Below are 56,394 nucleotides of genomic sequence, written 5' to 3'. Positions count from 1 at the left end.
TGGTGGGATCGACATCGTGCCACCATTGACGTTCACTTATGAAAACCAACACTTCACCAAGGGCAAGAAGATCCACGTTAACGGTTCTCAGGCCCTGAAGTTCACCCGGATGCGTTACCAAGATCCCGAAAGTGATTATGGTCGGACGTTACGGCAACGGATCGTCATTACCGCCCTTTTGAAGAAGAGTAGCAACTTGACCACCCTTTTGAACGGCGACTTCCTCGATTCAATTGCCAGTCAATCAAAGACTGACCTGACCTTCGGCGACATGCTCACCCTTGCAAACAACTATCAGGACGCAACAAAACACGTCGTTTCTGATCACGTTCAGGGGGTTAGTGATGAAATTGCGGGTCAGAGTTTCGAAGTGCTCCCCCAAACGGAAAAACAACGGGTCACAAACAAATTACGTAAACAGCTTGAACTCAAGCAGGCCAAGACCGGGAAACGGTTTGCAAACACCGTCCCAGCTTCATTAGCCAGCTACGAACCAGCCGCTAGCTACGGTGAAACGGCGGCAACGAAATCAACCTGGGGTGCTGATACCAACACAACCTCCCAGTACGATAAGGCTTATAACGGCGGCAAGAGTAATAACCTTGATGCCAACTATGGTGCAAATAATACCGATACGACTGGTAACACAGCTAACGCAACGGGCTCCAATGCATCACAAACTGGTGGTTACACCGGTTACGGCTATTAAACAATAATAAGGACGGCATAACTGCGATAATCCCAGTTATGCCGTCCTTATTTTTTCTCACCTTATTTTTCATCAAGGTGCTGCCGACGCTCCTGCTGAATTTGGCGACCACGTTGTTCCAATCGAACGACCAGTTCTGCCAACAAAAAGCCCAGCGCGATCATTCCGGCAATAATAATGACTTGTCCCAGATAACTCAATGCCTGTGGAACATGGTTTGTCACCAGGTTACGAATGACCTGATAGGCTTGCCCACCCGGCACCAGGGGCACCAGACTTGGAATGTTAAATAAAATCATCGGCATGTGCTTCAACCGGGCCGCCCAATTACTGAGGATGCCAATCAAAAAGCCTGCCGTTAACATCGCGCCAGACATCAGTGACCAGTTGGTGCCGTTGTTGTGATCCATCATCATGATCAACTCATAGGTCACCCATCCGGCAGTTCCGATCCACCCGGCAACATTTAGTGCCCGCCGGGGAATGTTTAAAATAATTCCAAAGCCAACCGTGGCAACATACGCCAGGATTGCTTCTACCAATAAATGCTGCATCAAAATCCCCCTAGCGTAAGCTGACCATGATGGCGATCCCAATGCCAATCGCACAAACGGATAAAATGGCTTCCATTGCCCGTGCCGGACCACTTAAATAATTTCCAGCGAGCACGTCTCGAAACGAATTCATCAACGGCACCCCGGGCACAAGTGGCATGAGTGCCCCGATAATAACGGCGTCACCGGACTGATTCGTAAAGCCCAGCCAGTTCGTTCCGATGTAGGCGATTCCGCCGATAACCAGGGCCGCTAAAAACTCACTCAAAAACCGAATTTGAAGTTCATGATTAACGTAATAAAAGACGGCGTACCCGCTCCCACCAGCCACTGCGGCCAGAACCATTTTTAGCCACCCGTCAATGCCTGTAAAGGCCATCATCAGGGTCAGCGTAACCACAATGGCCGCCACCAACTGGAGCCAAAACGGAAACGCAGGTACCGCCTCGTTAACCTGTCGCAACCGGTTATAAAACGTTTGAAGGTCGATATCCCCCGCTGCAAATTGCCGCGATAGCGTATTGACCTGATCGACTTTTTCAAGGTCAATGGTTCGTGAGCGGATGGGGCGAACCTGCGTCAGCCCATCATCTGGCAGTGACATGGTGATCCCCGTTAGCAGGACAAAGATACTTGCTTCCGGTGCGCCAGCATTGGCTGCAATTCGGTCCATCGTGTCCTCAACGCGGGCAATTTCGGAGCCGTTTGCTAACAGGACTTCCCCCGCCAGTAGTGCTGTTTTCATCGTTAACTGTGCGTGATCCATGATGGACCTCCCCTCATGTATGTCATCATCAAAAAACGGCCATCACACCCCCAAAAAGGAAGCATAACGACCGTCTCATAATGCGTTTAACAAATTGCCGTTACCGGCAACTTGGTTAATTGCTAATTAGTCTTTAACAACGTTAGCAGCTTGTGGGCCACGGTCGCTGTCTTCAACATCAAATGATACGCCTTGGCCTTCTTCAAGAGTCTTGAAGCCGTCGCCTTGGATAGCTGAGAAGTGAACGAATACGTCGTCGCCGCTTTCGCGAGTGATGAAACCGAAACCTTTATCGGCGTTAAACCATTTAACACTACCGTGTTCTGACATGTGTGATGTCCTCCTGTTGCGTATGTACGCAGTTTAAAATGTTTTGTAAATTGGAACTGGTGTCAATGGGGACTGTCACAAAACTATGAACCGATCTAACCATCATTCCCGAACCAAACTACATGAGTTATTGTATCATATAGAACGCTTTCTTTTCCATAATCTTATCCGTTCAAAGATAAAATTATTTCCGTTTTAGCGCTGCGGCCTTGTGCCGTCCCGTTTCTCATTGAAAGTGCTAAAATGAAAAGGAACGATAATAATGGAGGCATCAGTCATGGCAGATCAGTTAAGCACCATCGATCAACTTGATGAGCCCGCTCAATCAACGGCCCTCACCAGTTTTGCGACATTTTACATCACTTTGTGGCGTCAAAACAACCTCGAACTTGTGAGTCAATTCGACCACCAGCATGGGGCCATCGAGGACATTAATCACGCCCTCACCCTTAATCAGTTTTTTACGCCGGATCAAGCACGGCAAGCAAGCATTACCTTTAGCAAAGCAGACTATATTCACCTTATTGACGAAATTGGCATGCGTTTTCACGCCACCGGTAACCCTGAAATACCTTGGTTTGCTTGGTATGACCATCAGTTTTCAACGATGGCCGTCTCATAATCACATCATAAAACTGGCGCCATTAGACAAGCAATGTCTAATGGCGCCAGTTTTCAGTTTATTGATTACAATGCGTCCTTATCGACAAACAGGGCGTCTTTTTCACCGTGGTGCACTTCTGGTTGAATCGTCACGTGGCAAATACCGTGCTTCTTAGTCAGCATGTCACGAATTTGAGCAACCGTTTCTTCGGCAACACTCAGCTTAACGTCCTCCATGTTCACGTGCGCTGAAAACACAATTTTGTTTTCATCAATAAGCCACGCATGAATGTGGTGCACCCGGAGCACACCAGGGACCGCTACAATGTCCGCCGCCAACTGGTCATAATCCAGTTCAGGCGCTGTTTGCATCAAAATGCTGACCGTTTCGTGAATCACCGGCCACGTTTCATAAATGATGTACAGCGACACAAGTAACGTTAATAACGGGTCCACCCAGCTGATGTGAAACAACACGATGAGGATCCCGCCAATAATGACAGCAACGGATGATAATGCATCCGCCAACACATGCAGGTAGGTTGCCTTAATGTTCAGGCTGTCCTTTGAACCATGGTGCATAAGCACTGCCGATAATAGATTGGCAATCAGTCCAATGACTGCAACCGTCAGCATGATTCCCCCGTTGATTGGTTCGGGATTCATAAATCGCCGCGCGGCCTCAACCATCAATACCGCTGAAACACCCATTAAAAATAACCCATTAACAAAGGCTGCTAAAATCTCAGCCCGGCGGTAACCAAACGTTCGCTGCTTGTTTTGCGGTTTGCCACTAATCTTCTGAGCAGCATACCCCAAGACAATGGAAAACGAATCACCTAAATTATGAAATGCATCTGACAACAGGGCCAGTGAGCCGGAGAATAAGCCCCCAACGATTTCTGCAATCGTAATCAGCACGTTTAGAACGGTGACAAATAAAAACCGGGTCCCGGTCATTTGTTCATTTTCATGTTCCATTAATCTCTCCCCCTCTCTGCGCCCCATTATCGCACATTGATGGGGAAGCGACTAGCGCCCTGGGTGAATCCGAATGCTAACCTCATGATCAACCTGACTAGAGATTCGGTAATCTGGCTGAACGTCTGCGCCCCAACTATCGATGCCACCAACACCACGAACAGCTCCAAAGACAGTCAACACAGTGCGCCGGGCAACCGGTAATTCTTCAATGTGGGTCGCATTTTCTAATTCGGCCGGTGTATATGGCAAACAACTGAATGCAAACGGCGCTGTCACTTGCTCAACGGCCAATCGTCCTGGTTTAGTCAGGGAACCCGCATTGTTTAGCTGATCCGTCCGGGTCACCGTTACCTTGGTTGTTTTCATGTTCATTCCCATTTCCTGAGGCACTAAATAAGGGGTCACCGGTAACCCAACAACGCGGTGTTCACCACCCTGACCGCCAGCCATGCGATCCGGATACGTTTCACCTGAGAGGCCACGGTACGTGAAACTTTCGGCCGCCGTTGGCATCACAAAGCGCAAACCAAATGCTGGTAGCTCCGGCAAATTCTGGTGGCCCGTGTAGTGCGCCGTTACCGTCAGCCCGTCACTAGCCGTTACCACGTACGTCACCGTTATTGTTGTGGCCGGAACGGTTGCCGTCCTAAATGTACAGGTCACAGCAACCTGGTCGGCCCATTCATGATCACTGTACCGGTTATTCTGCGGTGCAATCGGTGTCCCAAGATCGACACCATCCACAGCAACGTTCATCTGTTGACACCGACTGAACAAGTCAGCGCCCAACCACATCGCGGCTTTCGTTGAAAACTGGTTGCCACGATCGTTATCCGTGGTTGCCCGCCATAAAGCCGGTCGGGGGACTTGGTAAAGCCACTCCTGCCCGTTAGTCACTAATGATTCTAGGCCACCACGTTCATAACTAAAGATGTACTGAACGTCTGTGCCGATAACGCCCAACGTTCCGTCACCATAAACCACCCGGAGCTTAGTTGTCGTATTTGCCATAGTAATAGCGCACCTCCTGCATTGCTGGTTTTGGCGTCCGGTCTGCAAACATTAACCCATCACCTGAAAATTCATTATCTGCATGCCGATCATCAAAATCGCCCCCATACCGGAGCTGATCACGACCGGTCACTGGGTCTTTTCGCCACAGGGCTTGGTCAACAAAGTCCCAGATAAATCCGCCGGAATACGTTTCAAATTCATCCGCCAGGCCCATGTATTCACCCAAACCGCCCAGTGAGTTCCCCATGTCATGCATGTATTCACAACTAATAAACGGCTTTTTCGGTGTCGTTTTTAAATACGTTCGAATCTCCTCAGGTGTCGCGTACATCCGGCTTTCAAAATCAGAAATCGTTGCCTCATAGGCCCGGTTACGCACGACCCCCTCATAGTGGGTCAAGCGATGACTATCCACCGTTTTAAAGTAGGTGTTCATCGCCTCAATGTCATCACCGGCGTACGCTTCATTGCCAAGGGACCAGAATAAAACGGACGGGTGATTTTTAAATGCTTCATAATTGCTCTTCGCACGATCAAGCACTGCAGCCCGCCACTGTGGAAGGGACCCTGGCACATTGACGGATGGCTCAACGGCCCCCATTTTCTGCCACGTTCCGTGACTTTCTAAGTTTGTCTCCGCCATGACGTAAATTCCGGCTGCATCACACAATGCGTACCACACGTGCTGGTCTGGATAATGACACGTCCGCACCGCATTGATGTGGTTCGCTTTAAACGTCGCTAAGTCAGCCTGCATATCTGCAACCGTGATTGCTCGCCCTGTAGTCGCGTTCCACTCGTGACGATTAACACCGTTGATCAGCAACCGGTGGCCGTTTAAGCGCAACACGTTGTCCACGATTTCGACCCGCCGAAAGCCAAACGGATACGGAATCGTTTCAATGATGGCGTCTGTTTCATCGCGCACGGTCACCCTCAGCTGGTAGCAATACGGATCATGATGGGACCACAGGTGGACTTGCGGCAACGCCGTACTTAATTGCATGGTTGGTGTCGCCGGCTCCGTGTGCTCATAAACGCTGGTGCCATCGGCTGTCGATGCGGTCACGGTCACCGTTGCCGTCGGTAAGTCAGTTCCCGTTAACGCTAACGTGACCGCTAACGCTCCGCTCTTAAAGTCATCCGCCACCGTTGGCACAATGCTGAGATCCTCCACGTGAACGTGTGGGCGCGCAACGAGCCGTACGCTCCGGAAGATCCCGGAAAAACGGAACATGTCCTGATCCTCAAGGTATGCCGCGGTACTCCGCTTAAACACAGCAACCGCAAGATGGTTTTCACCAGCCACTAACAGGGGCGTTAAATCAAATTCAGACTGTGAAAAGCTGTCCTCCGCGTACCCCACAAACGTGCCGTTTAACCAAACATACAGGGCTTCCTCCACCCCATCAAACTGAATCGCAACCTGCTGGCCCACTAATCCGGGCGCGAGGGTGAAGTCCTTGCGATACATCCCAACGGAATTATCATCTGCTTGGCTAAACGCACCCTCTTCACGTGCTTCTGGTCCCAACGCATACGCTGGCCGCCGGAAGTGTTTCCCCTCCCATGGATAAAGGGTGTTAATGTACTGAATTGGCGCATAATCTGCCAGTTCAATGTGGCCCGGCACCGCTAACGGTTTAAAGGCCGTTAGTGGATAACTTGGCTCATAAAAGTTTGTTAACCGTTCGCTTGGCTGACTGGCAAACGCAAACTGCCACTGCCCATCCAATGATTGTTCAAAACTACTTTGTTGGTGCGCACTTTCGGTTTCATCACGGTACCACCTGTGATCACTGTGGACCGGCATTTGATTAACCCGAAACGTTTCCGGGTCATCAAGCCAGGTAATGCCTGCTTCCATTTTGAACCTCCCTCTAATTAAAGCGCTTACATTAATGCATTAAGTGTACCGCATTTCCTGCTGAAACAGAACACACCGTCCCCGCACTCTGTGACACGCGCGCCGCTACGACTGCACAAAAAAAGACGCCTCAGATTCCCTAAACTGAGGCGCCGGTGGCGGGGAAGTTTGTTGACACCATGAAAACTTTGGGTTGATTTTCATGAAACACATTGTTTTAAATACGATCATTAACCATCCCGGAAGGATGATCCTCGAGCGCATACTGCGCAAATTGTCGAACTTTTCTTCAAAAGTTGTCAAAAAAACACTCACAACATGAAGCAATGGCCCAGCCGTGAAGATCGGCCATCTCTTGGGAATTTTTGGGTCACAAACCATGCTCCCCGCTACGCGTTAAGCTTAGCACGACGACATCATTGTCACAAGCAAAGTGGATCACGCTTATGCGTCACTTAACTCAAAGTGGGTACCATCATCTTCGATCCGTGCCAATAAATGTTTTGTTGGATCTGGATCAAACTGACCAAAATCAACAACTGCATGCCCATTTTCATCACGGACATCCTCGATTCGATCCATCACGACGCTCTTCAAGATTTTAATGACCGCCCGGTGCTTTTGCATCCGTTTAGCGGCTGCCGCCAGCGTAAAGCCCTCATCCATGTAGGCCTTAATGGCGCGAACCTTGAAGACTGTATCATAGGTAAACTTCCGGTTCCCCTCATCTTGACTAACACTGTCGACATACCCTTTGTCCGTCCAGTAGCGAAGCTGGGTTACAGAGACCCCCGATGCGCGGGCTAAATCACTGATTCCAAGCAACACGCCGTCACTCCGTAAAATTTCGCGTAACCATTCCGGCGTCTCTGCCGGACCAAGCATTCTATCCATAAATAACCTCGATTAATTAATGAAACCGTTATCACATTTTTAGGTGTTCTTGTCACGTTTACTTGAACTATTATATATTTTGAAATAAGTTTGTCAACTTGCTTGACATGGATTACCGAAAGAATTATATTAGTCACCGTACTTTTTTACACAAGCAAATTTCACAAACGAAAGAAGGAGCACTTTTATGTCAGAAGTTGTCGACACAAACGGCAAACCCTATAACCGGACACTGATGGTTATCGTGTTGCTGATCGGTACATTTTGTACCGTGTTGAACCAAACGATTTTGACGACCGCTTTCCCTACATTAATGAAAGCCTTCGATATTTCAACATCAACGGTTCAATGGTTGACCACCGGATTCTTAATGGTCAACGGGATCATGATCCCAATTTCGGCTTACTTATCCAGCCGTTTCAATTCTAAGTGGCTATACATTTCAGCCATGACGATTTTTGAAATCGGAACGATTATTGCCTTTATCGCCCCAAACTACGGAACGTTACTTAGTGGTCGGTTAATCCAAGCCGTTGGGGTTGGGATCGCCATGCCATTGTTGCAAACGTTAATGCTAACGATCTTCCCAGCCAGCTCACGTGGTGCTGCCATGGGTCTTGCCGGAATCGTTATCGGGGTTGCCCCCGCAATTGGACCAACCTTATCTGGGTGGGTCATTGATAACTACACATGGCGTGATCTGTTCGGAATGATCATCCCCATTGTTGCCTTAGTTATTATTCTTGCGTTTTTCTTCATGAAATCCGTTATTGAAACATCAAAGCCAAAACTTGATTGGTTATCTGTCGGCTTGTCCACCCTTGGATTTGGGTCCTTACTTTATGGGTTCTCATCCGTTGGGAACGATGGCTGGACATCCGTCAAGGTTATCAGCATGCTCGTCATCGGGGTCATCATCATTGGCCTGTTCGTTTGGCGTCAATTAACGATGGAAAAGCCATTCCTTCAACTGCGTGTGTTCAAATCTAAAGAATTCACCATTGCTGCCATTCTAAGTTCCGTTATTATGATGGCCATGACTGGTGTTGAACTGGTTCTGCCACTTTATCTGCAAATCGTTCGTGGGATGAGCGCCTTCCATTCAGGGTTGACCTTACTGGCAGGTGCCATGATGATGGCACTTATGAGTCCCATTACGGGTCAAACATTTGACCGGTTGGGTGCCCGTCGGTTAGCCATCGCCGGCATGTTCTTATTAACAGCTGGAACCATTCCGTTTGCCATGATCACAAAGTCCACACCAACCATCTACATCACGTTCTTGTACGCGGTTCGGATGTTTGGGATCTCAATGGTCATGATGCCTGTTACGACTGCCGGAATGAACGCGTTGTCCTTTGACTTGATTTCTCACGGGACTGCCGTTAACAACACCACCCGGCAAGTGGCAACGTCCATTGGCTCTGCCATATTGGTTTCCGTTTTAACAAACGTCACCAAGGGTGCCATGCCTGCGCACCATATCCTCAAAGAAACACCTTTGGAATATAAGGTTAAGGCCATCAATGCAACGTTAAGTGGTTATCACGCAACGTTCTGGGTTGCCATTGCCTTTTGTTTGATCGGGTTTGTGCTCGCCTTCTTCTTGAAGGGAGCTAACCGTGCATCAATCTCAGTTGATGACAACTCAACTAAAGAATTAAAATCTGATGTCGCTGAAAATAACGGAGGTGAAGCATAATGATTTTAGCAACCTTAGTTATTGGTGCCATCGCACTATTCGTCTGCTTCGTGTACATCAAACCAATGACATGGCGTTTAATTGGTACGTTTATTGCCATGATCATCCTGGTCTTCTCTTTAACCATGATTACCCAAAATGACCGTGATCATTACGGGATGCACAAGGTCACAACGTCGACAACAAAGACCATCTACTCTGCTGATCCAAGCGGTAAGATGAACATGGTTCTGTACCAAAAGATCGGAACCAAGGGTAAGGAAGATACCCAGATTTACTCAACCAAAAAGGGCCAAAAGAAGCCTGGCCACACCCAGGTCAACGAATACACGACCAATAAGGTGAAAACAACCACCAGCACAACGGCAACCATGAAGACCACGGTAACAAAGTGGCGCTACAAGGATGACCGTGCTAAGTTATGGTTCGGGATCTCAGGAAACGACGGTAAACTCGTTAAACGGGTAAACACCTTCTACCTCCCACAATCATGGCTCCACTTGTCAACAGCACAGGTTAAGCAATTGAAGGCTGAAATGGCCAAAATGCAAACACCTGCTGCTAAGGCACAAATGAAGGAACAAGGCGCTGCCTACGTTAAGGCGCAAATGCAAGCCGCCATTGCAAAGGATCCTAGCATTGCAACGGACCAGGCCAAACAAGCTGCTTTAAGCAAGCAATACGCTGCGGACTTCCAAAACAATTTGATCAAACAGGCCGTTGCACAATTAAAGTAACCCGTCAGTTTCACCAATGAGTAATCAAAAAACGTCACCCTCCCCCAGGGTGACGTTTTTTTGGTCTTCACAGACCGGTTTCATTCAATTCGTAACGGCGGCTAACGCCCCTGACGGATACTAACGGACCGAACTGGACGTAACTGGTTCGCCGTCAGCATTTCATAAGTGGCAACGACAGTCTCTGCGGTAAAGTGGAAATGCTTCACGACCGCAGCCCCGTTACCACTCGCCCCAAAGCCAGTCATCCCGATCACTTGACCATCAAGGCCGACATACTGCGCCCAATCGGTTGGCGTTCCCATTTCGATGGCTACCCGCTGACGAACTGCGGACGGTAAGACGCGTTCTCTGTACGCTGCTGGTTGGGCGTTAAACAGTTCCATGCATGGCATGGAAATTACCGCCACGTCATGGCCCCGTTGCCGCAACGTCTTTTGAGCTGCAAGCGCCAGCTGAACTTCAGACCCGCTCGCAAGCAATAATCCACTTGGTTGCACACCTTGTTGTGGTGAAATGACGTACCCACCACGACTAACCCCTTCTGGATGGGCCCGGGCCCCAGCTAATACAGGAACCGCCTGCCGTGTCAGAATCAACGCAGTGGGCTGGTGCCGACTACTCAGGGCCTGTTGCCATGCCGCGATGGTTTCGTTTGCGTCGGCCGGACGAATGACGTTTAATCCGGGCAGTGCCCGTAATCCTGCCAATTGTTCAACCGGTTCATGCGTTGGGCCATCCTCGCCGACCGCAATGGAATCATGGGTCAACACGTACGTGACGGGCAGCTTTTGCAACGCAGCCAAGCGAATGGCACCGCGCATGTAGTCTGAGAAGACAAAGAATGTACTTCCGAAGATTCGTGAACCCCCATGCAACGCGATCCCGTTAAGAGCACATCCTTCGGCAAATTCACGAACACCAAACCAAACGTTTCGCTGGTCACTATGCGCTGCGTCAAACCGTCCGCTAGCAGCAACCGCCGTTTTATTTGATGAGAACAAGTCGGCGGCGCCACCCCATAAACTTGAGTTCCGCTCACTTGCGGCCTGGATGATTTTTTCACTGGTCAGGCGGGTCGCCTCTTGATCCCCATCATGGTAGTTGGTCACTAAATCACTCAAATCAACGTGATCAAGCTGACGGACATCATCAGCAAACGCGCTTGCCAACGCCGGGCATTGTTCTTCGTAGGCAACCATGAGCTTATTCCAGGCCCGTTCTGCATCACTGCCACGTTGACCGATCGTCTTGGCAAACCGTTCATACACAGTCCCTGGCACTTTAAATGGTTCGTATGACCACTGATATGCTGCCTTTGTTGCTGCCAGTGCTTCCTCACTAAGGGGGGCGCCGTGCACTTTATTGGTACCTGCTTGCGGTGAGCCGGCCCCAATGACCGTTTTGACTTCAATTAACGTTGGCCGTTGTTCTTCGTCCTTGGCCGCGTCAATGGCCGCGTCAATGGCCTCAAGGTCTGTGCCATCTTCAACCCGTTGATAGGCCCAGCCATAGCTTTCAAACCGTTTCTGAACGTTATCCTGACACGCGTTGCTTAGCGGCCCATCCAACGACACATCGTTTGAATCATACAAAACAATCAACTTATTGAGCTGAAGCTGACCGGCCAAACTAGCGGCTTCGTGGGAGATTCCTTCCATCAGATCCCCATCACCAACGACAACGTAGGTCCGGTGGTCAACCACCTTAAACCCTGGTCGGTTATACCGCGCGGCAACATGTCGTTCTGCCATGGCCATCCCAACGGCCATTCCGAGGCCCTGGCCTAATGGACCCGTTGTTGCCTCAACGCCATCAGTCCACCCATACTCTGGATGACCCGGCGTCCGGCTTCCTAACTGGCGGAAATGCTGTAGGTCTTCAACCGTTAACTGGTAGCCACTAAGGTGAAGTAAGCTGTAAAGCATGGCTGACCCATGACCCGCGGACAGGACAAACCGATCGCGATTAAACCAGTGTGAATCTCGCGGATTAACCGTCATGTGGCGTGACCACAAAACATACGCAAGTGGCGCCACTCCTAAGGGCAATCCCGGGTGCCCTGACTTTGCTGCATTAATAGCATCGAGGCTTAACATTCGAACGCCGTTTACGGCTAATTCATCAATTTGATCAAACATTTTCTTCATCGTCCTTTTTACTCACAACGAATTGTTTCGTCGGTTTTTAACTTTGGTCTATGTCAGCAACAATAGCGATTGTTCATGCTTTCGGCAACAATAATTTGGTAATAAACGTGGCGATTAGATGAGAAAGCAATGAAGATTGGTTTGAGTAATAATTTGTTAAAACGCTGATTTGACAGCAATTCATTTCAATTGGTATAGCCAATGACAGCCGGTTGCACTTTCTCATTATTTTATCCTTAAAAATTGTTTAATCGACAATTAAAAAGCGTTAAATTCAATATTGGTATAGGCATCGTTTCAATCATTATCTCACTCAAATCTATTTATCTCCCGCACAAATTGGTCCATTTACGCAAAAAAACACCGTCACAACGAATTGTGACGGTGTTTGGATTAATCAACTTAATGTGTGGCCGAAGCCAGGTTGTCTACCACCAACCGTTAGATTGCCAGAAGCTTTGAGCTGCTGACCATGAACCGTAACGTGAAGTAGCGTACTGTGTAGCCACTGCTTCTTGGTGAGCGGCTGAAAGGTCGCCACCCAACTTGTCCATGCTCAATTGGTACTTACCGTAGTATTGACCGTTTTGGGCCGTGTATGAACCACCTGATTCACGGGCAGCGATGTAAGCTTGGGCAGCTGAATCAGATGATGAAGCTGCAGCAGGTGCTGTAGTTGTGTCTGTCATTGCAGCTGCAGGCGTTGATGTTGCGGCCTGAGTAGTAGTTGTCGTAGTCGTTATTGCAGCAGCGACAGGAGCAGTTTGCGTTGCAGCTGCAGGTGTTGTCGTTGTAGCTGAACCGTTTGCGTCTGGCATTACTAATGATTGGTCAACAAAGATTAAGCTACCACCGTTTTGCAAGTGGTTTGCGTTGACAACAGCATCGATCGTCGTGTTGTGGTCAGCAGCCAATTGTGACACTGTGTCGCCGCTCTTAACGGTAACAGTTGTATCGGCATTTGCAATTGTAGTCCCAACTGATAATAATGCACCAGCACTAATGGTAGATAAAACGGCTTTTTTGATCTTCATAAAGTAAATTACACTCCTAATTTTTTAGTGAACGATATCGTTCACAGGGCTATTTGCTCACCTAATGATTCAGGTGAATGTGTATCTTTGTAACTCAACGATGTTCACTATACAGCGTGTAAATAACAGAAAAATACCGTCAGCATTACATTTTTTTGGATTTTTGTTACATAAGCATTTTTTTGCAACATTCTGTAATATTTGGCTGCGCTGGCCTAGCGACTGAAACTGGTGATCCACTCCCGTTTTCAGGGCGTTTTCAATTCAATTGGTAACAATTTAAAAAGCTTAGCAACCGCCAATCTGCGCGGTTGCTAAGCTTTTAAATCAATAACTAATTTGTCCATTTTCTAAACAAACGATCAACCAATAAAAGGCTGACTAGCAATAGAATCCCCATTAAAAGAAATGTCCCATCTTTTAGCCAATCAATGATAAATCCGAAAATAAAGTTCCCAACCGGGTGCATAAAGTCGACGGAAATGAACCAAATCCCAAAAACACGCCCTAAAAACGCCACATCTGTTTCATTTTGAACGAGGGTAAACAGCCCCACCCCGATTCGTGAAATCAAAAATCCATAGATTGCAGTGACCGTTAACAAAACTGGGTAGGGACGCCACACCCCAGCAACGAGCATAACAGCGCTCAGAATGTAAATGTCCCGTTCGATCCGTGGGAGTGTCCGAGCCCGTTTAGCACGAACCAAACTAAGGCCACCAATCATCCCCCCAATTGCCATTACGGCCATTAAGTAGCTGTATAGATGCTCATCACCACCAAAATAATTTTTGACATCATATGGTAGCAGGAGGTTAAAAGCGGCAAAAAAAATGTTAATGACACTATCAATCACGACCATTTTGACCAAAACCGGCTTAGCCATCACGTACTTAAACCCGCTTTGTAGGCTGGTCCAGATTGACAGTCGCGTTGTGGTCGTCGGTGTGTACTGATAACGAATCCCAAATAATAGTAGTAACGATAGCAAAAACGAGCCTGCGTTGATCAATAAAAATTCACGAAAGTCGATCCACGAAACGGCCAGTAATGCGCCCCCTAACAACGGCGCAGCAATATCTGCTAGGTTCAATGACGTGTTCGAAATGGCGTTAAACCGTTGTAGGGCTGGTTCCTCAATCATTTCCGGCACCATCGCCTTAGCCGCCGGAAAGTTAAAGCCTAAGCCAATGTCCAAGATGGCGGTCAGTAACACCAATTGATAAAAGATGGGGTGATTAACATCCACAATTAGCGCCATCAGCAGACACGCCACAAAACTGATGATGTCCGACCACAGCATGACCATCTTCCGGTTGGTACTGTCGACTAACGGACCCGCCAGTAAATCAGCGAGAACCAAGACCAGGCCCCCAATCCCTTGAACAACCCCCAGCATTGACGCCGTTCCGGTCGCTTTCACAATGAACCAGTTTAACCCGAAGATGTACAATGCATCCCCCAGCCGTGAAATAAACGGACTTAGAAATAACGGCCAACTGAACCGTCGCTTCGTCATCACCCGTGTTTGTGTTGTCATCCTAACCGCCCCCTTTTCCTAAAATATCCATCAATCATACCAAATCTAACCGCTAAACGTAACCAATTCGCGGGATGTTCCGGTTTGTAAACCTGTAATTAAGGAAAAAAAGTGCTTCCCGTTATGCTGGTCACATTTTCGAGGCTACCACAAACGCGTGAACGGGCCCAGGCCCTCTTTCTGTAACACAAAATCCCCTCAATCCCTTCATTGATAAAAGGCACGTCACGCTGGTCACATTTTCTGACCTGTCCTAAACACGTGAACGGGCCCAGGCCCTCCTCATTTAACCCCAAAGCACCCCTCATGGATAAAGTTCATCCATAAGGGGTGCTTTGGGGTTAAATGACTGAGCCTAATCGGGCCCGTTCACGCTCTTAATATTGTCTCAAGTACACCTTATCAATCACATGGTGGTTCGTTTTATGCAAGATCACGTTTGCACGGCTTCTTGTTGGTAAGATGTATTCGTTTAAGTTTCTCAAGTTCACACTATCCCACACCTGGCGGGCGTACAAAAAGGCCTCTTCACGTGGCTCCGTTGCCAATTCGTGGTAATAGTTTGTTTCATCGTTAAACGCTGAATTTAACAACAGGTTAAAGCGTTCCAAGTACCAGTGCTCAATGAGCTGTGGCGCAGCGTCAACATACAGCGAGAAATCAAAGAAATCACTCACGAAAATTTCCGCCGTTGAGGGTAGCTGGAGTACGTTGATCCCTTCAACGATCAGGATGTCTGGTTGGTCCACCACATCATATTCACCCGGGATGACGTCATACACCTGATGAGAATACTTTGGCGCCTTGACCCGCGGTTGTGCCCGTTTAACATCGTTTAAAAACCGGATCAGTTTTTGCATGTCATAGCTTTCAGGAAAGCCTTTGTCTTCAGTAAGCCCCTTTTCAGCCAAAACGTCATTTGGATACAGGAACCCATCTGTCGTGATTTGCTGAACCTTTAGTTCCGGATACAAATGATTCAACATGAGGGCTAAGAGCCGGGCTGTTGTGGATTTCCCCACCGCGACAGACCCAGCGATCCCCATGATAAACGGCGGCTTCGAACTTGGAATCTGAAGAAAGTGACTCCGATTTTCGTTGGCCTGTTGGAACTCATGGTATTTCATTAAAATGTAGTGAACTAGCGGCATGTAGATTTCCTCCACGTCCGCTAACGAAATTCGGTCGTTCAGTGATTGAATTCGTTTTAAATCAGCGGGTTCAAGCCCAACCGTTGTTGTGTCGGATAGATCACGCCACCGATTCCGTTCAAACCCATCGTAGTTACCCAATTTTTCTTCCATTATGTTCTCACCACGTTTTCTTCAAAAATCCTCTAAAGTATAGCATACCGTCGTGAATTGTGGTCGTATTCACAACAGTAAAAAACGCCCGGACCACCACGTGATGATCACGGGTGGTCTGGACGTTTTCAGATTAAAATCTATTCATGTTCCATGACATAAAGTGCTGGATCAACACGATCCATCAGCGGCGTTAATTGCCCGCTTGCTAAGATCGTTAACTGGTGCATCGCCCGTGAACAAATTGTGTACAGCAACTGCCGTTCACTTTCATCATGGTACACCGCTGCCGACGCGTTCCAAACGATGATTGCGTCGAATTCCAACCCCTTAGCTAAGTAAGCTGGAATGATCAGCGTGCCCGGCACAAGCCGTTGGTTTTCCGTCCGGATCAGGGTCGCGTGAACACCGTCGGCCTTTAGCCGGTCAGCCACCGCTTCACACTCCGCAAACGTCTTGCCGATGATCGCGGTTGTTTCTCCCTGTTGCTCATTGATTGCTAATTGCTGTTCTAACCGCGCGTACAACGCGTTGTCATCTTCCGTAACCAACACCGTTGGCCGGTCACCGTCACGGTTAAACGCGGTAATTTGCTCACCGTCCACCAGAAGGTCTTTGGTAAAGTCCGTAATTTCTTGCGTTGACCGGTACGACTTGGTCAGTTGAACGACGTTTGTTTTCTCTGGATCAAACATCGTGGACAGCTCACTTAATAATGTCCGGCTGTTCTCCTGGGTAAAGATGGCCTGGTTCAAGTCGCCAAGCAGCGTGAACTTTGCCCGTGGGAAACTAAACTTCAAAAAGGCAAGTTGGAACGCGGAGTAGTCCTGAACTTCATCAATAAAGACAAAGCGAATCTCCTTTTCACCCTTTTTCCCGGTCATCATGTCATACAAATAGAGGTACGCCGACGTATCTGCAAGTGACAACTGATGGTTACGGTAACCACTCAACGTTGCATCAACGCTCGCCTGCCACTGTTCTGGTGTCACGTGGGCGTCAGCCAGACTTAAGTAATTTGGCACGTTCCGCATGAAGTGGGCATACTGCGCGTTGATGTTTAGGTACCGGCTACGCGTAATGGCCAGTTGGACCGGTTTAAACGCCTTCATCACAATTTGCCGGGCAAGGAAACGGTATTCCTTTTCCTGACTATCAAACTCCCGCGGCTGGTCACCAAACATGGTATCCATTTCTTCACGCGTTAAATTTTGAACGGCGTCTTCCACCCACTTATCCCGCATCTCCGTGCTAATTCGCCGGTTCAACAAGCGAATCAACTCTTCACGCGTAGCAGATAACCGGTTTCCTAAATGATAGTTTTCATTAAATGAATAGTAAATTTCCGCAATTTGTTCCTTACTAATGAAGACTTGGTCACGGAACTTAATGTCTCGGAAGCGCATATCGGCTTGTTCAAGGTGGTTCGCGTATTTCGTGACCACATCAAAGTACGCCAGACTCCCTTTCAGGGCATTGACCGCCTTAAACTGATCATTTGTCGTGGCGTCAAACCGCTGTTGCAACGTTTCGACCTGAATCTTTGGAAGCCGCCGATTTGTGTACTGTAGATACGTCATTTGAACCATGTTTTGCTCGCCAAGTTCTGGCAGCACCTGGTTAATGTAATCATTGAACAACTGGTTCGGCGAAAACAGGACAACCTGACCGGACGTTAAATTGCCCCGGTACCGGTACAGTAACCACGCAACCCGTTGTAAGACAGCTGCCGTTTTCCCGGAACCAGCGGCCCCCTGAACAAACAGTAAATCAGAGGCCGTGTCCCGAATGATCTGGTTTTGTTCCTTTTGAATGGTCGTTACGATGCTCTTCATCTTGGTGTCGGACGAATTGCCCAACGCCTCCATCAGCATTTGATCACCAACAACTTCATCCGTGTCAAACAGCGTAACGATCACGCCGTCTTTAATTTGAAACTGCCTTTTGAGCTGCACATCCACCGTTTGGGGACCATCCGGCGTTTGGTAGGTGATGTCCCCCAATCCACCATCATAGTAAATTGAAGAAATTGGCGCCCGCCAGTCATAAATCAAAAAGTGATCCGGTGAGTCCGCAAACGAGCCTAACCCGATGTAGATCGTTTCTGGCGCATGATCCAAGTCTTCCTGGAAGTCGATCCGGGCAAAATATGGTGTCTTTTCGAGCTTTTGCAACACGTCTAACCGTTCCGTCGCGTGTTGCCAGCTATTTTGCCGTTCATCCAGCATTTGTTGCTGGGCCCGCAATGACATGGCCGTATCGGTCATCCCTTCATAGCTCCCCGTGTTCAGATGGACTTCACCAAAGGCCCGTTCAATGTCCTTGGTGTCACGTGCTGCCGTTGCAATGTCTTCACTTGCAACCTGCTCTGCCGTTTTGACCTTCTCGACGACAGCATCTAAATGTGTTTGTTCTTGCTGCTGAATTGAGTCTGCCATTTGTTTGTCCCCGTTTTTTCGTCGTCATTTTGTTTTTCATCCCATGATTGCCATGGTTTTATTAACTATAATTGTAAAAAATCGCACAAAATATTATAGCCCATTTAAGTCTGAGAGTAAAACAACAGTGCTTCACGTCGCAAAACCATTTGGAAGTCATAAATTTTAACAAAGGCCGAGCCTAGCAGTCGCTATTCTGGCCTTAGATGCTTAAACTAGGAGTCAGAAAGTGCGGGAGGTCATGCTATGGATCAACTCATCCACATCATCAGTCATCTCCAGGATTACGTTGTGCCACTTTTTTCCTGGCTAGGAAACTGGAGTTACGTCACACTATTTTTACTCATCTTCGCTGAAACCGGGCTGGTTGTTTTCCCGTGGCTTCCTGGTGAATCACTTATCTTTGTCACCAGTGCCATTGCCGCGGCTACCCAAACCAGCCTCGATATCAAGGTCCTCATTCCAATCTTCTTTTTTGCGGCCGTTTTGGGCGACACGCTGAACTTCCGCATCGGAATGTGGCTTCTTCACTTTAAATTCATCGAACGTCATCTTCATGGCGGTCTTGTGCGTGGACAAGCCTTCTTTAAACGTTATGGTGGCCGCGCCGTTATTTTTGGCCGGTTTGTTCCATTAATAAGAACATTTGTCCCACTCTTAGCCGGCTCCACCAAAATGAATGAACGCCGCTTTGCCGTCCTGAACGTTATTGGTGTGGCTTTGTGGGTAACCGTCGGCAGCGTTCTGGGGTATTACTTTGGTCGTTTACCATTTGTGCAGGCACACTTTGCGTGGATTTTCCTCGCTGTCGCCCTCATTGGGATCGTTCCCGGTTTTATCATGGGCGCAGTCCGCTACGTGCAACGACACAGCAACCATTTCTACGAACCGTAACTCACAACTAAACTCAATTGGTTGATTGCTGGTGAATTTGCTATGATAGGGGTAACAACTTTACACGGAGGGTTTCATGTCATTTAACGTTTACATGGTTCGCCACGGGCAAACCTACCTTAACTTATACCACCGGATGCAGGGCTGGTCAGACGCGCCGCTAACAGCGAAGGGTGTTAATGATGGGCACCATGCCGGTGAATTATTGGCCCACGTGCCTTTTGATGCTGCTTACTCCAGTGACTTAGCCCGTACCCAAGCTACTGGACGCCTCATTTTGGCTGAAAATCCCGTTGCCCTCACCGACCCAACACCACGGTTTGAATTTCGTGAACAATTCTTTGGCTTTTGGGAAGGCTACGACGACATGCTGATGTGGCACCAGATCGGTTCGCCACTGGGCGGTGACTCCTACAACGCGTTAATTGCCAAGTACGGCCTGGAAAAAGCCACTAACATCGTGGCCGAAGCTGACCAGTACCATCATGCCGAAACTTACGCTGACGTCTGGACCCGCATCCAAGATGGAATCACCCTTTTGCGTGACCAGCATCACGATGGCGATAACGTGCTTGTGGTCACCCACGGCACGTACATCCGCCATGTCCTCGATCACTTCTCAACCACGTTACCGGCCCAACCAGGCCCACGAAATGGGAGTGTCACCAAGCTCGTCATTAGCGATGACCACGTTGACGTTGTTTATACCGATAAATTAACTGACATTGACTAATTAAAAGACATCATGCCCCCTGGATCAACTCCAGGATGGCATGATGTCTTTTTGCACCGCGTTAAAAATCACCAGCAGTCATTTTGCCCGCGTCAATTAGCGCGCTGTTTAAGAACCAGTGCCGGTGCCAATCACCGTTTAACGCCGTGAAGGGCACAGGTGTTGCGCCATTCTCAGCAACCTTTTTCAACAAGTAGTTACGCATGATCCAAATATCTTCGTAAGACCGCTGGGTCAGGTGCATGATGTGCCCCAGTTTAACGGTACTGATTCCCAGTTCTTCGGTGACCTGGGCCACGGTCAACCCAGCCCGCTGAAAGTTTTCCTGAAGTTCATTTTCTGTTGCTGTCATTTGTTGTGCGGTTAACGTCATGATTAAAGGTCTCCTTTATCCGATGGTAATAGTGTGGTGACAAGCTGGTCCAGTGCGTTTAAGGCGGCTTCTCGTTGGGCATCCGTTAGTGCGCCGTCTACCCGCTGATTAAGCGTTCCAAACCCCCGGGTGATTTCTTGATCAACCGTTTGGCCGTGTGGCGTTAGGTACAGGTGTTTGGTCCGTTCATCTGTCCCCTCAAATCGCCGTTCTAATAGATCCTTGCCTTCCAGTGATTTCAATAAATTTGTCATACTGGCAACGTTACGGCTTAATAGGTCGGCAACCGTCCGCTGGTTGACCCCCGGATGGGCACCCACGTAATGAATCACGTTTGCCTGATCATTATTGAGCGCCAACGTCCGCAAATACCTGTTCATCGTTGCTGTCTGCCAGGCCGCCAACCGGTGAATGGTTGCAGCTAGTGTCCGTTCATTCGTTGTTTCCATTTTGTCACCTCCACATGAAGTACCCTTAGTATAAAGCTTTACGTTTTAATTGCAACTGTTTTTAAAACAACTAAGAAACTAAAAAAAGTGCAACCATGATTTTGGTTGCACTTCTAACGGGCTTAATTTTGTTCAGTTGTGTATCGTGGTGCCCCAAGCAACGGCTGGCCGTTAGTGACCTGCACCGGTTCACGTTGTGTGGTCAATAGCTGACTCAACGCCGCTAACTTTGGGTCACGGTGAACGTGGGTCAAATCTTGCTCTTGTTCACTGCCAGCGACAAACCGCCGGGCCACTTGATTAATGTTGTTTGTCAGTTGCTTCACGTCTGGTTGCTGGTTGCGCGCTTCAAACGTCACGATATCACGAACCAATTGGCCCAGGAGTTCGTCGTTATCCACATGTTGCGCTAAATAAGTAATGACATCTTTCATCTCATGCACCTCACCTATCAACTTGAATGTGAGCCATATCATAGTGCTTCTCTTCCTCGCTGTCAACACAATAACGATCCTAAATATCGGCCTTAATAATTCATTATTTTATTTTGAGGTTCGGTTAAGCTTTCCCCTGTATTCTAATAACCATAGATAACAGCAACTTATCTATCGTTCACATTAACAAACTCCTAAAGAATTCACCCCGTAAAAACCGCCTTCTGTTATGGCTAGCAGAAGGCGGTTTTTGTAGTACTGATTTAATTTATAACAGGGTCAACCCCGCCTGACGGGCGCGTTCTTGGTACATAGGAATTTCGTCATCAGCAGCCCGCACAAAGTGGTGCGGTGTGATTTCAACCATGCGCCGTGGTTTATCATCACCCTCAAGCGTCGGTTCGTACGTGAGCTCCGTCCGGGCCCGTTCAATCTCTGGATCAGGAACGGGAACCGCTGACAAGAGACTCGTCGTGTAATCGTGTAATGGCTTTGTGTACACTTCATCGGCTGGCCCAATTTCAAGCATCCGACCGTAGTGCATGACCCCGATCCGGTCAGAAATGTACTTCACCATCGACAAATCATGGGCGATAAACAGATACGTCAAGTTCTGTTTAATTTGTAATTCTTTCATCAGGTTGACCACCTGAGCCTGGATGGAAACATCCAACGCGGAAATCGGTTCATCAGCAATGATAAACTCAGGTTTCACGGCCAAGGCCCGGGCAATCCCGATCCGTTGCCGTTGCCCACCTGAAAACTCGTGGGGGTAGCGACTTGAGTGGTCCTTATTCAACCCCACCGTTTCCAGCAGGTCTTCAACCATTTGTGACCGCTCCGCATCATTTTTCGCTAAGTGATGGATGTCGATCCCCTCAGCGACAATGTCCTTGACCTTCATCCGCGGGTTCAATGAGGCATACGGATCTTGAAAGATCATCTGCATTTCTTTCCGAAATTCCAGTTGCGCCTTTCGATCCTTAATTTTCGCCACATCTTGGTCATTGAACAACACCTCACCTGACGTTGGGTCGTACAGGTGAATGATGGCACGGCCTGTCGTGGTCTTCCCTGACCCAGATTCCCCGACAAGTCCAAACGTTTCACCCTCATAAACATCAAAGGAAACGTCATCGACAGCGTGAACTTCATCACGCCGGCCGACATTGAAATACTGTTTTAAGTGCTTCACTTGAAGAATCTTTTTTCGATTCGTGTAATCCATGCTGACGTCCCCCTTTCTATTCGCGATCGTCGTCATCAACGTTTGGTGCGGTTGTCACAGGTGTTTGTGGCCGAACCAATTCACCGGCGTCGTTGTGCATGTTAACCCACTGCGCTTGGCGTTTGGCAATGGCTGCCGGCGGTGTCACCTTTGGCGCCCGTGGATCTAACAGCCACGTTGCCGCAAAGTGCGTTGGTGAGACCTCGAAGAATGGTGGTTCCTGTTCAGCATCAATTTTCAATGCGTATGGGTTTCTGGCCGCAAACGCATCACCAGTTGGTGGATCCAGCAAGTCTGGTGGGGTCCCAGGAATGGCAGACAGATCTCCACTTTGCGTGTCCAACGTCGGCATGGAGTTTAATAGTCCCCAAGTATACGGGTGTTGGGGGTTGTAGAAGATCTCGTCAACCGTCCCATACTCCACAATTTTACCAGCATACATAACGGCGATCCGGTCAGCCATCCCGGCCACAACACCAAGGTCATGGGTAATGAAGATGATCGACGTGCTGATTTTTTCCTGGAGTTCCTTCATTAATTTCAGAATTTGTGCCTGAATCGTCACGTCCAACGCGGTGGTTGGTTCATCCGCAATCAGCACCTCTGGGTAACAAATCAGGGCGATTGCAATCACGATCCGCTGACGCATCCCCCCAGAAAACTGGTGCGGATAATCGTTGATCCGGTGCTCAGCATCCGTGATCCCGACCAGTTTCAGCATTTCTAATGCTTGTTCCATGGCCTTTTCACGGGAAACGTGGTTATGGATCCGCAGTGGTTCCGCAATTTGCCGGCCAATCTTCATGGTTGGGTCAAGCGATGTCATTGGATCTTGAAAGATCATCGCGATGTCCTTACCACGAATCTCCTGCATTTCCTTTTCGGACTTTTTCAGAACATCTTCACCATGAAACAGGATCTCGCCGCCAGCGACTTCTGCGTTTTCCGCGTTTAAGCCCATGAGTGAACGGGTCGTAACGGACTTCCCGGATCCAGATTCACCAACAATGGCCAGTGTCTCCCCCTTTTTCAGGTTAAAGGAGACGTCCCGGATGGCTTTAACCGTTCCAGCATAAGTGTTGAAGTTAATGCGGAGGTTCTTTACTTCAATTAAATTATCATTTTCAAGCTTTTCCACGATGAACTTCACCTACTTTCTTGAACGTGGGTCAAAGGCGTCCCGCAGGCCGTCAGCAAACAAGTTGAAACAAATCATGATGATCATCAGCACAACAGCTGGGTACCACATCTGGTACGGCAAGAACTGGAAGTTCTTTTGACCATCAGAGATCAACGTCCCCAGTGAGGCCGTTGGTGGTTGAATCCCGATCCCAATGTAGGAAAGGAATGCTTCGAAGAAGATGGCACTTGGAATTGTAAACATCGTTTGAATGATAATGACAGAGCTCATGTTTGGAATCAGGTGTTTCCAGGCAATCTTCCATGAACTCTCACCCAGTGTCCGTGCGGATAAGATGTACTCTTGGCTCTTTAGCGTCAAGGTTTCCGCCCGAATCAACCGTGCCATGGTGGTCCAACTTGAGATGGCAATGGCTAGTGAGATCGACAGGAGCGACCCCTTCATCACCACCAACAGTAAGATCATGTAGACCAAGTTAGGAACGGATGACAAGATTTCAATGATCCGTTGCATGATCATGTCCGTCCGGCCACCGCGCCACCCCGAGAGCAGCCCGTACCCGATCCCAACCGTCAGGTCCACCAGCGTCGCGATGAGGGCAACTGCTAGTGACACGCGGGTCCCGGAAATGATCCGGGATAACAAGTCACGCCCAAGATAGTCGGTTCCTAAGATCCAGTACTTCCCGGATGGCACGTGCTGGGTCGCATAAGCGTCCACACGGCCACCATCCACGCTTTTAGTCCCGTCCAATCCGGGAATGTGCACGCCGGGAATCTTCGGTGGCAAATTCGTGTAAGCGGGTTGCGCGTTGTTTGGGTTATGTGGTGAAACGAGTGGTCCGATCAATGCTAACGCAAACACCGCAACCAGAATCCACATCGCAACAAACGCAATCTTATTTTTCTTTAACCGGCGCCAAGCATCCTGTGTAAACGTTAAGGACGGTGCGGCGATTTTTTCATTATCCAGGTGCTCTTCGTTACCCAGTGGTTCGAAGGCATCGTTTGGAACGTTTATGTTATCAGCCATTAACTTTGCCCTCCTTGCAACCGGATCCGTGGATCAACAATACCGTACACAATGTCAGTAATCAGTAAGACAACGACCAGTAAGACGGAGTACATCATCGTAATTCCCATGATGGTTGGGTAGTCGTTAGTCGTAATTGACTTAACGAATTGTTCCCCGATCCCAGGAATCGCAAAGATGTTTTCAACAACCAGTGAGCCAGTCATCAAGTTAACGGTCAGTGGTCCAATCAATGTGATCAGCGGAATCAGTGAATTCCGCAACGCATGGTGATAAACCACGCCGGTCTTCGTTAACCCCTTGGCCTTTGCGAGTTCAATGTAATCCGAACTCATAACATCGACCATTTCAGTTCGGATAAACCGGGCTGTCGTTGCAAACGGCGACCCTGCCAGTGCAATCGTTGGTAAGATCGTGTAGGCAAAATTACCCCAGCCGGCCACCGGAAAGGCGCCAGCCTTTAATCCTAAGTAGTACTGTAACAAGATTGCTAACACGAAACTGGGAATGGAAATCATCAAAATTGAGATGATGGTCATCGTCCCATCAACCCATGTGTTCCGCCGAATTGCGGCGATCCCACCGACAATGATTCCTAGAAGAACCCCAAGAATCATGGCTTGAAGACCCAATTGGAAGGAAGCTGGCATCCGTGTTGCCAATAGGTACGAAACGGGTTGGTTATCAAATTGGAAGGACAACCCGAAGTTTCCGTGAAGCATCCCACCTAGATAGATCAGGTATTGTTGCCACACTGGTTTATCCAACCCGTACGTGTGATAAATCATTTGAATCTGTGCATGCGAGAGTTTCGACTCATTACTTAACGGTGTCCCCGGCAGCAGCTTCATCATGAAGAACGTGATGGTTGCGATCAGAAATAGCGTTAGGAGGAGGTAAAACAGACGCTTGAGTAGGTATTTTGCCATAAACTTACTTCCTCACATTCACAATCTAAAGTAACGACCAATAAATAATTGCTGGCTTACCAACAAATGAGAATTTGCTGGCAAGTTATTTAATGTTTATCTTAAAACAAAACGTGGGGAGAAACCAGAATGAAGTGGTTTTCCTCACGTTTTTTAACTCTTCATGGCCCTTGATAACTGAATTATTTACTTCACATCAACGTACTTGTAGTCGAAGTTGACACCAGCTGAGTTGTAGATCAGCCCCTTGACGTAGCTCTTTTGAAGCATTGGACCAGAGCCACTTGCAGTCCCCCAGTAGAGCGGGATCACACCAGCACTTTGTGTTAACGTCTTTTCAGCGTTAACCAAGTCGTTGTAACGGGCTTGCTTGTTGCCGGCGTCTTGGTCAGCAGACTTCTTAACATTTTCGTCGTAAGAAGCATTGGACCACTTCCCGTTGTTTTGGGAATTATCTGACATGTACAGTGATGAGTACGTGTATGGGTCGTTGTAGTCAGCGCCCCACAGTGTGATAACAGCATCGAAATCACCACTTGAGGACTTCGCCAACCGGTTCTTAAATGGCACGTTTTGGAGTGAAACCTTCACACCTGGTAACTTTTCAAATTGTGACTGTAAGAATTCGGAACTTTGCTTTGCAGTACTTGTATCATCCGCTAACAACGTAAAGCTCAGGCTGCTGATCCCAGCTTCCTTTTCCCCTTCCTTCAGTAACTGTTTAGCCTTTGTCATGTCGTAGTCTGTTGTGCCAGGAACTTCTGCATCCTTAGCGAAGTCAGCACCCGTCTTCGGGTTCTTGGCAAGCTTTGATGGAATCAAGCCGGTTGCGGGTTGTGAACCATCCTGGAGAACGTTATCAACCATTTGTTTCCGGTCAACTGCTAATGACAATGCTTGACGAATCTTTTCGTTCTTGAAGGCAGGAACCTTTGCTTCATTTAGTTCCATGTAAGTCGAGGTGGAACCTTGGTAGTACTTGTAACTCTTGTCGTTCTTGTAGTTTGCAACCTGTGAGCCCGTTAACCCGGTCATATCGATCTTACCAGAGTTGTAAAGGTTCAACGCAGTGTTACTTTCCTTAACGACTTGCCAGTTGATCGTGTTTGTCTTCACAGCTGACTTGTCCCAGTAATCGTCGTTCTTAACCCACTTCCACTTTGTGTTTGTCCCGGTCCAATCTTCAACCTTGAAGGGCCCGTTGTACACTTGGTTAGTGGCTTTCATTCCATATTCAGAACCATACTTTTCAACCACTTTTTGATCTTGTGGGAAGAAAATCGGGAACCCGAGTAACAACTTAAAGTAAGGAATTGGCTTTTCCAGTGTCACTTCAAGTTTGTTGTCACCCACGGCTTTGATCCCCAGTGACTTCACATCTGCTTTACCGTTTTGAATGGCTGTCGCATTCTTCACACCTTCAAAAAGGTAAGCATATTGTGACCCTGTCTTCGGATTATTTGTCCGTTGCCAGGAATAAACGAAGTCTTTTGCCGTAACTGGATCACCATTGGACCATTTAGTCCCTTTTCGCAACGTAAACGTCCAGTGTAACCCGTCCTTTGATTCCGTCGTCTTTGTGGCTAAGGCTGGCACCGGCTTTGAATCTTTTTCTGTCCGGTACAACCCTTCCTGCGTGTTCGCTAATGCCGTTAATGACGTGTTGTCCGTCACCTTTGATGTGTCCAGTCCTGGCATTTCAGCGCTAACGCCTAAATTCAGGACCCCTTTGTGTGATGAAGCACTGTTTTTATTCCCACACGCGGCTAACGTGATGACTGACAGGGCCGCAACAGCACCAAGCACCATTATCTTTCGTAATTTCATTCCGCCAACTCCTTTTTATGTCACCCCAGCAACATTTGTCGCCCTCCATCGATCACTTGAAAAGCATAAACGTATCTTAGATGAGAATTTGATGAATGTCAACGAAACTTCTCCCATTTTTTATTAATAATTGTGAACCTTCTTGAATGTGTGCGCTTTCTTCACTAGTTTAATCGCGTTTTTGTCGATAACGATTTTTTGTGAACACCACCCAATTTTCAATGTAAACCGTTCTCATTTTTCTTAATTGACGTTCATCTTGGCCAATTTTTCTTTTGTTTTCTCATTTTTAATTTTAACTAATCAGGGAGCCGACTCATTAATGACGGTGACCTTAACCCGCGTTCAAAAGACCGGCGCCCACTAATTACCGGGTTTCATGCTATACTTACACTATTAATAAGCCTTGGCTTAGAAACGAGGTCTTACTGTGGACGAAACAAAACAAATCCCACAATCAGTCATTATTGCTGGCTTAAACACCGGTGATCCTAACTTTGAATACGCCATGGAAGAATTAGCCAACCTGGTTGCCGCTAATAACATGGTCGTCGGCGAAGAAGTTCGCCAAAACTTAGAACGGCCCCATCCCGGAACTTACTTTGGTAAAGGGAAAGTGGCCGAACTTGCAGAAATTGTGGCGAGTGAAGACTTCACCACAATCGTGACAAACGATGAATTAACCGCCTCCCAAATTCGTAACATTGAAACGACCACCCATGCAACGGTGCTCGACCGGACGGCCCTCATTTTAGACATTTTCGCCAACCGGGCCCAAACCCGCGAGGCCAAGTTGCAGGTTCAAATTGCTCAGTTGCAGTACCAATTGCCACGGTTGCACACGAGTGTTAACCAACGCCTTGACCAACAAACTGGTGCAGGTGGCGGTAGTTTCACCAACCGTGGTTCTGGTGAAACCCAGCTAGAAATGGACCGCCGGACGATCAAGAACCAGATCAAGCACTTACAAGAAGAACTTGCCGACATCACTAAGGCTGCGGATACGCAACGCACCCAACGTGAAAAAAACGGGCTCCCAACGGTTGCCCTTGTGGGGTACACCAACGCTGGTAAGTCCACAACGATGAACGGCTTGGTTCGTAAGTACGGCTCAAGCGACGAAAAGCAGGTTTTTGAAAAGAACATGTTGTTTGCAACATTGGACACCAGTGTTCGTCAAATAACGCTCCCTGACCAAAAGCAATTCCTGCTGTCTGACACGGTTGGATTCGTTAGCAAGTTGCCCCACAACCTGGTTGAGGCTTTCCGTTCAACCCTGGCCGAAGCGGCAAATGCTGACCTGCTGGTGCAAGTGGTCGATTACGCAGATGCGAACAGTGAAGCCATGATGGCCACCACCAATGCCACATTGGAGGCCATCGGCGTCAAGGAAGTCCCAATGGTCATTGCCTTTAATAAGGCTGATCTGACGGACGCTAAGTACCCCGTTCAGGAAGGCAACCAGCTGATCTATTCAGCTCGCGATGACGCGTCGTTAGAAGCACTGCTCACCATGATTCGCGAACAGATCTTCCAAAACTATCAAACGGTGACGTTACTGATTCCGTTTGATCAGGGTCAGATCCTGAACTTCCTGAATGAAAAGGCCAACGTGTTGAAAACGGACTACGTTGCTGAAGGAACCAAGATCACGGTGGAATTAACGGATGAATCTGCACAACGGTTTGAACAATACCGCGTGGACTAAGCCCATTGTTTTCACCCAAATAAATAAAAACCAGCAATCGTCTTTCCCTTATTGGGGATAAACGATCGCTGGTTTTTGTTTTATTGTCAGAATGACCGTGATTAACCCGGTTAGGCTAATCGTCTGTCGATGTAGTTTCCTAACAATGACAATCCGTAACAAACGATGAAGTACATCACTGCTAACGCTAAGAACATCGGAATGATGTAATTGGCATTTTGCCCGTAGATAATCTGCGCGTGGAACGTCAAGTCAGGCAACACAATGATCGTGGCCAATGACGTATCCTTGATCAACGAAATAAATTGACTGATCAACGCCGGAATCATCTTCTTATAGGCTTGTGGCAAGATGATTTTTGACATAGCCTGCCAGTAGGTTAACCCGTTTGCACGGGCCCCTTCCATTTGGCCAACCGGAACCGCCATGATTCCTGAACGAATAATTTCAGCCAACATGGTCGACTCGAAAATTGTCATCGCTAAGATCGTTGCCGGGATGATCTCTGGCTTGAACCCAAAGTTGGGAAGGCCAAAATACGTGAAGAAAATGATCAACAGTAACGGTAAGTTCCGAATCAAATCAATCACAAACCCGACAATGGCAGAAAAGTACTTGATCTTCGTGTACCGGATAATTCCTAGGATCGAGCCCAAGATAAAACTAAAAATAACGGATAAAACAGAAACTTCAATGGTCACCCATAACCCCTCAAGGAGGTAACGCAGGTTGACCAATGAATAGGCATCAATAAAAGATTTCATCAGCTAACTCCCTCCTATGCAAGTCGTTTCTCTAGGTAACGCATGTAGTAACTAATTGGCATTGTGATGATCAGGTATAAAACCCCGACCACCATGTAACTGTTAATGGTATCAAACGTCGTGGACGCAATGTTGTTGGCCTGGTACATCAAATCAAAACCGGCCACAAAGGCAAGAACGGACGAATTTTTGACCAGGTTAACAAATTGGTTCCCCAATGGTGGAATCACGAGCCGAAATGCTTGTGGTAACACCACGTACTGCATGGCCTGCCAGAACGTCAGCCCGTTTGCGCGGGCACCTTCCATCTGACCACTATCCACGGATTGAATCCCGGCCCGAACCGTTTCAGCAATGAAGGCTGAGGTATAGATTGTTAGTCCAATCGTCCCGGCAGTAAACCCGTTAATTTTAACAATGTAAATTGGGATCACGAGGTAAAAGAAACTCGTGATGACCAGCAACGGAATGTTCCGGAAAATTTCAATGTAGATCCGGGCAATCGTCCGGGCCACCTTATTTTCCGTCACTTCCATAATGGCAAATAATGATCCGATTACCAGACTAAAGAACAAGGCCAAGACACTGGACAGTAACGTCCATCCCAAGCCGGTCAGCAGATCTTGCCAATGATTAGTTATGATGTTAATCATTATCGCTCCAGCTCCTTGTAATTAAATCCAGGGACGTTACCAAACCACTTATGGATCAAAGCGTTGTATTCGCCATCCGCTTCCATTTCCTTAATGGCCTTGTTTACCTCACGGGTAAACGGCTTTTGTCCTTTGTTAACAGCGATCCCATAGGGTTCCCGCGTAAACGTGCCCCCCACGACCTTGAAGTCTGGGTTTTGAACGGCCATCCCGTACAGGATCCCGTTATCAGTTGTCAACGCAACCCCTTGACCAGCCTTTAATGACGTCAGCGCCTGTGCGTAGTCCTGCAATTCCAACACCCGGGCCTTTGGGGCCACCTTTTTGATGTTTTGAACGGAATTGGCACCGACCACACCCAGCACCGTCGTCCCCGGTTTGTTCAGATCCTTGACGCTCTTGATGTTACTGTTCTTTGGCACCAGTAGTGATTGCCCGGCATCAAAGTATGAATTAGAAAAATCGACAACCTGTTCACGCTGCGGTGTAATCGTCATCGTCGCAATAATGGCATCGATATTCCCGTTTTTTAATAACGGAATCCGCGACTGTGATGTTACCTGAATGAACTTTGCCTGCCCTTTGTCACCTAAAATGTGCTTTGTGATGTGTTTCGCCATGTCCACATCGAACCCTTTGATCTGGTTGTCGTTCACATCCATTAACCCAAAGAGTTTTGTGTCCGCCTTAACGCCCCACGTAATTGTGTTTGCCTTACGATCGTTCTGTAAGATGTCTTGTTGAGCCACCGACTTACCACAGCCGCTTAAGCTGATTGTTAAGAGGCCCACCGCCGCCAACAGGGTCGCAAGTTTAAACCGTTTCTTCATGAAACTGCCTCCCCTAATGTTAGTGGTTGATGATCTTGCTCAGGAATTGACGCGCCCGTTCTTCCTTCGGGTGGTCAAAGAATTCTTGCGTATTATCGTCTTCCAAAATTTGACCGTCCGCCATGAAGATAACCCGGTTAGCCACTTCACGAGCAAAGCCCATTTCGTGCGTCACCACCAACATGGTCATGCTTGAATCATTGGCAATGGTCTTCATAACACCCAGCACATCATCAATCATTTCTGGGTCCAATGCGGACGTTGGTTCATCAAAAATCAGTGCCTTTGGTTGCATCGCTAACGAGCGGGCAATCGCAACACGCTGTGCTTGACCACCAGAAATTGCGGATGGCATGTTGTTAGCCTTACTTGCCAAGCCAACTTCATCCAGTAACTCCATGGCCATCTTTTTATTTGCAGCTTCATCCCGGTGTAACACGATCCGGGGGGCTAACATAATGTTTTCCAAAACCGTTTTGTTTTCGTACAAATTAAAGTGTTGGAACACCATCCCCACGTTTTTCCGAATTCGGTTCATATCCGTCTTCGGATCGGCCAAGTCTTGACCATTAACGATCAATTGACCGCTTTGAATCCGTTCTAATCCATTAATCGTCCGGGATAGCGTACTTTTACCTGACCCTGATGGTCCGATGAGCACAACCGTTTCCCCTGCTTCCACCGTTAAATTAATGTCTTTTAACGCATGGAAGTCGCCATAGTACTTCTGGACGTCGTGAAATTCAATCATTGACATACTCGGTTCCTCACCCTCAAATAATCTCGACCCACTCCGTTTTAAAAACGAGTTAATTCTTAAGGTCGTTTATTAAGTTTAGTCCAAACGAAGTGGGCGTGTCAAAGCTGACCAGCTCTGACACGCCCACGATTTTACTCAAATTGCTTTAATTTTGTGTCCTGACGATCATTTTAATGACGTTCATTAAAAGCGACGTCCACCTTGATGGTGTAAGGATACCGCTCCTCAATGACACTCGATCGACCAGCCGTTTTTGCTGGGCCACCCTGCAACACAGCGGTCGCAATAAATAACTGAAAACGTTGGTTGGCTTCCTTCACATCGGATAACCCCACCCGGGCGATTCGCCCAATTGGAAGGGCCGTCATCTGGTTCATGCCGGCATAAACGACGAAGTGGCTGTCGACTTGCCGGAGATCAAAGTAGGGTAACGGCACCCCGGCACCTACAGCAAAAACCGGTTCATGCGTTTCCCGAGCCTTTGCCAAAATTTCTTGGTCATCTTGCCCAGCATAATCTTGTGGTAACAAGTTAACCTCTTGTAATTGTGCGGCAATGGTCGCGAGATTTTTATGGCCCGTCCCGTTAATTTCAACCTTCGTGGGAACCACCTGTTTATGATCATACAGGCCGCTTGACGGGACAAACTGCCCCATGCGCTCGTTATCTGTCAGCTGATGTTCTTGTTCCTTCAACCGTTCATCACCCAACACCTTGGCAATTTTCTCCGATGGATCGAGGGCAAACCGCCGTTTTAGGAAGTAATAAAACACGTTGACCACAGAACAGTAAAGTAAGAATAAAAAGACTGCAATGAGCAGGATGCCCCGGAGGTAGCCGCCATTTTGAATAAACCGAATCCCGATGTACAGCAAATACCAATCGCCAACTAGGCCTAAAACAGTGTAAATGCGTCCCTTTAGCTTTGTATTGACGTTAAAGTAACCAAGAAAATGATTGGCCATGTCGAGTAGTGTTAGCATCTGTTCGCCTCCTAACGCGATTAATTTTGTGTGTTCGTTGTTGTGCCAGTGGTCGTATTATCAGTCGTTGTGCCCGTGGTGTTTGTGCCACCCGTTGTTGTCTTCGTGTTGCCCGTCACGTTCCCCGTCGATCCGGTACTTTCACTCGTTGAATTAGCAGTGCTGTCCGTTGATTCACTGGTCTTTGTTGCACTACTTTCCTTGTTAGCCGTTGTACCCGTTGACTCACTGTCGGAACTCACACTGCTAACCTTGGTTGAGTCATCACTCGATTTTGACGTGTCCTCGCTTTTACTTTGTGAGGACTTTGCCGTTGAATCGGTGGCCACGCTACTGCTGCTGACCTTTCGACTCACTGCGGAGCCCTCAGAGGTATTGGTCACTTTGTTGACCACGATGTTTGTTGCCGATAACGCTAGAATGATGGACACCACGGCAACCGGGGTGACAAACGGCGGAATTCGATGATCCATAAATTAACTCCCTTTTTCATTGACAATTATTAATGGCTTAACTACCTGGTGGTCGGTTTCGGTCACGACCCGTTCTCAAGCTCTCAGTATAAACAAATCCCGCCAACATAACCCGTTGACGGGACTAATTTTAGATGGAATTTAATAACTTTTCTTGCTACGCTTCGGCAGCAACGCAGTCCGCACATAGTCCGTACATTTCGAACCGGTGGCCCTCGATCTTAGCGCCGGGCAGCTGTTCTTCAAAGAAACTTTCTGGGCACATTTTCACTTCCGTCACCTTACCGCAGTTGCGGCAAATGAAGTGGTGGTGGTGCAGGTTACTAAAGTCACACTGAAACTTGACCCGTGCCTGATCGCCATCCATCTGCTGTTCAACTAGCCCAATGTCCGCAAATTCTTTGATGTTGCGGTAGATGGTCGCGTGACTCATCCCAGGATAATAATCCCGCATGTACGCGTCTAGTCGGGTAACATCTGTGTAGTGGTCCGGCTGTTTACATAAACATGACAATAAGGTCCGGCGTTGTTTCGTCACCTTCAAATGGTTCTGTTGTAACACCGCGACAGCCCGTTGCTCGTCAGTATCCATGAGCGGCCTCCTTTATCGTTTAAAAGCGTAATCATTACTATTAAGCAGTTTACCAGATGTTCTCATAAAACAACAGCGCAAACGCCCTTTCTGATCACAAAAAAAGATGGCCACCATCCCTCGGTTAGGTCAGCAGCCATCATTTTTAACGCTTATTTAGTTTAGCCAATAATGGTGCTTACCAGAGCATCGATCTTTTGCTTCGTTGATTCTAAATCATCATTCACGATCACGTGGGCAACATCGGCTAGTGCCGCTGGCAGTGTGAGGTCACGCCGGTACTCTGGACTGTCCAGTCGTTCCTGCAACATCACCGTATCGTCACCGCGCCGGGTCATTCGGTCAATCAGTTCTTCATCCTGACTGACCGTCAAAAAGATGATCACCACCTCGTCGCCCAGTTCTTCGGCATACGTGACCGCACCCTTCGTATCAAGCACAATGGTCAGGTAGGGGTTCTTTTCAAAGCCTGCCTCCAGGCCTTCTTCTGAAGAGCCATACCGGTAACCCGCGTATTCAACTTGTTCCAAGTAATGGTTTTTATCAAACGATGCATTATCTTCAAAATAGTAATCAACGCCGTTAATCTCACCCTTTCGTGGTGGGCGCGTTGTATGGGTAATTACCTTCGGCATGTGATAATAATCCCGTAAGTAATCACTGACAGTGGTTTTGCCAGTGCCGGTCGCGCCGGTAATGACAAAGACACGTTTTTTCATGAGGATCCTCCGTTTCATTTCTCGCAGGCCTTAAGTTTACACCATCTTTGCCACGTTTAAAAATGGTAGACTGGTGAAACAATTTTCATTTTCCCAATAAGAACAATTTAGAAACATTGCTTCACTTGTAAAAACCACTTTTTAAAACTCCTGCTTGACGCCCCTGCCAAAACTCGTTATAGTAAATGGCAATGAAATGAGAAAAATTCTCATCTTTTAAGGAGAGTCGTCATGCAAACACATCAACGTTCATTAACAACAAGCATTGCGTTTAGTCTGTTTGGTTAGTGTTTGCACCGCTAGTGGGGTGCAAGCACGGTAAACTTCCGGTTTGCATCCATTCGGCTGACGGCGTTTTCAACTGTCAATTTTTAGGCCCGTTTGGATGATTGTTAACCCTCGTCCAAACGGCCTTTTTGATGCGTTCACTACGTCATGAAATGAGCTGGCATTTTTGGCACAGGGTCAAAAATACCTTTTTCTATGCCACATTTCAGGAGTGACCAATTATGTCAATACTATCAAAAATGCGCCAACAAGAATCGCTCGACGATTATGTCGATGCTGACCAACGCCTTGTTAAATCCATGTCTGCAAAGGATCTTATCGCACTCGGCATCGGGGCCGTCATCGGAACCGGGATCTTTATTCTCCCCGGGACCGTTGCTGCCACTAAGTCAGGGCCGGCCATCATTTTATCGTTTATCATTGCAGCCATTGTGTGTGGCCTTGCCGCCATGTGTTATGCCGAATTTTCATCGGCACTGCCCATTGCTGGGTCTGCCTATTCCTACGGTAACGTCATCTATGGTCAGTTTATTGGCTGGTTACTTGGCTGGGCGCTGGTCTTAGAGTACATGCTTTCCGTGGCGGCCGTTTCTACCGGCTGGGCTGGCTACTTTAACGCCCTCCTTGCAGGATTCAACATCCACATGCCAAAGGCCCTTTCCGGTGCGTTTGATCCTGCCCACGGGACTTACATCAACCTTGTTGCCGTTCTCATCGTCCTGGCAGTTGCCTGGTTACTTAGTGGCGGTATGAAAACGTCCACCAAGGTGCAAAACATCATGGTGGTCGTCAAAATCGCCATCATCCTCATCTTCGTTGTGGTCGGTTTATTCTACGTTAAACCCGCTAACTGGCACCCATTCTTCCCCTACAAGGGTGGTGTTCTTGCTGGTGCCTCGGCCGTTTTCTTCGCCTTTCTCGGGTTTGACGTGGTGGCCGCTTCAGCCGCCGAGGTTAAAAATCCCAAACGGAACATGCCCATCGGAATCATCGGGACCCTTATCATTGCTTCCATTCTCTACGTCGCGGTTTCTGTTGTCCTTACAGGAATCGTTTCCTACAAGGAATTAAACGTTGCGGATCCAGTCGCGTTCGCCCTGCAACGGGTGGGCCAAAACTGGGGGGCTGCCTTAGTCTCACTGGGTGCTTTGGCCGGCATGTTTACCATGATGCTTGCCATGATCTATTCCTCCTCACGCCTGGTCTACTCCATTGGCCGTGACGGTCTTTTGCCCAAAAAACTTGGCACCGTTGATAAGGCCACCGGCACGCCACGGGCCAGCTTAACGGTCGTTACGATCATCATTGCCGTCATGGGTGGGTTAATCCCGCTGGACCAACTCACCAGTCTGGTTAACATCGGTACGCTGATTGCGTTCACCTTCGTTTCCTTCGGGGTCCTTCCCCTTCGCAAACGCCAGGACATTGACCATGATCTTGGCTTTAAGGTGCCGTGGTACCCCGTCCTTCCAATCTTATCTGGTGTGGCCTGCATGGTCCTCTTGTTCCGACTTCCTGGTGAAACATGGGTTGCCTCAGCCATCTGGTTTAGCTTCGGGATCTTGATTTACTTCACGTATGGCATTCGCCACAGCAAATTACTAAAGAAAACGGGCCACCGTGCCTAATAAACGCAATAACCTTTTCGTCTTTCTGCAAAAAACGGCTAACCTCCCAATGAACGGGAAGTTAGCCGTTTTTGCCGTCGTAATTTTTCGACTTATGACTTATCAGCTTTGACAACCACGCTGGCCACCAGCTGTTGTTGATCATTGAAGAACCGCCGGTATGCCAGGTAGCACGCACTGACCGACCCAAGGCTTGTCGCAGATAACAGCATAAAGACCACCATGATTTGATACTTGATCGCATAAACGGGGTCGACACCGGCAAAAATCAGGCCGGACATCATCCCGGGCAAGCTCACGATCCCATACGTCTTTGACGCGTCAATTGTGGGCTGCATCCCCGTTTTGATACATTCACGGACAATTCCAATGGCCGAGTCATGCACACTCGCACCAAGCGCAAGCCGCTCCAACACCTGTTGTCGTTGATCCCGAAACAGACTCTCCATGTTCCGGTAGCATAAGCCGATGGCCACCATTGAATTACTGGCGATCATGCCAGAAATGGGAATCATCTGCGACGGAATAAACTTAATCGCACCAGATAGCACCAGCCCGCCTAACGTAATGGCTGTGCTTAACAGAATTGACCAAAATGACGACCAAAATATGTGCGGAATTCCCGCACCACGTTTCATGGCGTTATAAGCAGCGTTAAAAATGATGATGAGAATCATCGCTAACGTCAACACCGCGTTATTGACGGAAAAGATGTACTTCAGTAAGAACCCAACGATGGTCAACTGCACGATGGCTCGAACGACCCCGATCAACATGTCACGGTCGACCCCGAGCTTTTGCCGCCACCCAATGATCAGCGCAATTAGCACCAACGCGGCCGCAAATGCCAAACTGACGTTATTCACATTCACACTATTATTCATGAGCAGCCTCCGTTACGTGATGCCCTGCTTCGATCCGATAAAGTTCATCGGCCTGCGCAATCTCTGTTTCATCGTGGGTGATCCACGCCACGGTCCCACCGCGGCCACGATAATGCTCAATCAGTTGGTGGACGATGGCTTTGTTTTCAGCATCCAAGCCCGTCGTCACCTCGTCTAACAGTAAGACGTCCGGCACATAAACTAAGTTACGAATCAACGCGACCCGTTGCCGCTCCCCACCAGACAACTCCGTAATGTCATGAGTTAAATAGTCGAGCGGTAAATTGACCTGGTTTAAAAGTTCCTGCTGTCGGGCGACGTCCACGGATTCATTGCGAATTGTAAACGGAAAATCTAAGTTATCCGCCACCGTTTCCCCAAACAACGTTGGTTGTTGAAAACAGTAAGACACCCGGCGCCGGTATGCCATCGGGTCGTAGGACATCGCGTCGGCACCATCAAACATCATCGTACCGCTTGTTGGACTAATCATCCGCGCCAGTAGCTGCAAGATCGTGCTCTTCCCCGACCCAGAGGGCCCCACAATCGTCATGTTTTGCCCCTTTTTAAGGGCTAGGTCGATCCCACTTACAATTTGGCGGCCATGAGCCTCATAGCCAATGTCGGTCATGCTCAATAAAGCTGTCATTATTCTCCCCCGTTTCATTTTCTTAATCATAAAGCAACCACGATAATTTGTCCCGTTTGCCTCATTGAATCTCCCCGGGAACAAGCTTCACCATGAAAAACATGCTATGATAGGCATTAATTATCCAGTTTAAGTCCATGAATGGAGTACTAATGAAACCAAGAAATAATGATTACTCTCGGCGACCAGGTCGTTTCGACCGGTCACGAAATGACAACCAACGTCGGCAAGCGGCGCCCGCCGTTGAAGTGACGGTTGGCCAGCGGTTTCCGTTGACCATCAAACGCCTCGGCATTAACGGTGAAGGGATCGGCTACTACAAACGCAAGATTACATTTGTCCCCGGTGCGCTTCCAGAAGAAGTTGTCGTCGTCGAAGTTACCCATGTCGCCAACCACTTTTTAAACGCTAAGTTACGTCAGGTGCGGACAGCCAGTCCCCACCGGGTTGCCCCCCTTGATGAACAGGCTGGCGTTGTTGGTGGGTTTGAGCTTGAACACCTTGCCTACCCTGAACAGCTTGCCTTTAAGCAGGACGTCATCGCCCAGTCACTAGAAAAGTTTCAACCCCGTGGCTGGGAAAACTACGACATCCGGCCAACCATTGGGATGGATACCCCTTATCACTACCGGAATAAAGCCCAGTTTCAGGTCCGGATGCGAGATGGCCACGTTATTGCCGGCCTGTACAAAGAGGGGTCTCACGATTTAGTGGATCTCCCCGCCGCAAGCACCCAAAACGAGGCCACGCTGACGGTTGTCCGTGCCCTCGCAAAGTTACTGGAAGACTTACAGATTCCCATCTATGATGAAGACCATAATTCCGGCATCGTCAAAACCCTTGTCGTGCGTTCTTCTGAGGCAACGGGTGAAGTTCAGGTCACGTTGGTTACCAACACACCAAAACTGCCCCACAAGCACCAATTGTTAATGGCCATTGAAGAACAGCTCCCCCAGGTCGTTTCCGTCATGCAAAACATTAACCCCGGGAAAACGTCCCTTGTGTGGGGTGACGAAACCATCAAACTTGCTGGTCAAGACTACATTACAGAAGAACTCCTCGGGAAAAAGTTTGAACTGTCCCCCCGTGCGTTCTTGCAACTCAATCCCAAGCAAACGGTCCGGCTGTATCAAGAAGCCATCAACGCATTGGCCCTTGATCATGCCGATCGCCTGGTTGACGCTTATTCTGGCGTCGGGACCATCGGGATTGCCCTGGCAGACCGTGCCGGAGAAGTTCGCGGGATGGATAACATCGCCGAAGCCATTGATGACGCCAACCGTAACGTGGCCCTTAACAACGTGACAAACGCTGAATACTTTGTCGGAACGGCCGAAGGGTTGCTTCCACAATGGGTCAGTCAGGGCTGGCGACCGGATGCGTTGGTCGTTGACCCGCCACGTGCTGGACTGGCAGAAACAATGATCGACACCATTCTCCAGGTTCGCCCTGAGCGGTTCGTTTACGTTTCCTGTAACCCTTCAACACTGGCGCAAAACCTCGTTGATCTAAGCGACGCGTACCGGGTTGATTACATTCAATCCATTGACATGTTCCCACAAACGGCGCGCGTTGAAGCCGTTGTAAAGCTCTCACTGCGGTAGCACCAAGAACCTTACGGCCGTGATCTTCTCATTCTCATTACCTAAATAAGCATCATTAAAAACCGCCATCCCGGATTTGGGCTGGCGGTTTTTTGTTTAATCAATCTTTTTTGCCTGCGCTATCGCTACAAACCATGACGGACTAAATCACATCAATGTCGATTTGCATTGCGGTATTGGCGTCAGGGTTCAGTGTTTCCGTGTACGAAAGTTCAGCCCGATCCAATTCGTGAACAATTTCTTGTTCCACAAGACTTAAGGGCCGTTTGTCGTTCTTGAGCTGGTTCACCATGAGCGTAATTTTGCCATCTTCTGGCGCCGAGATTGTGTACGACACATCCTCTGTGTTTAAGATCTCGGTAATTAATTTCCGTTCTTCCATCAAACACACCTCCAGCACTTTAATGGGTTAATTATAGTTCTTCTTCATCTAATTGTGAACTAGAAGCTGGTTTGATCCGTTTAATGTAGTACCAGACCATCCCGGCAATAACGAGCACAGCTAAGCCGACCCCAACGACCGTGGAGAACGTGTCGACCACGGATGAGACCTGAGTCCACGCGTGACCAGCGGCACGGCCAAGTAAAATCAAAACAACGTTCCAGATCAGGGTTCCCAGTGCCGTTAACAGTAAAAAGGGTTGCCACCGCATCTTGGTCATTCCCGCTGGAATTGAGATCAAACTGCGGACCACCGGAATGAACCGGCCCAAAAAGACGGTCTTCTTACCGTGACGTTCAAATAAACGGGCGGCCTTATCAAGATCACTGCGTTTTAGCCGTAATACGTGCCCCAAGCGGCTCTTAACAAGCCGTTGGAGCCGGTCTTCATTTAGCCACCGGCCAATGCCATACAGAACTAAGCCACCAAGAACTGCGCCCGCCGTAGCCGCGAGTACGCTGCCCCAGATGCTCAGATCTGCTGCTAACGTCATGAAGCCAGCAAACGTTAAAATCACCTCTGAGGGAATCGGCGGGAAGACGTTTTCCAATGCGATCAAAAGCATAATGCCTACGTACCCATACTGGTTCATAAAATCAATCAACTGTTGTTCCATAAAGTGTCACCTTTCGTGATGGCAGAGTTGTGGAGCGAAAAAACGGCTCATTTTCGATGATCAGTGTAGTGTCATTATTCCTGATGCGGCTCAAATCGTCCATTATTTTACATTGTCCTGATAAATTCTTAAACAATCGCGGCAAGTCGCTTATACTAAGACTATTAACTTTGTGAAAGGCGGCCTCTCCGTGCACATCAAGGATGGAAAACAACGGTTCATTTGGCTCATCATTTCAATTCTCTTAAACTCTGCGTTCAACGCACTCACGGTCGCAACAAACATGGGGAGCGCCGTCTGGACGGCCTCCGCCGTCAATCTCGCCCACTGGGTCATGCACACCACGAACCCGGCTGTTGCCAGCCAGGCCTTGGGACTCGTCTTGACCATCTACGGCATTGTCGTCGCCTTTTTGGACCTGTTACTCATCGGCCGGTTTGACGGGCTCCGCCTCATTCGCAACATTTTGTTTGTGGTACCGTTTAGCTACCTCATTCAGTTTATTGTTCCCTTTTGGTCAAACGTGGTCGGCATCAAATATCTCCATGGTGATTTTGCACATCCATGGCAGCTGGCACTCCTCATGGTGATCAACATTATTGGCCTCTTCGGCGTTGGCGCCGCTGTCTCCTTATACCAGCGGGCCAACCTCATCATGCACCCCAACGATGACCTCTCCTACATCATTCGATTTCGGTACCTGAAGGGGCTCGCCACCGCCTCACAAATGCTCAGTTACATTCCGCCCATTACGATTATGCTCATCTGTTTCTTCGTGAACGGGCATCAACTCTGGGCGGTCAACTTTGGAACCGTCTGGGCCTTTCTCACCCAGGGCTGGGTGCAGGGCTGGTCTGATCGTCACTTCATCCCCAGCCTCAAACATCACTTTGCAGTTAAACGTTCTGTTAAGTAATGACGCTTAAATAAAACCGGCTGCCACCCAACATGATTGGGTGGCAGCCGGTTTATTTTTACAAGAATAGCAATAAGCACAGAACCGCAAAAACAGCAGGCAGTCCCTGAACGATGAAAATCCGCCGACTAACAGTGACCGCACCAACAATTGCTGCGACAACCACAAAGCCCGTGAATAACAATAAGACAGCCCGCATTTCCAGTGTGGGCAGTGCAATCAAGGACCACAAAATGCCGACCCCAATGAACCCGTTATAGATCCCCATGTTCTTAAAGATCGCCTTAACCCGTGGTTGGGCCAAAAAGGCCTCATCCCCGCCAAACGTTTGTTGCGCCATCCGGCTCGTTGAACCAAACATCTCCAAACACATGATGAATAAATGCTCTAAACCAACGACACCCGCTAGTGCCAACGTAAATACCAACATCCTCAATCGCTCCCCTTAACAAATAGTCTATAAGTGGGAGCGTACACGTTTTCACCATCACTGTCCACTATCACGGTGATTGTTAGTCACTAAAGAAAGCGTTTTCGTCAATAAACCCGTATACTGAAACTATACTTGCTTAGCTTAGGAGGTTTGCCATGGCTTACACTGCAGAACAACTCTGGGATGAATTCGTCGCAACACACCCAACGGCAGCCGAAATGCCGCACCAAGCATGGTCATTTGGTGGTGGATCGGAAGCTGCTGACATCGAGGCCATGCGCGTCACGGCCGGTCTCAAACAGGCCACAACCAATTTACTCGCCATGTACGATCATCAACACGCACCGGTCCCACAGCCTAACCAAGCGTACGAGATTTTGTATGATGGTTCCGTTCACGCCGTTGCAATTTTACAGTTTGTCGCTGTTCAGGTGCTCCCATTTAACACGATTACAACTGAACATGCCTACTTTGAGGGCGTGGGTGACCGCCAATTGGCCACATGGCAAGCTGATAAAACGGCCTTGTTCACCGCGCAAGCAACGGCAATTGGGACGACGTTTACAGCAACGAGTCCCGTGGTTAGTTTGACGTTTCGGGTCGTTTACACCCCCACTCTGGGGATTAATCGGCATTAAATATTTTAAATTTTATTTAACTTCGTAAACTAATAAGGTTGCTGAACCAACAAATCGCGAGTAAACTAGGATAGTTATTTTTGTTTGCCGTAGTCACCGGACATAAAACAATTAATTTCTAGCCGCCAGTAAGTCACCCGCACCTGGGGCGCGTTAGACCGGAGCTTAAGCCAGCAAGTCAACAAATCAATTGTTTTATATATGGAGGTTTTTGTTTTATGTCTGACAATGTCAAACAAGCCGTTAAACACAGCAGCTGGCTGCTGTTAGGCGTTATTTTACTAGGTTCAAGTTTACGAATGGTCATCACGGTCATTCCACCAATCTTGGCACCCATTCAGCACACACTGCATTTATCAAGTAGTTTAGCCGGAAGTCTCACAACCATTCCCCTGCTCTGTTTTGCGGCGCTTTCACCAATTGCGCCCAGAATCTCAGCCAAAGTCGGAACGGAAGTCGCCCTGCTCATTGCCCTCATCATTTTGGTCTTAGGAAACTGGCTGCGGGTATATTCTGCACTTGCCATGATTATCGGAACCCTGCTTGTTGGGGTTGGGGTCGCCTTTTTAAACGTTTTGCTTCCCGCATTAGTTGCCGAAAACTACCCAACAAAAATTGGTGAAATGACCAGTTTGTACTCATTTTCCATGACCTTTTTCTCCGCCATTTCTGCTGGGGTGTCTGCACCATTGGCTGGTAAAATCGGGTGGCAGTTTACGGTTCAAATCTTTTCACTGGTTGCCCTAGTCAACGTCATCACGTGGTTACCGAACCTTCGTTACAACCACAAGGCTCAACCGGTGGCCGAAACTTCTGCCGCAACGCCACACCAATCCGTTTGGAAACAACCAACGGCGTGGATGATGACCCTGTTCATGGGGCTTCAGTCCTTGGTGTTCTATACGTTGATCACGTGGTTACCAACCCTGATGGTTGACCGTGGTGTTTCTGCCAATACGGCCAGCTTGCTCCTGGGACTATATCAAATCGCTTCTCTGCCAGCGGCTTACGCAGTGCCCATTATTTCGGCACGGTCAAAGAACCAGTCCGCATTATTGTTGACCATCGGTGGATTCTTCATCGTTGGGATCGGTGGCCTTTTGCTTCCGTTCCACATGGTTTGGTACTTTGCCATTCTTTGTGTCATCTTAGGGACTGCCACGACCTCATTGTTTGCCCTTGCGATGACGTTATTAAACCTAAAGGCTCGCACACCACAAGAAACGGCCGATCTTTCCGGGATGGCACAATCATTAGGTTACTTGATTGCTGCCGTCGGGCCAATTGCTTACGGGACCCTTCACGTAATGCTCCATGGCTGGAACATCTTGATGGCTATCTTACTCGTGCTTGCACTGCTGACCGTGGCCACGGCCATGTACGTCAACAATCGTGAGGATGTTTTCCACTAAACCATCATTCAATTTAATCGTTCGCTGATGAGCGCCAGAAAATGTGAGTCTGCATTTTTCTGGCGCTTATTTACTGGTCAAACACCACGCTTCGTGGTTAAATGTTGGTAGCTAATAACTCCCCACTTGAGGACAACCATAAAAGGACATTATGAAAACTGAAACGCACCACTACTTCTCGTTACCTCCCGCGGACAAGCAGGCCATCGCAGATCTCAGTGCGATTTACTGGCCGAACATTACTGATGACCCCCACGCTGAGGAGAACTATCACGCTTACTACGAGCAACTGATGGTGACCACCATGCATGACGACGATGGCCAACTGGTTGGTTCATTAAAAATCCCGTCAACGGCAGTGATCATCAACGACCACCGCTATCAAATCAGCGGACTCTCTGAAGTGATGATTGCACCTAAATACCGCCGAAAGGGCTTTGGTGTCGCCCTCATCATGACGGCCTACGCCCTCATTCAGCATGATGATGCCGATTTTAGCATCTTTACCTGTGCGCCCGACCTCGTGCCGTTTTATGAACTTGGTGGTTGGCATCCCTCGCCAAAGACTGTGTTGATCGGCGGTTCGCCTGCCGAGACCATCAAGAGTGACGCCATTGGAACCATTGCCATGATGGACTACTTCACACCAACTGCGCTTGATCACCAAAAAGAAATTGCCCAGGCCACCATCAACCTTGGTGTTGGGCCAAAGATCATGTGGTAATCAACGGTTGAACCGCTGACATTCTATCTAAACTAAAATGACGTGGTGCCCAATGTTGGGTGCCACGTCGTTTTAGTTTATGTGTATTCTAGCCTCACTGGCGACGGCGGTGCCGCGCAATTCGCCCTTCCTCACGGTCCCGATTCCGTTGGTCAAGCTCTGTTTGATCCAACTGTCGTCGCTCGTCAGCAGCTAATTGTGTTAACGCTTGCTGAATGCCCGTTACCAGTTGTGTAGCTGCGTCTGGAACCGTTTGATCGCAGACCCAGGTCACTAATTCGTTGACCGCTGCCAACCGGGGGCTAATTTTTTCGTGGATCACGGCATCATAGTCCCGCTGTGAGCGGACATGCTTTTTTAACCGGTTGGTTTCCGCCATGAGTGCCGTAACCGTCAGCCACAATCCGTTAACGAATTCTGTCAGTGCAGGTTCCGATAGCATTATTCACGTCCTCCATCATTGCTTTGTGGGTTCATTATGACAGGTGCCGCCGCAAAGCTCAACGGGTGCCTTTATTCAATGTCGCGCGTAATCCTGCGCCGCAACGATACTTTGCCAACCGGTGCGCGGGAATATGGACGGGCTGCCCACTAATATCACTAATGATCCGCGCCTTATTTGTGTGAACTGAAAACGTCCCGAAGTTTCGCAGCTCAACCTCATGCCCCACCGCTAATTCTTCACCAATTGCATCAAGCAGTGCATTCATCACTAACAACGTTTCCCGTTGTGAACACGCGGTCTGTGCCGCAACGGCCTTCACCAAGTCCCTTTTCGTCACCTTATCTGTCATCGTTTCCCCCAAAAGCAGTTCACGTTTACCATCCTGAATAATTACGGCCATTCAAATAATGATTTTTATGATTACTTCAACAGTTTTTAGCCGTCCCTTAAAAATAATATAGCGATTTTTAAAACAGTTGTCTACAAATCATAAAAAATGTTGTATGCTATTTGCGTACCAAAACTAAATGAGGGGGTCTTTGCTTTGGACACATCAAGCAAAAAACCAAAAAAAGAACGGCTGATCCATTACGCGAATGGTCGGTCGCTCGAAGAAATCAACGGCACCGTGAAAGTCCCAACGGGAAAGGGCTTTTGGCGGACACTTCTTGCGTATTCCGGACCCGGCGCATTGGTTGCAGTCGGCTACATGGACCCTGGTAACTGGTCCACATCCATCACCGGCGGACAAAATTTCCAGTATTTATTAATGTCCATCATCTTGATATCGAGTTTAATTGCGATGTTGTTACAAGCCATGGCGGCTAAACTGGGTATTGTGAGTCAAATGGATCTTGCCCAAATGATTCGGGCACGAACCAGTAAAGCACTGGGGATCGTGTTGTGGTTAATGACCGAACTTGCCATCATGGCCACGGACATTGCCGAAGTTATTGGAGCGGCAATTGCGCTTTACCTTCTGTTTCACATTCCACTCGTCATTTCAGTCTTCATCACCGTTTTTGATGTCCTGCTATTATTGCTGTTAACAAAAATCGGTTTTCGTAAAATTGAAGCCATTGTTGTCGCTTTAATTGTCGTTATTTTTGTTGTCTTTGCCTACCAAGTTGCATTGTCAGACCCCAACTGGGGCGCTGCCATTGTTGGCTTGATTCCTAGTGCAAAGACGATCGCCAAGGGACCCGTCATTGGTGGCATTTCACCACTGACCGGTTCCCTCGGGATCATCGGGGCCACCGTTATGCCCCACAATTTGTACCTTCACTCCGCAATTTCCCAGACGCGGCAAGTGGATCACAACGACGAACAACAAGTCGCAGATACAGTGCGGTTCACCATGTGGGACTCCAACATTCAGTTAACGGTTGCCTTCTTCGTTAACGCACTGTTGTTGATCATGGGAGTCGCCGTTTTCAAGAGTGGCGCCGTTAAGGACCCATCGTTCTTCGGGCTGTACCAAGCGTTAAGTGATACCTCAACCATGAGTAACGGGGTACTTGCCAGCGTGGCACGCACCGGGGTGTTATCAACCCTGTTTGCGGTTGCACTTCTTGCCTCTGGTCAAAACTCAACGATTACCGGAACGTTAACCGGGCAAGTCATCATGGAGGGCTTCGTTCACATGAAGATGCCGCTATGGTTACGGCGTCTGGTAACGCGGCTGATCTCAGTTGTTCCAGTTTTGATCTGTGTTGGTCTGACAAGTCGTCAATCACCCGTTCAGCAACACGAAGCGTTAAATGATCTCATGAACAATTCTCAAGTTTTTCTGGCGTTCGCCCTTCCATTTTCAATGTTGCCACTATTGATGTTCACTAACAGTAAGATTGAAATGGGGAAACGGTTCACGAACCACTGGTACACCCAGATTGCCGGTTGGGTTGCCGTTCTGCTCCTGATTGGTTTAAACATCTACAACCTCCCAGCGCAAATCCAGGCGTTCTTCCCCGCTAAGTCACAAGCGGCGCTTTCTAACACCGTTTCCGACCTGTTGATTGTTGCCATCATCGCACTTTTGATTTGGATGGTCGCTGATCTATACCGTGGAAACAAACGGTATGCCGCTCAATTGGCTGAACAAGAACACGCAGGTGCAGAAGCAAAGTAACGTCTGTTTCAAATCTAACCCAGAGGAGAAAAGCACATGTCAGAAGATGTTGATCAAGTTTTCAAACGAATTTTAGTCGGTGTCGACGATTCGGCCGACGCTCAACTAGCCTTTAAGTACGCGGTTCGCCGGGCTGCTAAGGATGGCGCAACGTTAATCATTACGTCAATTCTTGAAAGCGACGACATGAACGTTTACCAAGCGCTCACCAAGGATTATGTTCATGGTGAGCGTGACGAACTCATCGGTCACTTAAAGGAATACGAAGCCATCGCAGCCGCGGGTGGTGTTCATAACATTGAAATGATCGTTGACGAAGGCGATCCTGGTGAAACGATTGTTGAACGGGTCATTCCCGCAACCGCGGCCGATTTATTGATCATCGGCTCCCTGTCCAAAAAGGGCGTTCGGAAGTACTTCGGTTCCCAAGCGGCCTACATGGCAAAGTATTCACCAATTTCAGTCATGATTATTCGGTAGTTTTAAAATCACCGTTAACTACAAAAAACGATTTACGAAAAAATTCGTAAATCGTTTTTTTTGATTGGTAAATTTTAGTTTGATTGCCACATCGGTGTTGCCTCATCAATTGCGGCCTGTTGTCGCCGCCGAATCAACCATAATCCCAACAGTAAGACTGGAACAAATTCAGTGGCTGCATCAGCCAGTTGTGTCCAAAAGCTCCCACCTGCCGCAGAACCACGCAGTGACATGTGTCCGCTAAACTCAACTAACATTGCTGGCATATCAAACGCTGCATGAATAATCATCGTCCATAATAATGAACCCGTTCGTAGGGTCACAGCACAAAAGTAAACACCCAAGCAAAACGCATAGCCAATTTGTAACCACGTACTCGTGGTACTCTGACCAACATGATCAAAGAAGTGGCCCGCGTGTGAGAGGCCAAATAGCGCACTACTCGTTAACACGGCGGCCATGATGCGACGTTTTCCCGTAAAGGTTCGCAAAAGCATTCCCAAAATTACACCACGGAAAAGAATCTCTTCGTAGATTCCCACCATCACACACATCAAGACTGTTTCAACGACCGTTGATACTGCATAATGTTGCGTTATCGCCATCAGTGGGATCATGGGAATATATGAAACAATCACGATTATTCCAAGCCACCCGGCGCGCCAAAGCTGGCCGTTCGCTTTGGGCCGGAGTGGTAACGGCTCATGAAGACCATAATGATTCACCAGCCATAATGTTAGTAGGACAATCGCTTCGGCACCCATCATCCATTCATTCCGTGGTACAACCGCTCCCAATAGCTGCCGGCTGCTCCACAGCACCACCATCATTAATAATGTCAATCCGATTGCAAAGCCAACTGTTTGTGTTCCTGTCTGTCGCTTCATTTATTCAGCCCTCATGATTCTCGTTTAGCAATTTTAACCCGCAACAAGGTTTTTCGTTTCGCTTCTTCAACCCGGCGGAAGTCTGACAGATAGATTTCTTTATGGGCATATTCCGTGCGCACGTATCCTTCGTTTTTTAAGAAGTAATCCAAACGGTCAAAGTCTTCGACTTCCGTATCAAACGAGCCAACGTGCAAAATCATCCCGACCAATCCCTCTGTGGTGGTCGTTAACTGTAATTGTTCCAGCAATGTTTCAGGAACCTTATCTTTCACCAGCTGACGGGCCTGTTCAAACACCGCAGACGTCACAAACACTGGCTGCTTGATCATGATCGTGTAAACAAGTTGCTCTTTATCGATCGGCCCACCGGTAAAGTCATCCGGCATGGTCCAGTAGCCTTCTAGTGGGTAAACGGTGTAGTCAATGGCATCAGGAAAATCGATGCCCTTTTTGGACGCCATTTTAATTGCATAACTGATTGCAAACAGCGCGCCCACCCGTTCAGCAAATTCTGGACTGTTCGGGTTGCCCTGGCCACTGATCGTGATCATCGTTTGTGCCGGAACCGTGGTGATCGACGGGTGTTTCATCGTTGGATATAACATCCGCTCATCTTTGCGCCACTCGTGCTTTTTGTTTGCCATTGATCTGCCTCCTGCGGTAATCTAACGGTGATTTACTTATTACGATTACTTACACGTTTAATCATACTACCTAAAGGAGTTTCCTCATATGAAAATTGGAATTATTGGTGCCACCGGTAAGCAAGGTAACTTACTTTTGCATGAAGCCGTTAACCGTCACATTGACGTCGTGGCCATCGTTCGCGACCACAGCAAGCTCACGCTGGATGTCCCTTACTTAGAACGGGACCTAGTGGATCTTTCTACCGATGACATTGGCGACCTGGATGTGTTGGTCAGTGCCTTTGGCGCACCGGTTGGCAAAGCAGATGAGTATCCACTCGTCATGCAACACTTAATCGACATCACCACACACACCAGCATTCGTCTGATGGTTGTTGGTGGCGCCGGTAGCCTCTTCACTGATTCAAACAAAACAATGAGACGCTATGACGCAGCAGACTTCCCGGTCGTTGTTCGGCCCATCTCCGTTAGCATGGGGAGTGCCCTCACCCTCCTGCAAAAGAGCGATGATCTGCACTGGACCTACATTTCACCAGCCGACAACTTCAAGTTTGAAGGAAAAAAGACCGGGCGCTACAAACTGGGCGGTGATGTCATGGTCTTTGACACGGATGGGAAGAGTGAAATCAGTTACGCTGATTACGCTGCGGCCTTCATGGATGAACTGCAACAACCGCAGCACCTTAACGAGCATATTTCTGTCGTAAGTGCGTGATTGTCGACAACATTGTCGTGAAAGTGGTGCATAATGAAAGCACTCAAACCCTTGGAGGCCTCATTATGACAAAATCATTCACCATCCGCGACGATTTTTGGACGCTGTTCCCTGACACCCTCATCGGTGTCGCTGTTTTACACGATGTCGATAATCATCAAACCGTGCCAGAACAGGTGTTAGCAGATGCCAATCTGGCCGCCACGGCATTTGTTCCAGAAACGCCAATTTCAGCCAACCCGGTCGTTTCCGATTGGCGGCATGCGTACCAACAGTTCAAGACGAAAAAAGGTGCCCGCTCATCCATCGAAAACCTGCTCAAACGTGCCCAGCAAGGTAAACCCGTGACCAGCATCAACGGCCTGGTTGACCTGTACAACGTCGTTTCACTACGGCACGCTTTGCCATGTGGTGGTGAAAACATTGATGCCATGGTTGGTGACCTTCGTTTGACCGTCGCTAACGGAGGCGAACCGTTCCTCCCACTTGGTGAGGATGACCCAGATCCAGCGTTACCCGGTGAAGTTGTTTACGAAGACGACGCTGGCATCGTTTGTCGCTGTTGGAACTGGCGTGATGGCCAACGCACCATGTTGACTGAAGAAACCACCAACGCTTTTCTGTGTCTTGAATGTGTCAATCCCGATCGCAAGGATGAATTGACCGCGGCACTGGCTGACATTGAAGAGCTGGTTCAAACATACCTTCACACAACGGCAACCACCACGTTGCTTGACCGTGATCACCCAACGGTAACGTTAAACTAAAGAGATAAAACAAGCGCCTAGCTTCTCATTTCGAGAGGCTGGGCGCTTGTTTTTACCTTTAAAGCATTTTTTCCAAAAATTGATTTCTTACTTTATCTTTTGTGCATGTAAAGCAAAATTCCTCTTTTCAAGGATTTTGCTTTATTTATGAATTGAACTGAATGTCACTTTTCGCTACTTCAAATACAGTTCCTTCAGCGTTGCAATTTTTGCCGGCGTGAGGCCGATTTTGTCACTCAAGTAGGTCTGCATATCGCCAGCCTGTGTTTTAACTTCATCCATGGCGGCGGCAAAGTAATCCTCATTAACGACCCACAATGCGGTGACGTTATCCTTCACAGCCTGTGAGGCCCCGTCACCATCTAATTCCGTCATTTTGGCGTCAAAGATTGGTTTGGAGGTTTGGTTTGTCAGCATGTAATCTTGTAAAATGGTTTCCTCAGGAACGCCCAATGCGGACAACAGCATGATGGCGCCAAGGCCCGTCCGGTCTTTACCAGCGGTACAGTGGAACAGCACCACGCCCTGCTGATTAGCCAGCAAGTAATCAAAGAACATCCGGTACGCATTTTGTGAGTAATCATCCGCGATCATTTCGTGATACGTCTGGATCATCTGGCGATAACCGTAGCCCGGTTCACTTAGATCATCACGTAATTCTTTTCGTGTTGCTGAGCTTCTGGTATCATCCACCGCCAAAATTGGTGTGTGATAATCCTTTGCCCCTGCCGGAACCTGATCAGGTGCGCGCAACAATTCTTTGTTTGTCCGAAAATCGAGAATTGTGTGAACACCATAGTTCGTCAGCAATGCCCGGTCCGCACGGTCAAGCTGGTTTAATGATGCTGACCGAACCACCCGTTGCCAAACCGTTGTGTGACCGTCAATTGTTTGATAACCCCCAAGGTCCCGGAAGTTATGCCCGTGTTTAATATCTAAAACTCGTTCGATTGTTGTCGCCCCCCTGAATTGTCTCGGTTTCAATCACTCTATTATACCGTTTTCGGACACCTGGCGAAAGTTTGAGCTCAGTAAGTTCGCAATCATTAATATTTGAAACTTAATCGACAGATTGAGGGTGAGTAGATGGCAATCATGAGAAAATGTTCATAATTGCAGAAAGCGTTTTCTTTTCTCGTGAATTTTTAGTATGATAGAAAGGAACCGTCGGTAGCGACTGTGAGCGTTACGCCACGGAAGAATTTACTGGAGGATAAACAATTATGACTTACAAAGTAATTATGGACACTGACCCAGGAATTGATGACGCGGCTGCTTTATCAATGGCCCTTAACGACCCACAAATCGACTTACAGTTGATTACTGCTGTGGCCGGAAACGTTACCGTGGACAAGACGACTAAAAACGCCCTGACCATCGATAACTTCTACGGCAAGCACGTGCCTGTTGCCGGTGGTGCAAAAGCACCACTGATCAAGGAATTTGAAGATGCTGCCCGAATTCACGGGGCTTCAGGGATGGCCGGTTACGACTTCCCAGAACCAACGGACAAGGCGTTAGACAAGTCTGCCGTTGAAGCATTGCACGATGCCATTATGGCAAGTGACGAAAAGGTCGTTTTGGTGCCAACTGGCTCATACACCAACATCGCCTTGCTGTTTGTTCAATACCCTGAAGTTAAGGAACGGATCGAACGCATCATCGCCATGGGTGGTTCACTTGGTCACGGTAACATGACTAGTGCTGCTGAATTCAACGTTTTCACCGACCCCCACGCTGCCAAGATCATGTATGAATCAGGTGTGCCAATCGTGATGGTCGGCCTTGACGTTACCATGAAGGCCTTGATTACCGACGAAACGTTGGCAACCATCGATACATTCGGCCGCGCCGGACACATGCTACACGAAATCATCAGTCATGATTTCGACCACAGCGACCAAGGGACTGCTGTTCACGATGCAAACACCATCTTCTACCTGCTACACCCAGAAGCATACGTTACCAAGGATTACTGGGTTGACGTAATTACAGATGGCCCAGCCAATGGTGAAACGGTGGCTGACATTCGTGGCGCTTACCATGACGGTAAGATTAACGCCAGCGTCTGTGTGGATGTTGACGCCGCTGCCTTTAACCAGTGGTTCATCGACGAAGTGAAGTCATTTAAGCAAGACTAACTACAAAGTTAACTAAAAGGTCATTGATGAACGCATCCTTTCATCGGTGGCCTTTTTGCTGATCTCAAATGCGAAACACATGCACAATTTTTCATGAAGAAATATACTGAATGTAATTAATCTTTTTGGAGGTCGTCATGGACATTACTGTAATCGGCGCCGGACCCCGGGGCCTTATCACCGCTGAACGACTCATCGAGTGGCAGCGCAAGACAAGTCAGAATCCCCTTCTAACCATCACCATGGTCGATCCATTCGGGATTGGTGGGCGCGTCTGGCCCGTTGACCAACCGCACGAACTTTTAATGAACACCAACCCTGATTTCATCACCCTCTTTACGGATGAAACCGTTAAAATGGCGGGTCCCGTTGCTCCTGGTCCGAACCTCTTTGAATGGGCTCATCACGAAGCCCCCGCATTTTTGTTTAGCCACCCGGTCGCTAATCGTGCTGCATTGTTAGCCGAAGCAGCGGCTCTGGTTCATAACGGATACGCGTCCCGGAGTTTGTTCGGTGCGTACCAACAATGGTTCTTTTTGACCCTCCAGGATCATTTACCAGACAATGTCACCCTGACCCTCCGCACGGAAACGGTCAATTCACTCCGCCATTTGGAACAAACGGATCGTTATCTGATCAAGACAACCACCAGTCACTTTCAGGCTGATGCTGTTATCATGGCTCTCGGTCACTCAGAAAATGACCTCACGCCAGAGCAAACTGGGCTTCTCAATTTTGCCGATGAGCATAACCTTCAGTACACCCCGCCAACCCAACCGCAAGAATATCGTTTTGACGACCTTGCCGCCGGTGAAACCATTATTTTACGTGGCCTTGGCCTGAACTTCTTTGATGCAACCACCATGCTTACGCAGGGCCGGGGTGGCTACTTCACATCTGAAGACGATCATCTAGTCTACCATCCGTCTGGGATCGAGCCCCACATTATCGCCGGCTCCCGGCGTGGTTACCCACTACGCGCCAAGGGGCATAACCAAAAGGCGGCCCGCGAACTAGATTCACCACACTTTTTCACCCCCACTTGGTTTGCCCAGTATCAAGCCGTTGGTTCACTAACCGGCACCAAGTTCATGGAACAGTTTCACCACGAAGCCGAGTACGTGTACTACAAGCGTCTCTTGGCGTTGAAGTATCCCCAGGTTGATGCCGGTGAATTTCTCCACGCGTTTGAAACGAGTCCCCAGCCTGAAGGCGTTGTTTATCGTTCACCCATTATTGAAAGTGATTATCTGAATTGGACCCAGCTACTAAATCCAACGGCTACCCCAGCATCAACGACGCCACAACCGCTACTTGATTATTTGCAAGCGGATGTCAAAGCGGCGCTTGCAGGCACCAAAACAGGGCCCTTGACGTCAGCACTGGAGCTATTTCGTGATCTCCGCGATGTTGTTCGCCGGATCGTGGACGGCCAACTGTTACGCACAGAAGACTTCCGTAACGTGTTCCTTGGTCAGTTTAATAACGAAAATTCATACCTTTCCGTTGGTCCGCCTGAACAACGCATCGCCGAACTCCGGGCCTTAATGGTGGCCGGGATCGTGACTGTTGTCGGTCCCAACATGCGGGTCGATTCGGACACAACCACCAACCAGTTTGTCACCTGGTCACCCCTGGCACCAACAGAACGTTACTTTACCGACCACCTTGTTGAAGCGCGCCTTCCCGCCGTTTCTGCCAGTCATAGCTGCGATCCGCTTACACAATCATTATTACGGAGTGGTCTGGCACGGCCCCAACAACTTGCCATGGAAGACGGCTCGACCTTTCAAACTGGCGCCGTCGACGTTGATATGGTCACCAATCAGCTTGTTACAACGACCGGCCAATCAGCAACCGGCCTCTACTTTTTAGGTGTGCCCACCGAAGGACGCCACTGGTTTACCACCGCTAGTCCCCGCCCTGGCGTCAACGACAGCGTTTTACGAACGGTCGATGCCACCGTGGCTCACCTCTTCACGCACACACCGGAGGCTGACTAACCATGCCAACGACAATTATTTCGGCTGAACAAGCACACGCTTTTGATGCGTACACCATTGACCAGTTAGGTGTGCCCTCAATGGTTCTCATGGAACGGGCGGCCCTTGCCATCACTGACCGCTTGCTCACCGGTACAAACTTCGACTTAAACCGCGTACTGGTCGTCGCTGCTACCGGAAATAACGGCGGCGATGGGGTGGCCGTGGCCCGCTTGCTCCACTTGAAGCACGTTCCCGTCACCATTTGGCTCCTTGGCAACCGCGACCGCGCCTCAGAACAAACTGCCCAACAACTTGCCATTGCAGAACGTTACGGGGTCACTGTCACCGATCAGCAACCTGACCTCGACCACTTCACAACCATTGTGGACGCCATTTTTGGTGTCGGTTTAGCGCGTCACGTCACCGGAACCTTTGCAACCGCCGTTAATCAAATGAATGCCAGTCCTGCCAACATCATGGCCGTTGATATGCCAACTGGTTTGGGCACGGACGATGGTCAGGTGATGGGAACCGCAATTGAAGCCACGGAAACGGTCACGATGGGTTACAATAAGTTAGGTCTCTGCACAACGGTCGCTCAGCAATATGCTGGCGTCGTCACCGTTGCTGACATTGGGATCTATGATCCAACAACACTACACTAGACGAGGATTTTTTTCATGGCAGAACCTAAAAAGACACTGGCTGACTACGAAGTGACCTTTACCCCGAAAGTTGAAACAAACTTTCGGGGTTTTCTTATGACTAAAATTTCTATTGAAACTATAATCATTGCTGTTGAAGCGTATCTAAC

Annotated in this window: 58 protein-coding genes (1 of these 58 only partly in view); 20 read left to right on the top strand and 38 right to left on the bottom strand. The window is 48.5% G+C overall.

Annotation, left to right across the window (positions count from 1 at the left end; all coding sequences use genetic code 11):
- On the top strand, positions 1-709 hold the 3' portion of the coding sequence (locus tag ACKTR5_RS01420; protein ID WP_407878585.1) for an LCP family glycopolymer transferase. The gene continues 626 nt to the left of window position 1, outside the view; the window shows 709 of its 1,335 coding nt (coding positions 627-1,335); its start codon lies off the left edge, out of view; the stop codon is at positions 707-709.
- Positions 710-771: 62 nt separating this feature from the next.
- On the opposite strand, the gene ACKTR5_RS01415 is transcribed toward ACKTR5_RS01420, so the two are convergent.
- The 3 genes from ACKTR5_RS01415 to ACKTR5_RS01405 all read right to left on the bottom strand — a co-directional run bounded on the left by ACKTR5_RS01415 (position 772) and on the right by ACKTR5_RS01405 (position 2,359).
- Positions 772-1,263: a threonine/serine exporter family protein gene (locus tag ACKTR5_RS01415; RefSeq protein ID WP_407878583.1), complete on the bottom strand. Its 492-nt coding sequence runs from the start codon at positions 1,261-1,263 to the stop codon at positions 772-774.
- A gap of 10 nt (positions 1,264-1,273) precedes the next feature.
- Complete coding sequence (locus ACKTR5_RS01410) at positions 1,274-2,029, bottom strand: threonine/serine exporter family protein (RefSeq protein WP_407878581.1); 756 nt, start codon at positions 2,027-2,029, stop codon at positions 1,274-1,276.
- A 126-nt stretch (positions 2,030-2,155) separates the two neighbouring features.
- The gene (locus tag ACKTR5_RS01405) at positions 2,156-2,359 is read right to left on the bottom strand and encodes a cold shock domain-containing protein (protein WP_407878580.1); all 204 of its coding nucleotides are present in this window, start codon (positions 2,357-2,359) and stop codon (positions 2,156-2,158) included.
- Positions 2,360-2,636: 277 nt separating this feature from the next.
- Here ACKTR5_RS01405 and ACKTR5_RS01400 point away from each other — a divergent pair, with 277 nt between their 5' ends.
- Entirely contained in the window at positions 2,637-2,981 is a 345-nt protein-coding gene (locus tag ACKTR5_RS01400; RefSeq protein ID WP_407878579.1) for a hypothetical protein, read from the top strand.
- Positions 2,982-3,046: 65 nt separating this feature from the next.
- On the opposite strand, the gene ACKTR5_RS01395 is transcribed toward ACKTR5_RS01400, so the two are convergent.
- The 4 genes from ACKTR5_RS01395 to ACKTR5_RS01380 form a co-directional block, all read right to left on the bottom strand.
- Positions 3,047-3,943, bottom strand: a complete 897-nt coding sequence (locus tag ACKTR5_RS01395) for a cation diffusion facilitator family transporter (RefSeq protein ID WP_407878578.1) — start codon at positions 3,941-3,943, stop codon at positions 3,047-3,049.
- A gap of 51 nt (positions 3,944-3,994) precedes the next feature.
- Positions 3,995-4,957 carry a beta-galactosidase small subunit gene (locus ACKTR5_RS01390; RefSeq protein WP_407878577.1) on the bottom strand — a complete coding sequence of 321 codons (963 nt, stop codon included), beginning with the start codon at positions 4,955-4,957 and terminating at the stop codon, positions 3,995-3,997.
- A complete protein-coding gene (locus ACKTR5_RS01385; RefSeq protein WP_407878576.1) occupies positions 4,938-6,827 on the bottom strand; it encodes a glycoside hydrolase family 2 TIM barrel-domain containing protein in 1,890 nt (629 codons plus the stop codon). Before ACKTR5_RS01385 ends, ACKTR5_RS01390 begins: the two co-directional genes overlap by 20 nt.
- A 444-nt stretch (positions 6,828-7,271) precedes the next feature.
- A complete protein-coding gene (locus tag ACKTR5_RS01380) occupies positions 7,272-7,721 on the bottom strand; it encodes a MerR family transcriptional regulator (RefSeq protein WP_407878575.1) in 450 nt (149 codons plus the stop codon).
- A 187-nt stretch (positions 7,722-7,908) separates the two neighbouring features.
- Here ACKTR5_RS01380 and ACKTR5_RS01375 point away from each other — a divergent pair, with 187 nt between their 5' ends.
- Both ACKTR5_RS01375 and ACKTR5_RS01370 read left to right on the top strand, forming a co-directional pair.
- On the top strand, positions 7,909-9,423 hold the full coding sequence (locus tag ACKTR5_RS01375; RefSeq protein WP_407878573.1) for an MDR family MFS transporter: 1,515 nt from the start codon (positions 7,909-7,911) through the stop codon (positions 9,421-9,423).
- On the top strand, positions 9,423-10,160 hold the full coding sequence (locus ACKTR5_RS01370; RefSeq protein ID WP_407878572.1) for a DUF4811 domain-containing protein: 738 nt from the start codon (positions 9,423-9,425) through the stop codon (positions 10,158-10,160). The genes ACKTR5_RS01375 and ACKTR5_RS01370 overlap by 1 nt, the downstream gene beginning before the upstream one ends.
- A 101-nt stretch (positions 10,161-10,261) precedes the next feature.
- Here the strand turns inward: ACKTR5_RS01370 and tkt are convergent, their stop codons facing one another.
- The 5 genes from tkt to helD form a co-directional block, all read right to left on the bottom strand.
- Entirely contained in the window at positions 10,262-12,301 is a 2,040-nt protein-coding gene (gene tkt, locus ACKTR5_RS01365; protein WP_407878571.1) for a transketolase, read from the bottom strand.
- Positions 12,302-12,738: 437 nt separating this feature from the next.
- On the bottom strand, positions 12,739-13,344 hold the full coding sequence (apf, locus tag ACKTR5_RS01360) for an aggregation-promoting factor (RefSeq protein ID WP_407878570.1): 606 nt from the start codon (positions 13,342-13,344) through the stop codon (positions 12,739-12,741).
- Between the two features lie 334 nt (positions 13,345-13,678).
- Positions 13,679-14,884, bottom strand: coding sequence for an MFS transporter (locus ACKTR5_RS01355; protein WP_407878569.1), 1,206 nt, complete (start codon positions 14,882-14,884; stop codon positions 13,679-13,681).
- A 377-nt stretch (positions 14,885-15,261) separates the two neighbouring features.
- Positions 15,262-16,188 carry a type I pantothenate kinase gene (gene coaA / locus ACKTR5_RS01350; protein ID WP_407878568.1) on the bottom strand — a complete coding sequence of 309 codons (927 nt, stop codon included), beginning with the start codon at positions 16,186-16,188 and terminating at the stop codon, positions 15,262-15,264.
- A 140-nt stretch (positions 16,189-16,328) separates the two neighbouring features.
- Positions 16,329-18,626: an RNA polymerase recycling motor HelD gene (gene helD / locus ACKTR5_RS01345; RefSeq protein WP_407878567.1), complete on the bottom strand. Its 2,298-nt coding sequence runs from the start codon at positions 18,624-18,626 to the stop codon at positions 16,329-16,331.
- Positions 18,627-18,872: 246 nt separating this feature from the next.
- Between helD and ACKTR5_RS01340 the strand changes: the two genes are divergently transcribed.
- On the top strand, positions 18,873-19,520 hold the full coding sequence (locus tag ACKTR5_RS01340) for a VTT domain-containing protein (protein ID WP_407878566.1): 648 nt from the start codon (positions 18,873-18,875) through the stop codon (positions 19,518-19,520).
- Positions 19,521-19,596: 76 nt separating this feature from the next.
- Complete coding sequence (locus tag ACKTR5_RS01335; RefSeq protein WP_407878564.1) at positions 19,597-20,253, top strand: histidine phosphatase family protein; 657 nt, start codon at positions 19,597-19,599, stop codon at positions 20,251-20,253.
- A 61-nt stretch (positions 20,254-20,314) separates the two neighbouring features.
- On the opposite strand, the gene ACKTR5_RS01330 is transcribed toward ACKTR5_RS01335, so the two are convergent.
- The 8 genes from ACKTR5_RS01330 to ACKTR5_RS01295 form a co-directional block, all read right to left on the bottom strand.
- Complete coding sequence (locus ACKTR5_RS01330) at positions 20,315-20,626, bottom strand: DUF2316 family protein (protein WP_407878562.1); 312 nt, start codon at positions 20,624-20,626, stop codon at positions 20,315-20,317.
- 2 nt (positions 20,627-20,628) lie between these two features.
- A complete protein-coding gene (locus ACKTR5_RS01325) occupies positions 20,629-21,075 on the bottom strand; it encodes a MarR family winged helix-turn-helix transcriptional regulator (RefSeq protein WP_407878560.1) in 447 nt (148 codons plus the stop codon).
- Positions 21,076-21,197: 122 nt separating this feature from the next.
- The gene (locus ACKTR5_RS01320) at positions 21,198-21,509 is read right to left on the bottom strand and encodes a hypothetical protein (protein ID WP_407878558.1); all 312 of its coding nucleotides are present in this window, start codon (positions 21,507-21,509) and stop codon (positions 21,198-21,200) included.
- A 268-nt stretch (positions 21,510-21,777) separates the two neighbouring features.
- A complete protein-coding gene (locus tag ACKTR5_RS01315) occupies positions 21,778-22,737 on the bottom strand; it encodes an ABC transporter ATP-binding protein (RefSeq protein WP_407878556.1) in 960 nt (319 codons plus the stop codon).
- A 16-nt stretch (positions 22,738-22,753) separates the two neighbouring features.
- Entirely contained in the window at positions 22,754-23,875 is a 1,122-nt protein-coding gene (locus tag ACKTR5_RS01310) for an ABC transporter ATP-binding protein (RefSeq protein ID WP_407878554.1), read from the bottom strand.
- A gap of 12 nt (positions 23,876-23,887) precedes the next feature.
- Positions 23,888-24,910, bottom strand: coding sequence for an ABC transporter permease (locus ACKTR5_RS01305; RefSeq protein ID WP_407878552.1), 1,023 nt, complete (start codon positions 24,908-24,910; stop codon positions 23,888-23,890).
- Positions 24,910-25,839 (bottom strand): oligopeptide ABC transporter permease, encoded by a 930-nt coding sequence (gene opp3b / locus ACKTR5_RS01300; RefSeq protein WP_407878550.1) that lies wholly within the window; start codon positions 25,837-25,839, stop codon positions 24,910-24,912. Before opp3b ends, ACKTR5_RS01305 begins: the two co-directional genes overlap by 1 nt.
- Before the next feature lie 186 nt (positions 25,840-26,025).
- A complete protein-coding gene (locus ACKTR5_RS01295; RefSeq protein ID WP_407878548.1) occupies positions 26,026-27,666 on the bottom strand; it encodes a peptide ABC transporter substrate-binding protein in 1,641 nt (546 codons plus the stop codon).
- Between the two features lie 430 nt (positions 27,667-28,096).
- Here ACKTR5_RS01295 and hflX point away from each other — a divergent pair, with 430 nt between their 5' ends.
- A complete protein-coding gene (gene hflX / locus ACKTR5_RS01290; protein ID WP_407878546.1) occupies positions 28,097-29,374 on the top strand; it encodes a GTPase HflX in 1,278 nt (425 codons plus the stop codon).
- 110 nt (positions 29,375-29,484) lie between these two features.
- On the opposite strand, the gene ACKTR5_RS01285 is transcribed toward hflX, so the two are convergent.
- From ACKTR5_RS01285 to ACKTR5_RS01250, 8 genes are all read right to left on the bottom strand, one after another.
- Complete coding sequence (locus tag ACKTR5_RS01285; RefSeq protein WP_407878544.1) at positions 29,485-30,138, bottom strand: amino acid ABC transporter permease; 654 nt, start codon at positions 30,136-30,138, stop codon at positions 29,485-29,487.
- Positions 30,139-30,152: 14 nt separating this feature from the next.
- Positions 30,153-30,791: an amino acid ABC transporter permease gene (locus ACKTR5_RS01280; protein WP_407878542.1), complete on the bottom strand. Its 639-nt coding sequence runs from the start codon at positions 30,789-30,791 to the stop codon at positions 30,153-30,155.
- Positions 30,791-31,621, bottom strand: a complete 831-nt coding sequence (locus tag ACKTR5_RS01275; protein ID WP_407878540.1) for a transporter substrate-binding domain-containing protein — start codon at positions 31,619-31,621, stop codon at positions 30,791-30,793. Before ACKTR5_RS01275 ends, ACKTR5_RS01280 begins: the two co-directional genes overlap by 1 nt.
- 19 nt (positions 31,622-31,640) lie before the next feature.
- Positions 31,641-32,378, bottom strand: coding sequence for an amino acid ABC transporter ATP-binding protein (locus ACKTR5_RS01270; protein WP_407878539.1), 738 nt, complete (start codon positions 32,376-32,378; stop codon positions 31,641-31,643).
- Positions 32,379-32,551: 173 nt separating this feature from the next.
- Positions 32,552-33,364, bottom strand: coding sequence for a DUF6681 family protein (locus ACKTR5_RS01265; RefSeq protein WP_407878537.1), 813 nt, complete (start codon positions 33,362-33,364; stop codon positions 32,552-32,554).
- Positions 33,365-33,384: 20 nt separating this feature from the next.
- Positions 33,385-33,837: a hypothetical protein gene (locus ACKTR5_RS01260; protein WP_407878536.1), complete on the bottom strand. Its 453-nt coding sequence runs from the start codon at positions 33,835-33,837 to the stop codon at positions 33,385-33,387.
- Positions 33,838-33,994: 157 nt separating this feature from the next.
- Positions 33,995-34,429: a Fur family transcriptional regulator gene (locus tag ACKTR5_RS01255; protein WP_407878535.1), complete on the bottom strand. Its 435-nt coding sequence runs from the start codon at positions 34,427-34,429 to the stop codon at positions 33,995-33,997.
- Between the two features lie 161 nt (positions 34,430-34,590).
- Complete coding sequence (locus ACKTR5_RS01250) at positions 34,591-35,148, bottom strand: AAA family ATPase (protein WP_407878533.1); 558 nt, start codon at positions 35,146-35,148, stop codon at positions 34,591-34,593.
- 509 nt (positions 35,149-35,657) lie between these two features.
- On the opposite strand from ACKTR5_RS01250, the gene ACKTR5_RS01245 reads away from it, so the two are divergent.
- Positions 35,658-37,064 (top strand): APC family permease, encoded by a 1,407-nt coding sequence (locus ACKTR5_RS01245; RefSeq protein WP_407878531.1) that lies wholly within the window; start codon positions 35,658-35,660, stop codon positions 37,062-37,064.
- 92 nt (positions 37,065-37,156) lie between these two features.
- On the opposite strand, the gene ACKTR5_RS01240 is transcribed toward ACKTR5_RS01245, so the two are convergent.
- Positions 37,157-37,948 carry an ABC transporter permease gene (locus tag ACKTR5_RS01240; RefSeq protein ID WP_407878529.1) on the bottom strand — a complete coding sequence of 264 codons (792 nt, stop codon included), beginning with the start codon at positions 37,946-37,948 and terminating at the stop codon, positions 37,157-37,159.
- Positions 37,941-38,597: an ABC transporter ATP-binding protein gene (locus ACKTR5_RS01235; protein ID WP_407878528.1), complete on the bottom strand. Its 657-nt coding sequence runs from the start codon at positions 38,595-38,597 to the stop codon at positions 37,941-37,943. The genes ACKTR5_RS01240 and ACKTR5_RS01235 overlap by 8 nt, the downstream gene beginning before the upstream one ends.
- A 152-nt stretch (positions 38,598-38,749) precedes the next feature.
- Here ACKTR5_RS01235 and rlmD point away from each other — a divergent pair, with 152 nt between their 5' ends.
- Positions 38,750-40,201, top strand: a complete 1,452-nt coding sequence (rlmD, locus tag ACKTR5_RS01230; protein WP_407878525.1) for a 23S rRNA (uracil(1939)-C(5))-methyltransferase RlmD — start codon at positions 38,750-38,752, stop codon at positions 40,199-40,201.
- A gap of 142 nt (positions 40,202-40,343) precedes the next feature.
- Here rlmD and ACKTR5_RS01225 read toward each other — a convergent pair whose 3' ends face one another.
- The gene (locus ACKTR5_RS01225) at positions 40,344-40,583 is read right to left on the bottom strand and encodes a hypothetical protein (protein ID WP_407878524.1); all 240 of its coding nucleotides are present in this window, start codon (positions 40,581-40,583) and stop codon (positions 40,344-40,346) included.
- A gap of 31 nt (positions 40,584-40,614) precedes the next feature.
- The gene (locus ACKTR5_RS01220; protein WP_407878522.1) at positions 40,615-41,259 is read right to left on the bottom strand and encodes a DedA family protein; all 645 of its coding nucleotides are present in this window, start codon (positions 41,257-41,259) and stop codon (positions 40,615-40,617) included.
- Between the two features lie 190 nt (positions 41,260-41,449).
- Here ACKTR5_RS01220 and ACKTR5_RS01215 point away from each other — a divergent pair, with 190 nt between their 5' ends.
- Positions 41,450-42,175 carry a hypothetical protein gene (locus ACKTR5_RS01215; protein ID WP_407878520.1) on the top strand — a complete coding sequence of 242 codons (726 nt, stop codon included), beginning with the start codon at positions 41,450-41,452 and terminating at the stop codon, positions 42,173-42,175.
- Between the two features lie 58 nt (positions 42,176-42,233).
- Here the strand turns inward: ACKTR5_RS01215 and ACKTR5_RS01210 are convergent, their stop codons facing one another.
- Entirely contained in the window at positions 42,234-42,605 is a 372-nt protein-coding gene (locus tag ACKTR5_RS01210; protein WP_407878519.1) for a DUF1304 domain-containing protein, read from the bottom strand.
- A 158-nt stretch (positions 42,606-42,763) separates the two neighbouring features.
- Between ACKTR5_RS01210 and ACKTR5_RS01205 the strand changes: the two genes are divergently transcribed.
- The 3 genes from ACKTR5_RS01205 (at position 42,764) to ACKTR5_RS01195 (ending at position 45,382) form a co-directional block, all read left to right on the top strand.
- Positions 42,764-43,246: an ASCH domain-containing protein gene (locus ACKTR5_RS01205; protein ID WP_407878517.1), complete on the top strand. Its 483-nt coding sequence runs from the start codon at positions 42,764-42,766 to the stop codon at positions 43,244-43,246.
- A gap of 218 nt (positions 43,247-43,464) precedes the next feature.
- Positions 43,465-44,658 (top strand): CynX/NimT family MFS transporter, encoded by a 1,194-nt coding sequence (locus ACKTR5_RS01200; RefSeq protein ID WP_407878515.1) that lies wholly within the window; start codon positions 43,465-43,467, stop codon positions 44,656-44,658.
- 151 nt (positions 44,659-44,809) lie between these two features.
- A complete protein-coding gene (locus tag ACKTR5_RS01195) occupies positions 44,810-45,382 on the top strand; it encodes a GNAT family N-acetyltransferase (RefSeq protein ID WP_407878513.1) in 573 nt (190 codons plus the stop codon).
- Positions 45,383-45,476: 94 nt separating this feature from the next.
- Here the strand turns inward: ACKTR5_RS01195 and ACKTR5_RS01190 are convergent, their stop codons facing one another.
- Both ACKTR5_RS01190 and ACKTR5_RS01185 read right to left on the bottom strand, forming a co-directional pair.
- Positions 45,477-45,824, bottom strand: a complete 348-nt coding sequence (locus tag ACKTR5_RS01190; protein ID WP_407878511.1) for a hypothetical protein — start codon at positions 45,822-45,824, stop codon at positions 45,477-45,479.
- A gap of 58 nt (positions 45,825-45,882) precedes the next feature.
- Entirely contained in the window at positions 45,883-46,176 is a 294-nt protein-coding gene (locus tag ACKTR5_RS01185; RefSeq protein WP_407878510.1) for an HU family DNA-binding protein, read from the bottom strand.
- 147 nt (positions 46,177-46,323) lie between these two features.
- Here ACKTR5_RS01185 and ACKTR5_RS01180 point away from each other — a divergent pair, with 147 nt between their 5' ends.
- Together ACKTR5_RS01180 and ACKTR5_RS01175 are read left to right on the top strand one after the other, a co-directional pair.
- Positions 46,324-47,955: an Nramp family divalent metal transporter gene (locus ACKTR5_RS01180; RefSeq protein WP_407878508.1), complete on the top strand. Its 1,632-nt coding sequence runs from the start codon at positions 46,324-46,326 to the stop codon at positions 47,953-47,955.
- Positions 47,956-47,991: 36 nt separating this feature from the next.
- A complete protein-coding gene (locus ACKTR5_RS01175) occupies positions 47,992-48,435 on the top strand; it encodes a universal stress protein (RefSeq protein ID WP_407878506.1) in 444 nt (147 codons plus the stop codon).
- 74 nt (positions 48,436-48,509) lie between these two features.
- Here the strand turns inward: ACKTR5_RS01175 and ACKTR5_RS01170 are convergent, their stop codons facing one another.
- Positions 48,510-49,322: a CPBP family intramembrane glutamic endopeptidase gene (locus tag ACKTR5_RS01170; protein ID WP_407878504.1), complete on the bottom strand. Its 813-nt coding sequence runs from the start codon at positions 49,320-49,322 to the stop codon at positions 48,510-48,512.
- Positions 49,323-49,333: 11 nt separating this feature from the next.
- Positions 49,334-49,969, bottom strand: a complete 636-nt coding sequence (locus ACKTR5_RS01165; protein WP_407878502.1) for a GyrI-like domain-containing protein — start codon at positions 49,967-49,969, stop codon at positions 49,334-49,336.
- Between the two features lie 88 nt (positions 49,970-50,057).
- Here ACKTR5_RS01165 and ACKTR5_RS01160 point away from each other — a divergent pair, with 88 nt between their 5' ends.
- Together ACKTR5_RS01160 and ACKTR5_RS01155 are read left to right on the top strand one after the other, a co-directional pair.
- Positions 50,058-50,687 (top strand): NAD(P)-dependent oxidoreductase, encoded by a 630-nt coding sequence (locus ACKTR5_RS01160; RefSeq protein ID WP_407878500.1) that lies wholly within the window; start codon positions 50,058-50,060, stop codon positions 50,685-50,687.
- A 65-nt stretch (positions 50,688-50,752) separates the two neighbouring features.
- Positions 50,753-51,454, top strand: coding sequence for a B3/B4 domain-containing protein (locus tag ACKTR5_RS01155; protein WP_407878498.1), 702 nt, complete (start codon positions 50,753-50,755; stop codon positions 51,452-51,454).
- Positions 51,455-51,628: 174 nt separating this feature from the next.
- Here ACKTR5_RS01155 and ACKTR5_RS01150 read toward each other — a convergent pair whose 3' ends face one another.
- Positions 51,629-52,438 carry a tyrosine-protein phosphatase gene (locus ACKTR5_RS01150; protein WP_407878496.1) on the bottom strand — a complete coding sequence of 270 codons (810 nt, stop codon included), beginning with the start codon at positions 52,436-52,438 and terminating at the stop codon, positions 51,629-51,631.
- Between the two features lie 239 nt (positions 52,439-52,677).
- On the opposite strand from ACKTR5_RS01150, the gene rihC reads away from it, so the two are divergent.
- From rihC to ACKTR5_RS01135, 3 genes are all read left to right on the top strand, one after another.
- A complete protein-coding gene (gene rihC, locus ACKTR5_RS01145; protein ID WP_407878494.1) occupies positions 52,678-53,595 on the top strand; it encodes a ribonucleoside hydrolase RihC in 918 nt (305 codons plus the stop codon).
- A gap of 137 nt (positions 53,596-53,732) precedes the next feature.
- Positions 53,733-55,598, top strand: a complete 1,866-nt coding sequence (locus ACKTR5_RS01140; protein WP_407878492.1) for an FAD/NAD(P)-binding protein — start codon at positions 53,733-53,735, stop codon at positions 55,596-55,598.
- Positions 55,599-55,600: 2 nt separating this feature from the next.
- Positions 55,601-56,245, top strand: a complete 645-nt coding sequence (locus ACKTR5_RS01135; protein ID WP_407878491.1) for an NAD(P)H-hydrate epimerase — start codon at positions 55,601-55,603, stop codon at positions 56,243-56,245.
- Positions 56,246-56,394 lie beyond the last annotated feature (149 nt).

The sequence above is a fragment of the Furfurilactobacillus entadae genome, from assembly GCF_045862745.1.
Classification (GTDB): domain Bacteria; phylum Bacillota; class Bacilli; order Lactobacillales; family Lactobacillaceae; genus Furfurilactobacillus; species Furfurilactobacillus entadae.
This window is presented reverse-complemented; position numbering and strand designations above follow the sequence as displayed.

What these genes read in the sequence shown, in the direction of transcription:
- ACKTR5_RS01415 (WP_407878583.1), bottom strand. Translation starts at nt 1,263, where the DNA reads ATGCAGCATTTATTGGTAGAAGCAATCCTGGCGTATGTTGCCACGGTT.
- ACKTR5_RS01410 (WP_407878581.1), bottom strand. Translation starts at nt 2,029, where the DNA reads ATGGATCACGCACAGTTAACGATGAAAACAGCACTACTGGCGGGGGAA.
- ACKTR5_RS01405 (WP_407878580.1), bottom strand. Translation starts at nt 2,359, where the DNA reads ATGTCAGAACACGGTAGTGTTAAATGGTTTAACGCCGATAAAGGTTTC.
- ACKTR5_RS01400 (WP_407878579.1), top strand. Translation starts at nt 2,637, where the DNA reads ATGGCAGATCAGTTAAGCACCATCGATCAACTTGATGAGCCCGCTCAA.
- ACKTR5_RS01395 (WP_407878578.1), bottom strand. Translation starts at nt 3,943, where the DNA reads ATGGAACATGAAAATGAACAAATGACCGGGACCCGGTTTTTATTTGTC.
- ACKTR5_RS01390 (WP_407878577.1), bottom strand. Translation starts at nt 4,957, where the DNA reads ATGGCAAATACGACAACTAAGCTCCGGGTGGTTTATGGTGACGGAACG.
- ACKTR5_RS01385 (WP_407878576.1), bottom strand. Translation starts at nt 6,827, where the DNA reads ATGGAAGCAGGCATTACCTGGCTTGATGACCCGGAAACGTTTCGGGTT.
- ACKTR5_RS01380 (WP_407878575.1), bottom strand. Translation starts at nt 7,721, where the DNA reads ATGGATAGAATGCTTGGTCCGGCAGAGACGCCGGAATGGTTACGCGAA.
- ACKTR5_RS01375 (WP_407878573.1), top strand. Translation starts at nt 7,909, where the DNA reads ATGTCAGAAGTTGTCGACACAAACGGCAAACCCTATAACCGGACACTG.
- ACKTR5_RS01370 (WP_407878572.1), top strand. Translation starts at nt 9,423, where the DNA reads ATGATTTTAGCAACCTTAGTTATTGGTGCCATCGCACTATTCGTCTGC.
- tkt (WP_407878571.1), bottom strand. Translation starts at nt 12,301, where the DNA reads ATGTTTGATCAAATTGATGAATTAGCCGTAAACGGCGTTCGAATGTTA.
- apf (WP_407878570.1), bottom strand. Translation starts at nt 13,344, where the DNA reads ATGAAGATCAAAAAAGCCGTTTTATCTACCATTAGTGCTGGTGCATTA.
- ACKTR5_RS01355 (WP_407878569.1), bottom strand. Translation starts at nt 14,884, where the DNA reads ATGACAACACAAACACGGGTGATGACGAAGCGACGGTTCAGTTGGCCG.
- coaA (WP_407878568.1), bottom strand. Translation starts at nt 16,188, where the DNA reads ATGGAAGAAAAATTGGGTAACTACGATGGGTTTGAACGGAATCGGTGG.
- helD (WP_407878567.1), bottom strand. Translation starts at nt 18,626, where the DNA reads ATGGCAGACTCAATTCAGCAGCAAGAACAAACACATTTAGATGCTGTC.
- ACKTR5_RS01340 (WP_407878566.1), top strand. Translation starts at nt 18,873, where the DNA reads ATGGATCAACTCATCCACATCATCAGTCATCTCCAGGATTACGTTGTG.
- ACKTR5_RS01335 (WP_407878564.1), top strand. Translation starts at nt 19,597, where the DNA reads ATGTCATTTAACGTTTACATGGTTCGCCACGGGCAAACCTACCTTAAC.
- ACKTR5_RS01330 (WP_407878562.1), bottom strand. Translation starts at nt 20,626, where the DNA reads ATGACGTTAACCGCACAACAAATGACAGCAACAGAAAATGAACTTCAG.
- ACKTR5_RS01325 (WP_407878560.1), bottom strand. Translation starts at nt 21,075, where the DNA reads ATGGAAACAACGAATGAACGGACACTAGCTGCAACCATTCACCGGTTG.
- ACKTR5_RS01320 (WP_407878558.1), bottom strand. Translation starts at nt 21,509, where the DNA reads ATGAAAGATGTCATTACTTATTTAGCGCAACATGTGGATAACGACGAA.
- ACKTR5_RS01315 (WP_407878556.1), bottom strand. Translation starts at nt 22,737, where the DNA reads ATGGATTACACGAATCGAAAAAAGATTCTTCAAGTGAAGCACTTAAAA.
- ACKTR5_RS01305 (WP_407878552.1), bottom strand. Translation starts at nt 24,910, where the DNA reads ATGGCTGATAACATAAACGTTCCAAACGATGCCTTCGAACCACTGGGT.
- opp3b (WP_407878550.1), bottom strand. Translation starts at nt 25,839, where the DNA reads ATGGCAAAATACCTACTCAAGCGTCTGTTTTACCTCCTCCTAACGCTA.
- ACKTR5_RS01295 (WP_407878548.1), bottom strand. Translation starts at nt 27,666, where the DNA reads ATGAAATTACGAAAGATAATGGTGCTTGGTGCTGTTGCGGCCCTGTCA.
- ACKTR5_RS01285 (WP_407878544.1), bottom strand. Translation starts at nt 30,138, where the DNA reads ATGAAATCTTTTATTGATGCCTATTCATTGGTCAACCTGCGTTACCTC.
- ACKTR5_RS01280 (WP_407878542.1), bottom strand. Translation starts at nt 30,791, where the DNA reads ATGATTAACATCATAACTAATCATTGGCAAGATCTGCTGACCGGCTTG.
- ACKTR5_RS01275 (WP_407878540.1), bottom strand. Translation starts at nt 31,621, where the DNA reads ATGAAGAAACGGTTTAAACTTGCGACCCTGTTGGCGGCGGTGGGCCTC.
- ACKTR5_RS01270 (WP_407878539.1), bottom strand. Translation starts at nt 32,378, where the DNA reads ATGTCAATGATTGAATTTCACGACGTCCAGAAGTACTATGGCGACTTC.
- ACKTR5_RS01265 (WP_407878537.1), bottom strand. Translation starts at nt 33,364, where the DNA reads ATGCTAACACTACTCGACATGGCCAATCATTTTCTTGGTTACTTTAAC.
- ACKTR5_RS01260 (WP_407878536.1), bottom strand. Translation starts at nt 33,837, where the DNA reads ATGGATCATCGAATTCCGCCGTTTGTCACCCCGGTTGCCGTGGTGTCC.
- ACKTR5_RS01255 (WP_407878535.1), bottom strand. Translation starts at nt 34,429, where the DNA reads ATGGATACTGACGAGCAACGGGCTGTCGCGGTGTTACAACAGAACCAT.
- ACKTR5_RS01250 (WP_407878533.1), bottom strand. Translation starts at nt 35,148, where the DNA reads ATGAAAAAACGTGTCTTTGTCATTACCGGCGCGACCGGCACTGGCAAA.
- ACKTR5_RS01245 (WP_407878531.1), top strand. Translation starts at nt 35,658, where the DNA reads ATGTCAATACTATCAAAAATGCGCCAACAAGAATCGCTCGACGATTAT.
- ACKTR5_RS01240 (WP_407878529.1), bottom strand. Translation starts at nt 37,948, where the DNA reads ATGAATAATAGTGTGAATGTGAATAACGTCAGTTTGGCATTTGCGGCC.
- ACKTR5_RS01235 (WP_407878528.1), bottom strand. Translation starts at nt 38,597, where the DNA reads ATGACAGCTTTATTGAGCATGACCGACATTGGCTATGAGGCTCATGGC.
- rlmD (WP_407878525.1), top strand. Translation starts at nt 38,750, where the DNA reads ATGAAACCAAGAAATAATGATTACTCTCGGCGACCAGGTCGTTTCGAC.
- ACKTR5_RS01225 (WP_407878524.1), bottom strand. Translation starts at nt 40,583, where the DNA reads ATGGAAGAACGGAAATTAATTACCGAGATCTTAAACACAGAGGATGTG.
- ACKTR5_RS01220 (WP_407878522.1), bottom strand. Translation starts at nt 41,259, where the DNA reads ATGGAACAACAGTTGATTGATTTTATGAACCAGTATGGGTACGTAGGC.
- ACKTR5_RS01210 (WP_407878519.1), bottom strand. Translation starts at nt 42,605, where the DNA reads ATGTTGGTATTTACGTTGGCACTAGCGGGTGTCGTTGGTTTAGAGCAT.
- ACKTR5_RS01205 (WP_407878517.1), top strand. Translation starts at nt 42,764, where the DNA reads ATGGCTTACACTGCAGAACAACTCTGGGATGAATTCGTCGCAACACAC.
- ACKTR5_RS01200 (WP_407878515.1), top strand. Translation starts at nt 43,465, where the DNA reads ATGTCTGACAATGTCAAACAAGCCGTTAAACACAGCAGCTGGCTGCTG.
- ACKTR5_RS01195 (WP_407878513.1), top strand. Translation starts at nt 44,810, where the DNA reads ATGAAAACTGAAACGCACCACTACTTCTCGTTACCTCCCGCGGACAAG.
- ACKTR5_RS01190 (WP_407878511.1), bottom strand. Translation starts at nt 45,824, where the DNA reads ATGCTATCGGAACCTGCACTGACAGAATTCGTTAACGGATTGTGGCTG.
- ACKTR5_RS01185 (WP_407878510.1), bottom strand. Translation starts at nt 46,176, where the DNA reads ATGACAGATAAGGTGACGAAAAGGGACTTGGTGAAGGCCGTTGCGGCA.
- ACKTR5_RS01180 (WP_407878508.1), top strand. Translation starts at nt 46,324, where the DNA reads ATGTTGTATGCTATTTGCGTACCAAAACTAAATGAGGGGGTCTTTGCT.
- ACKTR5_RS01175 (WP_407878506.1), top strand. Translation starts at nt 47,992, where the DNA reads ATGTCAGAAGATGTTGATCAAGTTTTCAAACGAATTTTAGTCGGTGTC.
- ACKTR5_RS01170 (WP_407878504.1), bottom strand. Translation starts at nt 49,322, where the DNA reads ATGAAGCGACAGACAGGAACACAAACAGTTGGCTTTGCAATCGGATTG.
- ACKTR5_RS01165 (WP_407878502.1), bottom strand. Translation starts at nt 49,969, where the DNA reads ATGGCAAACAAAAAGCACGAGTGGCGCAAAGATGAGCGGATGTTATAT.
- ACKTR5_RS01160 (WP_407878500.1), top strand. Translation starts at nt 50,058, where the DNA reads ATGAAAATTGGAATTATTGGTGCCACCGGTAAGCAAGGTAACTTACTT.
- ACKTR5_RS01155 (WP_407878498.1), top strand. Translation starts at nt 50,753, where the DNA reads ATGACAAAATCATTCACCATCCGCGACGATTTTTGGACGCTGTTCCCT.
- rihC (WP_407878494.1), top strand. Translation starts at nt 52,678, where the DNA reads ATGACTTACAAAGTAATTATGGACACTGACCCAGGAATTGATGACGCG.
- ACKTR5_RS01140 (WP_407878492.1), top strand. Translation starts at nt 53,733, where the DNA reads ATGGACATTACTGTAATCGGCGCCGGACCCCGGGGCCTTATCACCGCT.
- ACKTR5_RS01135 (WP_407878491.1), top strand. Translation starts at nt 55,601, where the DNA reads ATGCCAACGACAATTATTTCGGCTGAACAAGCACACGCTTTTGATGCG.